Annotated in this window: 53 protein-coding genes (2 of these 53 running past the window's edge); 25 read left to right on the forward strand and 28 right to left on the reverse strand. The window is 67.0% G+C overall.

Annotation, left to right across the window (positions count from 1 at the left end; translation table 11 throughout):
* Together IDF66_RS03565 and IDF66_RS03570 are read left to right on the forward strand one after the other, a co-directional pair.
* Positions 1–632 carry the 3' portion of a hydroxysqualene dehydroxylase gene (locus IDF66_RS03565; protein ID WP_190265745.1) on the forward strand. 1,180 nt of this gene lie to the left of the window's left edge, so 632 of the gene's 1,812 nt are visible here — the last part of the coding sequence; its start codon lies off the left edge, out of view; it ends in the stop codon at positions 630–632.
* Positions 633–664: 32 nt separating this feature from the next.
* Positions 665–1,321: a TetR/AcrR family transcriptional regulator gene (locus tag IDF66_RS03570; protein WP_190265746.1), complete on the forward strand. Its 657-nt coding sequence runs from the start codon at positions 665–667 to the stop codon at positions 1,319–1,321.
* 13 nt (positions 1,322–1,334) lie between these two features.
* Here the strand turns inward: IDF66_RS03570 and IDF66_RS03575 are convergent, their stop codons facing one another.
* Both IDF66_RS03575 and IDF66_RS03580 read right to left on the reverse strand, forming a co-directional pair.
* Positions 1,335–1,820, reverse strand: coding sequence for an NUDIX domain-containing protein (locus IDF66_RS03575; RefSeq protein WP_164308797.1), 486 nt, complete (start codon positions 1,818–1,820; stop codon positions 1,335–1,337).
* A 92-nt stretch (positions 1,821–1,912) separates the two neighbouring features.
* Positions 1,913–2,284 carry a cupin domain-containing protein gene (locus tag IDF66_RS03580; protein ID WP_190265747.1) on the reverse strand — a complete coding sequence of 124 codons (372 nt, stop codon included), beginning with the start codon at positions 2,282–2,284 and terminating at the stop codon, positions 1,913–1,915.
* Positions 2,285–2,412: 128 nt separating this feature from the next.
* On the opposite strand from IDF66_RS03580, the gene IDF66_RS03585 reads away from it, so the two are divergent.
* The 5 genes from IDF66_RS03585 (at position 2,413) to rsgA (ending at position 6,287) form a co-directional block, all read left to right on the forward strand.
* Positions 2,413–3,240, forward strand: a complete 828-nt coding sequence (locus IDF66_RS03585; RefSeq protein WP_190265748.1) for an AfsR/SARP family transcriptional regulator — start codon at positions 2,413–2,415, stop codon at positions 3,238–3,240.
* Between the two features lie 44 nt (positions 3,241–3,284).
* Positions 3,285–3,521 carry a hypothetical protein gene (locus IDF66_RS03590; protein WP_164308796.1) on the forward strand — a complete coding sequence of 79 codons (237 nt, stop codon included), beginning with the start codon at positions 3,285–3,287 and terminating at the stop codon, positions 3,519–3,521.
* 2 nt (positions 3,522–3,523) lie between these two features.
* The gene (locus IDF66_RS03595; protein ID WP_190265749.1) at positions 3,524–3,910 is read left to right on the forward strand and encodes a VOC family protein; all 387 of its coding nucleotides are present in this window, start codon (positions 3,524–3,526) and stop codon (positions 3,908–3,910) included.
* A gap of 75 nt (positions 3,911–3,985) precedes the next feature.
* Positions 3,986–5,251 carry a 3-phosphoshikimate 1-carboxyvinyltransferase gene (gene aroA / locus IDF66_RS03600; RefSeq protein WP_190265750.1) on the forward strand — a complete coding sequence of 422 codons (1,266 nt, stop codon included), beginning with the start codon at positions 3,986–3,988 and terminating at the stop codon, positions 5,249–5,251.
* Between the two features lies 1 nt (position 5,252).
* Positions 5,253–6,287, forward strand: coding sequence for a ribosome small subunit-dependent GTPase A (gene rsgA / locus IDF66_RS03605; protein WP_190265751.1), 1,035 nt, complete (start codon positions 5,253–5,255; stop codon positions 6,285–6,287).
* A 77-nt stretch (positions 6,288–6,364) separates the two neighbouring features.
* On the opposite strand, the gene IDF66_RS03610 is transcribed toward rsgA, so the two are convergent.
* Positions 6,365–7,102, reverse strand: a complete 738-nt coding sequence (locus IDF66_RS03610; protein ID WP_164308792.1) for a GntR family transcriptional regulator — start codon at positions 7,100–7,102, stop codon at positions 6,365–6,367.
* Between the two features lie 64 nt (positions 7,103–7,166).
* Entirely contained in the window at positions 7,167–8,186 is a 1,020-nt protein-coding gene (locus IDF66_RS03615) for a LacI family DNA-binding transcriptional regulator (protein WP_190265752.1), read from the reverse strand.
* A 143-nt stretch (positions 8,187–8,329) separates the two neighbouring features.
* Here IDF66_RS03615 and IDF66_RS03620 point away from each other — a divergent pair, with 143 nt between their 5' ends.
* The 5 genes from IDF66_RS03620 to IDF66_RS03640 are packed head-to-tail and all read left to right on the forward strand — an operon-like array spanning position 8,330 to position 13,281.
* The gene (locus IDF66_RS03620; protein ID WP_190265753.1) at positions 8,330–9,532 is read left to right on the forward strand and encodes a phytanoyl-CoA dioxygenase family protein; all 1,203 of its coding nucleotides are present in this window, start codon (positions 8,330–8,332) and stop codon (positions 9,530–9,532) included.
* 18 nt (positions 9,533–9,550) lie between these two features.
* Positions 9,551–10,330, forward strand: coding sequence for an SDR family oxidoreductase (locus IDF66_RS03625; protein ID WP_190265754.1), 780 nt, complete (start codon positions 9,551–9,553; stop codon positions 10,328–10,330).
* Positions 10,330–11,367, forward strand: coding sequence for a Gfo/Idh/MocA family protein (locus IDF66_RS03630; RefSeq protein WP_190265755.1), 1,038 nt, complete (start codon positions 10,330–10,332; stop codon positions 11,365–11,367). Before IDF66_RS03625 ends, IDF66_RS03630 begins: the two co-directional genes overlap by 1 nt.
* Positions 11,368–11,377: 10 nt before the next feature.
* Positions 11,378–12,283 (forward strand): sugar phosphate isomerase/epimerase family protein, encoded by a 906-nt coding sequence (locus IDF66_RS03635; protein ID WP_190265756.1) that lies wholly within the window; start codon positions 11,378–11,380, stop codon positions 12,281–12,283.
* Positions 12,280–13,281 (forward strand): Gfo/Idh/MocA family protein, encoded by a 1,002-nt coding sequence (locus IDF66_RS03640; RefSeq protein ID WP_317628576.1) that lies wholly within the window; start codon positions 12,280–12,282, stop codon positions 13,279–13,281. Before IDF66_RS03635 ends, IDF66_RS03640 begins: the two co-directional genes overlap by 4 nt.
* 16 nt (positions 13,282–13,297) lie before the next feature.
* Here IDF66_RS03640 and IDF66_RS03645 read toward each other — a convergent pair whose 3' ends face one another.
* The 6 genes from IDF66_RS03645 to IDF66_RS03670 all read right to left on the reverse strand — a co-directional run bounded on the left by IDF66_RS03645 (position 13,298) and on the right by IDF66_RS03670 (position 20,280).
* Positions 13,298–14,479, reverse strand: coding sequence for a LacI family DNA-binding transcriptional regulator (locus IDF66_RS03645; RefSeq protein ID WP_190265757.1), 1,182 nt, complete (start codon positions 14,477–14,479; stop codon positions 13,298–13,300).
* 113 nt (positions 14,480–14,592) lie between these two features.
* Entirely contained in the window at positions 14,593–15,405 is an 813-nt protein-coding gene (locus IDF66_RS03650; protein ID WP_164308784.1) for an ATP-binding cassette domain-containing protein, read from the reverse strand.
* A gap of 7 nt (positions 15,406–15,412) precedes the next feature.
* Entirely contained in the window at positions 15,413–16,471 is a 1,059-nt protein-coding gene (locus tag IDF66_RS03655) for an ABC transporter permease (RefSeq protein WP_164308783.1), read from the reverse strand.
* A 34-nt stretch (positions 16,472–16,505) separates the two neighbouring features.
* Entirely contained in the window at positions 16,506–17,531 is a 1,026-nt protein-coding gene (locus IDF66_RS03660; protein WP_190265758.1) for a sugar ABC transporter substrate-binding protein, read from the reverse strand.
* Positions 17,532–17,653: 122 nt separating this feature from the next.
* Positions 17,654–19,030, reverse strand: a complete 1,377-nt coding sequence (locus IDF66_RS03665) for an MFS transporter (protein WP_388000810.1) — start codon at positions 19,028–19,030, stop codon at positions 17,654–17,656.
* Between the two features lie 38 nt (positions 19,031–19,068).
* On the reverse strand, positions 19,069–20,280 hold the full coding sequence (locus IDF66_RS03670) for a Gfo/Idh/MocA family protein (RefSeq protein ID WP_190265759.1): 1,212 nt from the start codon (positions 20,278–20,280) through the stop codon (positions 19,069–19,071).
* A 188-nt stretch (positions 20,281–20,468) separates the two neighbouring features.
* On the opposite strand from IDF66_RS03670, the gene iolC reads away from it, so the two are divergent.
* Genes iolC through iolB form a run of 3 tightly spaced genes read left to right on the forward strand, consistent with a single transcriptional unit; the run spans position 20,469 to position 23,272 of the window.
* Positions 20,469–21,461, forward strand: a complete 993-nt coding sequence (gene iolC / locus IDF66_RS03675; protein WP_190265760.1) for a 5-dehydro-2-deoxygluconokinase — start codon at positions 20,469–20,471, stop codon at positions 21,459–21,461.
* Complete coding sequence (locus IDF66_RS03680; RefSeq protein WP_223309104.1) at positions 21,454–22,395, forward strand: Cgl0159 family (beta/alpha)8-fold protein; 942 nt, start codon at positions 21,454–21,456, stop codon at positions 22,393–22,395. Before iolC ends, IDF66_RS03680 begins: the two co-directional genes overlap by 8 nt.
* 4 nt (positions 22,396–22,399) lie before the next feature.
* Positions 22,400–23,272 carry a 5-deoxy-glucuronate isomerase gene (iolB, locus tag IDF66_RS03685; protein WP_190265761.1) on the forward strand — a complete coding sequence of 291 codons (873 nt, stop codon included), beginning with the start codon at positions 22,400–22,402 and terminating at the stop codon, positions 23,270–23,272.
* A 32-nt stretch (positions 23,273–23,304) separates the two neighbouring features.
* Here iolB and IDF66_RS03690 read toward each other — a convergent pair whose 3' ends face one another.
* On the reverse strand, positions 23,305–23,514 hold the full coding sequence (locus tag IDF66_RS03690; RefSeq protein ID WP_190265762.1) for a hypothetical protein: 210 nt from the start codon (positions 23,512–23,514) through the stop codon (positions 23,305–23,307).
* A 42-nt stretch (positions 23,515–23,556) separates the two neighbouring features.
* Here IDF66_RS03690 and iolD point away from each other — a divergent pair, with 42 nt between their 5' ends.
* From iolD to IDF66_RS03705, 3 genes are all read left to right on the forward strand, one after another.
* Positions 23,557–25,548 carry a 3D-(3,5/4)-trihydroxycyclohexane-1,2-dione acylhydrolase (decyclizing) gene (iolD, locus tag IDF66_RS03695; RefSeq protein ID WP_190265763.1) on the forward strand — a complete coding sequence of 664 codons (1,992 nt, stop codon included), beginning with the start codon at positions 23,557–23,559 and terminating at the stop codon, positions 25,546–25,548.
* A gap of 2 nt (positions 25,549–25,550) precedes the next feature.
* Complete coding sequence (locus tag IDF66_RS03700) at positions 25,551–26,609, forward strand: Gfo/Idh/MocA family protein (protein WP_190265764.1); 1,059 nt, start codon at positions 25,551–25,553, stop codon at positions 26,607–26,609.
* Positions 26,610–26,945: 336 nt separating this feature from the next.
* Entirely contained in the window at positions 26,946–28,439 is a 1,494-nt protein-coding gene (locus IDF66_RS03705; protein WP_164308777.1) for a CoA-acylating methylmalonate-semialdehyde dehydrogenase, read from the forward strand.
* 80 nt (positions 28,440–28,519) lie between these two features.
* On the opposite strand, the gene IDF66_RS03710 is transcribed toward IDF66_RS03705, so the two are convergent.
* Positions 28,520–29,548 carry a Gfo/Idh/MocA family oxidoreductase gene (locus IDF66_RS03710; protein WP_190265765.1) on the reverse strand — a complete coding sequence of 343 codons (1,029 nt, stop codon included), beginning with the start codon at positions 29,546–29,548 and terminating at the stop codon, positions 28,520–28,522.
* Positions 29,549–29,728: 180 nt separating this feature from the next.
* On the opposite strand from IDF66_RS03710, the gene IDF66_RS03715 reads away from it, so the two are divergent.
* Positions 29,729–31,195: a sugar porter family MFS transporter gene (locus IDF66_RS03715; RefSeq protein ID WP_190265766.1), complete on the forward strand. Its 1,467-nt coding sequence runs from the start codon at positions 29,729–29,731 to the stop codon at positions 31,193–31,195.
* Between the two features lie 44 nt (positions 31,196–31,239).
* Here IDF66_RS03715 and IDF66_RS03720 read toward each other — a convergent pair whose 3' ends face one another.
* Positions 31,240–32,244, reverse strand: coding sequence for a LacI family DNA-binding transcriptional regulator (locus IDF66_RS03720; RefSeq protein WP_190265767.1), 1,005 nt, complete (start codon positions 32,242–32,244; stop codon positions 31,240–31,242).
* A 93-nt stretch (positions 32,245–32,337) separates the two neighbouring features.
* Here IDF66_RS03720 and IDF66_RS03725 point away from each other — a divergent pair, with 93 nt between their 5' ends.
* Positions 32,338–33,402: a Gfo/Idh/MocA family oxidoreductase gene (locus tag IDF66_RS03725; protein WP_190265768.1), complete on the forward strand. Its 1,065-nt coding sequence runs from the start codon at positions 32,338–32,340 to the stop codon at positions 33,400–33,402.
* On the forward strand, positions 33,402–34,175 hold the full coding sequence (locus IDF66_RS03730; RefSeq protein ID WP_190265769.1) for a TIM barrel protein: 774 nt from the start codon (positions 33,402–33,404) through the stop codon (positions 34,173–34,175). Before IDF66_RS03725 ends, IDF66_RS03730 begins: the two co-directional genes overlap by 1 nt.
* Here IDF66_RS03730 and IDF66_RS03735 read toward each other — a convergent pair.
* The gene (locus tag IDF66_RS03735) at positions 34,156–35,055 is read right to left on the reverse strand and encodes a LysR family transcriptional regulator (protein ID WP_190265770.1); all 900 of its coding nucleotides are present in this window, start codon (positions 35,053–35,055) and stop codon (positions 34,156–34,158) included. The genes IDF66_RS03730 and IDF66_RS03735 overlap by 20 nt on opposite strands.
* 81 nt (positions 35,056–35,136) lie before the next feature.
* Here IDF66_RS03735 and IDF66_RS03740 point away from each other — a divergent pair, with 81 nt between their 5' ends.
* A complete protein-coding gene (locus tag IDF66_RS03740; protein ID WP_190265771.1) occupies positions 35,137–36,408 on the forward strand; it encodes an MFS transporter in 1,272 nt (423 codons plus the stop codon).
* Between the two features lie 105 nt (positions 36,409–36,513).
* Here IDF66_RS03740 and IDF66_RS03745 read toward each other — a convergent pair whose 3' ends face one another.
* The 9 genes from IDF66_RS03745 to hpf form a co-directional block, all read right to left on the reverse strand.
* Positions 36,514–37,713: a fatty acid desaturase family protein gene (locus tag IDF66_RS03745; protein WP_190265772.1), complete on the reverse strand. Its 1,200-nt coding sequence runs from the start codon at positions 37,711–37,713 to the stop codon at positions 36,514–36,516.
* 67 nt (positions 37,714–37,780) lie between these two features.
* The gene (locus tag IDF66_RS03750) at positions 37,781–39,100 is read right to left on the reverse strand and encodes a fatty acid desaturase family protein (RefSeq protein ID WP_190265773.1); all 1,320 of its coding nucleotides are present in this window, start codon (positions 39,098–39,100) and stop codon (positions 37,781–37,783) included.
* A gap of 121 nt (positions 39,101–39,221) precedes the next feature.
* A complete protein-coding gene (locus IDF66_RS03755; RefSeq protein ID WP_203588666.1) occupies positions 39,222–40,313 on the reverse strand; it encodes a GNAT family N-acetyltransferase in 1,092 nt (363 codons plus the stop codon).
* Positions 40,314–40,367: 54 nt separating this feature from the next.
* Positions 40,368–41,492 carry a ferredoxin reductase gene (locus IDF66_RS03760; protein WP_190265774.1) on the reverse strand — a complete coding sequence of 375 codons (1,125 nt, stop codon included), beginning with the start codon at positions 41,490–41,492 and terminating at the stop codon, positions 40,368–40,370.
* A gap of 113 nt (positions 41,493–41,605) precedes the next feature.
* A complete protein-coding gene (locus IDF66_RS03765) occupies positions 41,606–42,172 on the reverse strand; it encodes a DUF6912 family protein (RefSeq protein ID WP_164309338.1) in 567 nt (188 codons plus the stop codon).
* A 120-nt stretch (positions 42,173–42,292) separates the two neighbouring features.
* A complete protein-coding gene (locus IDF66_RS03770) occupies positions 42,293–43,804 on the reverse strand; it encodes a wax ester/triacylglycerol synthase domain-containing protein (protein WP_190265775.1) in 1,512 nt (503 codons plus the stop codon).
* A gap of 216 nt (positions 43,805–44,020) precedes the next feature.
* Complete coding sequence (locus tag IDF66_RS03775; RefSeq protein ID WP_190265776.1) at positions 44,021–44,569, reverse strand: Rv3235 family protein; 549 nt, start codon at positions 44,567–44,569, stop codon at positions 44,021–44,023.
* 66 nt (positions 44,570–44,635) lie between these two features.
* Positions 44,636–47,470, reverse strand: a complete 2,835-nt coding sequence (secA, locus tag IDF66_RS03780) for a preprotein translocase subunit SecA (RefSeq protein WP_190265777.1) — start codon at positions 47,468–47,470, stop codon at positions 44,636–44,638.
* A gap of 167 nt (positions 47,471–47,637) precedes the next feature.
* Entirely contained in the window at positions 47,638–48,453 is an 816-nt protein-coding gene (gene hpf / locus IDF66_RS03785; RefSeq protein WP_164308762.1) for a ribosome hibernation-promoting factor, HPF/YfiA family, read from the reverse strand.
* A gap of 532 nt (positions 48,454–48,985) precedes the next feature.
* On the opposite strand from hpf, the gene IDF66_RS03790 reads away from it, so the two are divergent.
* Positions 48,986–49,681 carry a ComF family protein gene (locus tag IDF66_RS03790; protein WP_203588667.1) on the forward strand — a complete coding sequence of 232 codons (696 nt, stop codon included), beginning with the start codon at positions 48,986–48,988 and terminating at the stop codon, positions 49,679–49,681.
* 51 nt (positions 49,682–49,732) lie between these two features.
* On the opposite strand, the gene lpqB is transcribed toward IDF66_RS03790, so the two are convergent.
* The 3 genes from lpqB to mtrA are packed head-to-tail and all read right to left on the reverse strand — an operon-like array spanning position 49,733 to position 53,911.
* The gene (lpqB, locus tag IDF66_RS03795) at positions 49,733–51,445 is read right to left on the reverse strand and encodes an MtrAB system accessory lipoprotein LpqB (RefSeq protein WP_317628615.1); all 1,713 of its coding nucleotides are present in this window, start codon (positions 51,443–51,445) and stop codon (positions 49,733–49,735) included.
* A gap of 49 nt (positions 51,446–51,494) precedes the next feature.
* A complete protein-coding gene (gene mtrB, locus IDF66_RS03800) occupies positions 51,495–53,237 on the reverse strand; it encodes an MtrAB system histidine kinase MtrB (protein ID WP_317628578.1) in 1,743 nt (580 codons plus the stop codon).
* On the reverse strand, positions 53,234–53,911 hold the full coding sequence (gene mtrA / locus IDF66_RS03805; protein ID WP_004023513.1) for an MtrAB system response regulator MtrA: 678 nt from the start codon (positions 53,909–53,911) through the stop codon (positions 53,234–53,236). The genes mtrB and mtrA overlap by 4 nt, the downstream gene beginning before the upstream one ends.
* A gap of 106 nt (positions 53,912–54,017) precedes the next feature.
* Here mtrA and IDF66_RS03810 point away from each other — a divergent pair, with 106 nt between their 5' ends.
* Entirely contained in the window at positions 54,018–54,653 is a 636-nt protein-coding gene (locus IDF66_RS03810) for a dTMP kinase (RefSeq protein ID WP_190265779.1), read from the forward strand.
* Positions 54,654–54,733: 80 nt separating this feature from the next.
* Positions 54,734–55,633 carry an Rv0361 family membrane protein gene (locus IDF66_RS03815; RefSeq protein WP_190265780.1) on the forward strand — a complete coding sequence of 300 codons (900 nt, stop codon included), beginning with the start codon at positions 54,734–54,736 and terminating at the stop codon, positions 55,631–55,633.
* Between the two features lie 144 nt (positions 55,634–55,777).
* Here the strand turns inward: IDF66_RS03815 and ahcY are convergent, their stop codons facing one another.
* Positions 55,778–57,244, reverse strand: a complete 1,467-nt coding sequence (gene ahcY, locus IDF66_RS03820; protein WP_164308758.1) for an adenosylhomocysteinase — start codon at positions 57,242–57,244, stop codon at positions 55,778–55,780.
* A 133-nt stretch (positions 57,245–57,377) separates the two neighbouring features.
* A protein-coding gene (locus IDF66_RS03825; protein ID WP_164308757.1) for an amino acid permease crosses the window boundary here: on the reverse strand, positions 57,378–57,671 show its 3' portion. 1,218 nt of this gene lie beyond the right edge of the window; only the last 294 of its 1,512 coding nucleotides appear in the window; the start codon falls outside the window, past its right edge — the gene reads right to left on this strand; its stop codon occupies positions 57,378–57,380.

Consider the following 57,671-nt stretch of genomic DNA (forward strand, 5'->3'; position numbering starts at 1 on the left):
GCTCGGACCTGCCGCCGGGCCACATCGCCGCGCTCGGCACCCCATGGGCTCTGACCGGGCTCTTCCAGGCACGCCCCTGGGGCGTCGACTTCGCCAAGACGTACGGGGACGGGCGGGTCCGCGACTGTCTTTCCATCGACATCTCCGACTGGGAGAAGCCGGGCATCGTGTACCGCAAACCCGCCAAGCAGTGCACGAAACGCGAGATCGCCCGCGAGGTGTGGGCGCAGATGAGCCGGGCGATGAACGCCGGCGGCAGACGAATCCTCCGTGACGAGGAGATCGTCACCTGGTCACTCGATCCCGGCGTCACGTGGTCCCCCCAGATCGCCAACGCGACACCCTTGATGGTCAACACCGCCGGGTCTTATCAACACAGGCCCAACGCGTACACGACGATCCCGAACCTCTTCATCGGCGGCGATCATGTCCGCACCAACATCGACCTCGCGACGATGGAAGGCGCCAACGAGTCGGGGCGCCGGGCCGCCAACGCCATCCTGGCAGCGGCGGACAGTCCGGCTCGGCCCGCGCCGGTCCTCCCCCTGTGGGAGCTGCCGATGCTCGACCCGATCAAGGCCGAGGACCGCAAACGCTATCGAGCAGGGCTACCCCACTTCCTCGACGTCTGATCAGTCCCCTGCAGGGCGGTTAGGATCAGCGAGTGGGCCGATCGGAGTTCGACGCGACACCGCAGGCCGCGGGACCGGCGACACCGGGACCAGCGGCACCGGGAACGGGCACACAGCAGCGCGGCGACCGCACGCGCACCCGCATTCTCGATGCCGCGATCCGAGTCCTGGTCGAGCGCGGATACGCCGGTGCGAGCACGCTGGCGATCCAGGCGGAGGCCGGAGTGAGCCGCGGTCGCCTCCTTCATCACTACCCGTCGCGCGACAAACTGCTGATGGCGGCGGTCGACCATCTCGCCCGGACACGTATCGAGGCGATGCCCGCGCAGGTCGACTGGCCGCAGGATCCGGCCGAGCGGATCGGTCCGGCGATCGACCTGGGTTGGACCACATTTCACCAGCCGTACTTCGTCGCCTCGATGGAACTGTGGACCGCGGCCCGCACCAACGTGGTGCTGCGCGATGCGCTGTTGCCCACCGAACGACGACTCGGCCCCACCGTCCGACAGGCCGTCGCAGGGTTCCTCGGACCCGAATTGACTTCGCGTCCACGATATCCCGAGTTGTATCCGCTCTTGCTCTCGAGCATGCGTGGGGTTGCCGCGACCTACCTGATCGATCCGCGCGATCCGACCACCGACCCACACCTGGACCTGTGGAAGGCGATGACAGCCACCTACCTGCTGTGAGTCCTGCCGTGGGTCAGGCGCCCGGCACCTCGAGATGGTCACGCAGCCGGTCGACGAACTCGGCTTGGGCCGGATTGAGCTTGCTCCGGGCGGTGTCGGGGGTGACCCACTCGGCGCGATCGATCTCCGGGAAACTCTGCATGCGCCCCGACCGCGGCGGCCACTGCATCTCGAAGGTGTTGCTCACGACCGTCGACGCGTCCAGGTCCCCCTCGACGGCGAACCCGGTCACCACTTTCCCGCTCGCCAGCGTGACGTCTCCGAGGTCGAGGACCGGCCCGTCGGGTGCCGGTGTGCCGATCTCCTCGGCGAACTCGCGGCGCGCCGCGTCGAGCGGCGACTCGTCCGGTTCGTAGAGTCCCTTCGGGAGTGACCAGGCGCCGTCGTCCTTCTTCGCCCACAGAGGACCACCGGGATGGGCGATCAGCACCTCGAGCGAGGGCCCGGCTCCCCGATACAGCAGCATTCCCGCACTCCGTCGTCTCGACTCTTTCGCCATGACCCCATTGTGTCGCCTCTGGTCAGCGTTCCGGTCCGCCGATGCAGACGGTCGGTTCTCGACGCGCGGGACCTGACGCCACGTCGAGCGGTTCAGCGACCCTTCGCCCAGTTGCTGGCGCCGTAGAAGTCGACGATGACGGCAGGTTCGTCACCGACCACCCAGGCGTCGTGCCCGGACGGCAGCGAGGTGAGCTGGCCGGCCGTCGCGTCAAACTCGGTGCCGTCGGCCATCACGATGTGGAGGGTGCCGGACACGTGATATTGGAAATGTGGTGCCTCGCAGAGGTCGGTCCCGGCAATCGGTTTGACGTCATTCGACCAGCGCCAGCCGGGCTGCAGCGTCATTCGGCCGATGTCGTCTCCACCGACGGTGAGCACTTCCATCGCGCCGTGCTCGAAAGTGCGGACCTCGTCGGCGTCGGCGAAGTCCCGGTGTTCGGTCTTCTGATGTGTCGTGGTCATGGTTCCTCCGGTGTGGTCACGCCGTCGTCGGCTCGGACCGACGTGGTGGGCTCCCGTAGGTGTGGGAACGTTTTCGACGTTAGGTCTGCGGCCTTGCGGTTTCCTTGCGACGAGCGAAGGATCAGTTCATGATCGGCGGCGAGCCTGCCGAGGTGACTGTCGAGTTCCGGCTCTTCGGTCGTTTCGTGGCGCTCACCCACGGCCGGGAGGTGCCACCGGCGGAATTCGGTGGCCGTAAAGTGCGTCAACTCGTCCGCATCCTGCTGACCCGTCGTGGGGGCCATATCAGCACCGATGCGCTCGCCGAGATGCTCTGGCCTGCACGTATGCCCCGTGACCCGGCGGCGAACCTGGCGGTTCTGGCGGCCCGCGCCCGGCGGGCGATCGGTGCGCGTGACCTCATCGTGTCGGGTGACGCCGGATATCGGAGTGGCCTGACCGAACAGCGGTGCCGGGTCGACACCCACGACTTCGTGTCGCTGGTGACGGCTTCACGGACTGCCGACAACGCCCCCGCACTCGGCGCCTGTCGACGTGCGCTGGCCCTCTGGACCGGCGACCCGCTGTGCGAGGATCAATGCGCGATGTGGGCGGTCGAGTATCGAGACCTGTTGTCGCAGTATCGTATCGAGGCCCTGGAGCGCGGCATCGGACTCTGTCTCGAACGGTTCGACACCGCGCAGGCGATCGAGTGGGCATCGTCGGCGATGAGCGTCGCGCCACTGCGCGAACGGTCGGTGGTCCTGGCGATGAGATCGTTCGCCGCTCATGGTGACCGGTGCCGGGCGCTCGACCTCTACGACCATTTCCGGCGCGAACTCTCCGCAGAGCTCGGCGTCGACCCCTCACCCTCGGCCGTCGAGACCTTCGATGGGCTGCTGAGATCGGCGAGGTCCGAGGAAACGCAGTGGCGCTCTGTGCGGCGGCCACAGGACACCACACGGGCACCGTTCTGACGCAGCTCGCCGTGAAATGCGCCGTGGCAGCTTATCGTGGGTGCATGTCCGACAGCCCACGTCACGACCACGACCCGGCCGACGCCCTGACCGACGACGATCCCGACATGCCGCACGAGTACGAGCACGACTCGGCCTTCGCATTCGGCGACGCGACACCGATCGGTGAGACCGACCGGATCGCACGGGAGAAAGCCATCTACGAGGCGGCGCGGCACGGCAACGACCTCAATCGCGGACATGCCCTCGGCGGCTCCGACGGGACCACCGAGGGCCAATAGACGTGGAGGTCCTCACCAGCCGGGTCCTGCTGCGCACGCCCGACCCGCAACGATTGCAGCACTTCTACCGGCACCGCCTGAAGCTCGCCGTCGCACGTGAGTACCCGGGTGGTGTGGTGTTCCACGCAGGCAACGGACTCATCGAGGTACCCGGACACATGAGCGATGACGTCGGTGACGGCGGTGGGGCCGATGCCGCTCTGTGGCTGCAGGTCCGCGACGTCGAGGCGGCCGAGCGCGAATTGCGCGCCGCCGATGTGGCCATCGTCCGGGAAGCACGTACCGAGCCATGGGGCCTGATCGAGATGCACATCGCCGATCCCGACGAGCGGACCATCATCGTCGTCGAGATCCCACAGGACCACCCCCTGCGGCGTGATACGCGATGACCGGCCCCGGCCCGGAGCCCGGAGGCCCCGCAAGGTTTGGCTGCGGCCGTCATCGGTCATGACAAACTGGAGCGCATGAGTATCTGGAGCGCGCCCGTCGCAACCTCGCCGGTGGTCGCAACCGTCGAGTTGCCCGGCTCCAAGTCCATCACCAATCGGGCCTTCGTCCTTGCGGCGTTGGCCGACGGCCCGTCGACCGTTCGCGGCGCGCTGCGCAGTCGGGACACCAACCTGATGCTGAACGGGCTCAGCGAGCTCGGGATCGGGGTGCAGGTCGACCCCGACGACGAGACCACGGTCGCCATCGAGCCCCGGCCCATGCACGGTGCCGATGTCTACTGCGGTCTGGCCGGGACCGTGATGCGATTCCTGCCGCCGGTGGCGGCGTTCGCCGACGGCGTCGTCTCCTTCGACGGAGACGGGCAGGCACGCACTCGTCCACTCGCCACGATCCTCGACGGCCTGCGCGGTCTCGGTGTCGAGATCGTCGGGGACCGACTGCCGTTCACGGTCACGGCCGCAGGTGCGGCACGCGGAGGCCAGATCACCATCGACGCATCCGCATCGTCGCAGTTCGTGTCCGGCCTCCTGTTGTCGGCGGCGCGATTCGACGACGGCGTCACGATCCGGCACGTCGGTCCACCGGTGCCGTCGATGCCGCACATCGACATGACCCTCGAGATGCTGGGCACGGCCGGCGTCGACGTCGAGCGCCCCGGCCCAGACGAATGGCTGGTGTCACCGGGGCCCATCCGCGCCGTCGACTGGGAGATCGAGCCGGACCTCTCGAACGCGGCGGCGTTTCTCGCGGCAGCAGCCGTCACCCATGGCGCCGTCACCGTGCCGAGGTGGCCCGCGACCACCACGCAACCGGGTGTGCAGATCGTCGACATCCTGGCCGAGATGGGTTGTGCCATCGAACGTTCCGACGGAGCACTGACCGTCCGAGGCCCGGAGAAGCTCACCGGGGTCAGCATCGACCTGCGAGAGGTCGGCGAACTGACGCCCACAGTCGCCGCCCTGTGCGCCCTGGCCGACGGGGAGTCGGTGCTGTCGGGCATCGGCCACTTGCGCGGCCACGAAACCGACCGCCTCGCCGCGTTGTCGACCGAGATCAATCGGCTCGGCGGCGACTGCACCGAGACCGACGACGGTCTGCGGATCAGTCCGACGACGATGCACGGCGCGGTCTGGCAGTCCTATGCCGACCACCGCATGGCCACCGCCGGCGCGCTCATCGGGCTCGTGGTGCAAGGGGTCACCGTCGACGACGTGGAGACCACCTCCAAGACCTTGCCCGACTTTCCGGGTATGTGGCAGAAGATGATCGGGCACGTGTGACGTGACGCGCCGCGCCTCGAGCTACGACGAATCCGACGTCCGGATTCGTCCTGGCAAGGGCACCCGGCCCCGCACCAAGACGCGACCGAGTCACGACGACGCCGAAGACGCGATGGTGGTGTCGGTGGACCGCGGCCGGTGGGGTTGCGTGATCGGCGGCGATCCGGATCGTCATGTGGTGGCGATGCGGGCACGCGAGCTCGGTCGCACTCCCGTCGTCGTCGGCGATCGGGTGGCGATCGTCGGTGACCTCACCGGACGCGCGGACACATTGGCGCGCATCGTGAAGGTCGCCGAGCGGAGCACCGTGCTACGGCGGACCGCCGACGACACCGACCCGTACGAGCGCATCGTCGTGGCGAACGCGGATCAACTGCTGATCGTGACGGCACTGGCCGATCCGCCACCGCGCACCGGGTTCGTCGAGCGCGCGCTCGCCGCGGCATTCGTCGGCGGACTGACGCCGATCCTGTGTCTGACGAAGTCCGATCTCGCCGACCCCGCCGAGTTCACCCGGGCATTCGCCGATCTCGATCTCCCCATCGTGCTCGCCGGGCAGTCGGACCCACTCGATGCGGTGTCGGGCCTCCTCGCCGAACGCATCACCGCGCTCATCGGACATTCCGGGGTGGGAAAGTCGACTTTGGTCAACCGACTTGTGCCCCATGCAGATCGGGCGACCGGAGTGGTTTCCGGTGTCGGCAAGGGCCGACACACGTCGACCCAGTCGGTGGCGCTGCCCCTGCCCGCCAGAACCGACCCGCGGGGTTGGGTGATCGACACCCCCGGCATCCGGTCGTTCGGGCTGGCCCACGTGACCCCCGACGACATCGTCGCCGCCTTCGACGACCTGCGCGATGCGATCGAGGACTGCCCGCGGGGCTGCACGCACCTCGGTCCGCCTGCCGATCCGGAATGCGCGCTCGATCAGCTGGAGGGCAACTCCCATCGGCGCGCGATGGCGGTGCGGGCACTACTCGTCGCGGTCACCGACGCCCCCGCGACTGACGCAGCTCGGATGCACGACCCGTCCTGACCTCCCCCACGCGGGATCCCCGCCGAGCGGGCACCGTGGGACGCGATCGGCGTGCACGTGCGTCCGATCGGCAGGGGTCAGCGGTCGACGACGGTTGTCTCGAAGAAGTAGCGATCGGCACGGTAGGCGTGCCGCCCGACCTCGACGACCCGCCCGGCATCGTCGAATGCCGTGCGCTGCATGGTCAGCAAGGGCGCACCGACCTCGTCGCCGAGCAGAGCGGCCTCGTCGGCATCGGCTGCCTTGGCCCCGATCCGCTGCCGGGCGAGGCGAATGTGCACGCCACGTCCGCGCAGCCCCTTGTAGAGGCCACCGTTCTCGAGCTCACCGGCCGGCGGGCAGATGTCGGCGGGCAGGTGATTGATCATCAGCGCCAACGGGTCTCCCCCGGCACTACGCAACCTCTTGACCGTGACCGCCTCCGCGCCAACCGCCATCCCGAGTTCGGTGCGCAGGTCGTCGTCGGGCACCCCGATCCGATACTCCAGCAATTGTGTCGTCGGATGCATTCCCGCCGTGGTCAGGTCGTCGTACAGACTGGTCAACTCCACCGACCGGTGGACCGGGTTCTGCACCACCTGCGTTCCCACGCCACGCTTGCGGACGACCACACCCTTGTCGACCAATTCCTGGATCGCCTGCCGAATCGTGGGGCGGGACAATTTGAGCCGACTCGCCATGTCGAGTTCGTTCTCCAGCCGATCACCGGGCGTGAGGTCACCTCGCACGATCGCGGCCTCGATGGCCTGCGCGAGCTGATGGTAGAGCGGAACCGGGGTCGACCGATCGAGTTCCACCGGGATGGGCGTGATCACCTCGACACATTAACACCAGTGACATGGACATTAATATGTCTTGACAAGAATCGATATGAGGAGATCAGTCGGGCAGATTGTGCGGGGTGATGACCTGGATACCGGACACCCGCGGCGGTTGATCGCCGGGTAACGCGCCGTGGAACCGCATCACCGACTGCGCCACCTGCCGCATGTCGGCGCGCAGGTCGTGGTGTAACACCGCGGTCAGGTGCCCACTGCGCAGCAGTGCCCGGTTGGCGTCACCGAGGTCGTGTCCGATGAACGCCTCGCAGGTCCGGTCGGCGGCAGCGAACGCCGCGACGATGCCCCGGTTGCCGCCGCCGATCGAGTAGACCGCGCCGATGTCCGGGAAGTCGCGCAGGGCGCGGGCGGTGAGCGTCCCGCAGGTCGCGTCGAGGCCGTCGGAATCCGACACCTCGATGACTCGACGGCCGGGATCATGGGCACGCATGGCCGACCGGAATCCCATCTCGCGTTCTTCCTCGCCGCGGAACATCGCACTGCTGGTGATCACCAACACGTCTGCGTGGACATGACGGAGCCATTGGCACATCAGATATCCCGCCGTCGCACCGGCGGCACGGTTGTCCATCCCGACATAAGCGATCCGCGTGCTCATGGGCACATCGGTCACCAGCGTGATCACCGGTACGCGGGCGGCGGTGAGCCGACCGATCGCCGCCGCGACCTCGGGTGTGTCCGGCGCCTTCAGCACCACCGCATGACTGCCCTGCCTGCCGATCGCATCGAGCTGGGCGATGAGGTCGTCGGTCGCCCAGGTCTCCCTGAGGTGATAGCGCGCCCGCATCACCGCGGGCCGCAGGCCCGGGAACTCCTGTTCCATCGCCTCCCGGACCAATCCGGAGAACTGGCGCGGGGTCTCCATCACCAGGTCGATCAGAAATCTGCGCCCGGACAGTCGCAACTGGGTGCGCTGCCGATCGAGGTCTGTGATGGCCTGTTCGACCTGCAACACGGTTCCCTCACGCACACCGGGCCGCCCGTGGAGCACACGATCGACGGTCGCCTCGCTCACCCCCGCCTGCCTGGCGATCTCCCGGACCGGATATCGATGTGGCACGGAACACTCCTGAGGGATTCTTGATGGATAACTGCTCTTGTCCGGACAATAAGATCTTGCCATTCTGGTCAAGTGATCACGGCGGAATCGCCGAGGGCCCGATCTCGCACCACCGACCTTCGTCCCGAGAGGAGCGCACGCACATGACACTGCGCAGCGCCAGCCCCGCCACCGCCGTCCGCGACACCGACCGGAGCCGGGCCAACCGGATCACCGAGGCCGAGTGCGATCTGGAGGAATTCGTCGCACTCACTCAGCGGGCCACCGACCTCACCGACTATCCGCACGCCGACTCCACCGATCGCGGTGTGCTCTTCTACGACTCGGCCTCCGTCGCCTCGGCGACCGGTGAGGTCCGCGAGGCGCTCGCCGACGAGTTGGCCGATGCACTGCTCAACGGGCCCGGCATCGTCGTCTTCTCCGGCGCCTTCGACGAGCGTCACGGACTCACCGAGATGACCACGCTGTTCGGCGAGATCATCGCCGACCAGAAGGCCTCCGGCACCGTCGGTGGCGATCATTTCGCCAAGCCCGGCGCAAACGATCGGATCTGGAACGGAGTGCAGAAGGTCGCGCTGCGATCTCCCGAACTCTTTGCCCGCTACTACGCCAACGACGTGCTCGCACTCGTCAGCGAGGCCTGGCTCGGCCCGATGTATCAGGTGACGTCACAGCCCAACGTGGTCAACCCGGGCGGCACGGCCCAGAACCCACATCGCGACTACCACCTCGGCTTCATGAGCACCAGCACCGCAGCCCGGTTCCGGGCGCACACCCATCGTGTGTCGCCTGCCCTGACGCTGCAGGGTGCCATCGCCCACGTGGACATGCCGATCGAGTCCGGCCCGACGATGTATCTGCCCTTTTCGCAGCTCTACGAGGCCGGTTACCTCGCCTTCAACCTGCCGGAGTTCCGTGCGCACTTCGAGAAGAACTACGTCCAGTTGCCATTGCGTGCCGGTGACGCGGTGTTCTTCAATCCCGCGTTGTTCCATGCCGCGGGGCAGAACACGTCCGCCGACATCAAGCGCATGGCCAACCTGCTTCAAGTGTCATCGGCGTTCGGTCGTGCCATGGACGCGGTCGACCGCAGCGCCGTGGTGCGCGCGCTCTACCCGACACTGCTTCGCCTCGCCGAGCATGGCGACACGAATGCGGTGCGGAACGTGATCGCGTCGTCGGCCGAGGGATATGCCTTCCCGACAAACCTCGACATCGACCAGCCGATCACCGGACTGACCGGCGAGACACAGGCCGAACTCGTGGCGCGGGCAATCGCAGGCCGATTCGATGTCGACCGGTTCGAGCGTGAACTCGCCGAACTCGACGCCCGCCACACGGCCTGAGCCGAAAGGACTTCCACGATGACAACCCCATCGGTTCTGACCGACAAAGTGCTGTTGGTCAGCGGCGGAACACAAGGCATCGGCGCGGCAATCGTCCGTGCTGCCGCCGAGGCGGGAGCCCGGGTCGCGTTCAGCGGGCGCAACGCCGAGAAGGGCAAACAGCTGGCTGCCGAATTCGATGGCCGCCCGGTCGTCTTCGTCCAGGCCGACCTGTCCGATCCGGCGGCGGCCACCGAGAGCGTGGCCGCGACGATCGCCGAGTTCGGCCGCATCGACTGCCTGGTGAACGCCGCAGGTACCACCACTCGGGGCAGCCTGCTCGCCACCACCCCGGAGCTGTTCGACAGCCACATCGCGATCAACATGCGCGCTCCGTTCTTCACCATGCAGGCAGCGGTGAGCGACATGATCGGCCGCAATGCACCGGGCAGCATCGTCAACATCATCACCATGTCGTCCTACGGTGGGCAGGCGTACCTGGCCCCGTATTCGGCGTCGAAGGCAGGACTGGTCGGATTGACCAAGAACGCCGCGCACGCGCACCGCTGGGATCGCATCCGGATCAACGGGCTCAACATCGGGTGGAGCGAAACCGAGGGTGAGGCCGACGTCCAGAAGCGATTCCACGGCGCCGACGACACCTGGATCGACCAGGCCAACGCTTCGGTGCCGATGGGCAGACTCGGCCAGCCCGACGAGATCGCCGACTTCGTCGTGTTCCTGCTGTCCGACCGCAGCGGGGTGGTGACCGGATCGGTCATCGACTGGGACCAGATGGTGATGGGTGGATTCGACTGATGGGACTGACAATCGGGGTCATCGGCCTCGGGCGGATCGGCGGATTCCATGCCGACACACTCGCCGCCCTACCCACTGTCGAGGACCTCGTGGTCACCGACGCCCACCCGGCCGCCATCGACGCGACCACTGCCCGGCTCAGCACTGCCCGAGCGGTTTCCGACGCCGACACACTGTTGAGCGCCGGAGTCGACGCGGTGGTCATCGCCAGCGCCACGCCGACGCACGCCGCACTGATCGACAAGGCCGTCGCCGCCGGAGTTCCGACGCTGTGCGAGAAACCGATCGCTTTGTCGGTCAAGGATTCTGCCGAAGTGGTTCACCGCGTCGCCGACTCCGGGGTACCGGTGCACATCGGGTACAACCGACGGTTCGATCCGGCCATGGCCGCGGCACGTGCTTCGGTGGCGGCCGGCGACCTCGGTTTCATCACCACCGCGCGATCGACCACCCTCGACCCGGCGCCGCCGCCACGTGACTACATCGCGGCCTCGGGCGGCATCTTCCGCGACTGCGCGGTGCATGATTTCGACACGCTACGTTGGCTTCTCGACGACGAGGTGGTCGAGGTGTACGCCGCGGGCGGCAACCAGGGCGACCCGCATTTCGCGGAGGTCGGCGACGTCGACTCCGCGTCGGTCCTGCTGACCTTCGCATCCGGCACCATCGGTGTGGTGTCGGTGACCCGCTACAACGGCCGCGGCTACGACTGCCGACTCGAGGTGCACGGCAGCACCGATTCCGTCGTCGCCGGCTGGGATGACGGCACCCCCGCCCGGAACCTCCAGCCGGGCTGCGGCTTTCCCGGCGGTACCCCGCACGCATTCTTCATGGACCGGTTCGCCGCCGCCTACCGCGCCGAGCTGACCGCATTCTGCGACACCGTCGCCGGTGACGGGTCGCCCGCGCTGTGCACTGCCCGCGACGCTCTCGAGGTCGCGGTGATCGCCGAGGCGGCCACCCGATCGGCCACCGCCCACCGACCGGTCCGCACCGATGAGGTACGGGCGCATCACGTTACCGCACAACGACAGTGAGGACCCCGACATGACCAGCGCCGACACGACCAGCGGAAGACTTCGTATCGCCGCCGCGCCCATCTCCTGGGGAGTCTGCGAGGTCCCCGGATGGGGACACCAGCTCAGCCCCGAGCGGGTTCTCGGCGAGATGCGCGAACTCGGCGTCACCGCCGCCGAAACCGGCCCCGAGGGGTTCCTGCCCACCTCCCCCGCAGAGTTGCGGGACACCCTGGCCTCCTACGACCTCCGCTGCGTCGGATCGTTCGTGCCGGTCGTCCTGCACAAGTCCGACCACGATCCGGCCCCGGCGGTGAACGAGGTCCTCGACCGGCTCGAAACCTCCGGCGGCGACGTCCTCGTCCTCGCCGCCGCGACCGGTGTGGACGGCTACGACGATCGGCCGGATCTGTCCGAGGAGGAGTGGACCACGTTGCTCGCCAACCTCGATCGCCTCGGCGACCTGGCGACCGAGCGCGGTGTCACCGCCGCCCTGCATCCGCACGTGGGCACGATGATCGAGAAGCGCGACGAGGTCTACCGCGTGCTCGAGAACTCGACGATCGGCCTGTGCCTCGACACCGGCCATCTGTTGATCGGCGGTACCGACCCGCTCGAGCTCACCGAGGCGTTCACTGACCGCATCACACACGCGCACCTCAAGGACGTCCGGGTCGAGCTCGCCGAACAGGTGCAGCGCGGTGAGGTCACCTACACCGACGCGGTGGCCCAGGGCATGTATGTGCCGCTCGGCGCCGGGGAGGCGCGTATCGCGCGTGTGGTGAGCACTCTCGTCGACGCCGGGTTCGACGGCTGGTATGTCCTCGAGCAGGACACGATTCTCGCCGACGAGTCCGACGGCGACGCCGCCGCAGGCAACGTCGCGGTGTCGATGTCGTTTCTGCGCAAGGTTGCTCAGCGGCCGGTGCGGGTGTGAGCGCCGCATCGGCCCGCCCACTGCGGATCGGGGTGCTCGGCGCGTCCCGTATCGCCGAGTCGGCGATCGTCGGCCCGGCACACGCGTTGGGCCATCGCCTGGTCGCGGTGGCCGCGCGTGACCGCGGCCGGGCGGAGGCGTTCGCGGGCAAGTACGGCGTGGAGCGCGTCCTCGACACGTACCAGGATGTGATCGACGATCCCGAGGTCGACGTCGTCTACAACCCGCTGGCAAACGCGTTGCACGGACCGTGGAACCTCGCCGCGGTACATGCAGGCAAACCGGTTCTGTCCGAGAAGCCCTTCGCACGTAACGCATCCGAGGCGAGGCAGGTCGCCGCAGCTGCCCGGGCCGCAGGCGTTCCGATCCTCGAGGGATTCCACTACCTCTTCCATCCGCTCATGGCGCGGACCTTCGAGCTGCTCGACAGCGGGTCGATCGGCGCGGTGCGTCACGTGGAGGTGGTGATGGCGATGCCCTCCCCCGGCGACGGGGATCCGCGGTGGTCCTACGAACTCGCGGGCGGCGCGTTGATGGACCTCGGCTGCTACTCACTGCACGTCTCGCGCGTCTTGGGCGCCTGGTGCGGTGGGGCACCGGAGGTCGCGGGCGGACGAGCGGTGCTCCGCGGACCTCAGATCGACGAATCCGCGGTTCTGGACATCCGATATCCCAACGGCGCGAGCGGAACCCATGCGATCTCCATGGTCGCGGGCGAGTACGTGTTCAGCCTCCGGATCGTCGGCGACGACGGGAGTCTGTATCTGCACGACTACCTCGCCCCCAGCCGCGACGACCGTCTGACCATCGTGTCGTCGTCGGGTGGGACGGTCGCCGTCGAACACCTCGGCACCCGCTCGACATACACCTACCAGCTCGAGGCGTTGGCGATCGCGATCGCGCACGGCACCGCGCTACCCATCGGTCTCGACGACGCCGTCGAGAACATGCGGTATCTCGACGACGCCTATCGCGCAGTCGGTCTCGATCCGCGGTGACGTCGAGACCGGAGCGCTAGTCGATGGCGACACCCCGCACGAGCTTGCCGGCCTCGCGCGCCTTGATCGTCCAGACCTCCTGGGCATCGACGGGTAGCGCGATGTAGATCGCATCGATCTCCGGGTCGTCGATGAGGTCTTCGTAGAGCCCGTAGCTGACCAGGATGCCCAGCCGGTCGGCGATCTCCCACGCGACGGCGGTGGACGCGCTCGCGACGACCTCGATCGGGCCCGAGACCACGCCCGGTGTACCCAGCTCGCGAACCAACGCGTCGTCGCAGGTGTCCGCCAACAGCCCCCAGCGGACGCGTTCGCGGCCGGCATCCACGAGATCGGGATCCATCCCGGCGGGTGATGCCGTCGTCCCGCGCACCATCAACTCCGGCTCCAGCGCGATCGCCCCGTAGAACCCGAGTCCGCCCGTGTTCGGGGGGCGCCCGGAATCTCCGACGAGCGACGCGACCGCGTCCACGGCGGCGTTGCCAAGTCCCGCCACGTCCTGGCGGATCGTCGTGAGGTTCACATGCCCGAGCACCATGTGCGGGCCGTCGTCGTAGCCGACCACGGACAGGTCGTCGGGGACACGAATACCGTTGTGTCGCATGACGTCGATGAATCCGACGGCCATCCGGTCGTTGGCCAGGAAAACCGCGGTCGGCAGGTTTCCCTCGGCGAGCAGCCGCTCGGCTGCCAGCGCTCCGGCCTCCTCGGTGTAGTCGCCGACCAGGGTCCGGCATTCGTCACGGAATCCGGCTGCGGTCATCGCGCCGAGGTATCCACGCAGGCGCTCGGCAGCGCAGGGATGGTCGCCGCCTTCGATATGGACGATCGCGGTGTGCCCGAGGTCGATCAGATGCTGGACCGCCATCTGCGCACCACGCCATTCGTCGGTTCCGACGGTCACGGCGATGAGATCCGGGATCCGTTCACCGACCACGACGATCGGCACGTCGCACACGAATCGATCGCCGTGTTCGGCGCCCACGACGACGATCGCCGCACACCCCTGATCGGCGAGATCCGCCACCGCACGTGTCCGCGTCCGTTTCGCGCCGTGCAGTGCCAGCGACAACCGGTAGCCGACCAGGTCCGCCGCCGCATACAGTTCGGCGACCAGATCCGCCTCGAACGGGCTCGACGCACCGAACACCACCCCGACCAGACGCTGGTACCCGCCCGACTTGTCCCCCTGAACCATGACCGGTCCTTTCTCCTGCCTCACAACGTATCCCGACCGTTCACCGGAATGTGGTGGAAACGCGATCCCGCCCGGTCCACGGATGGGCCGGGCGGGATCACATCGGACTCGTGTCAGCGACGCAGTTCGTGACTCAACGTGTCGAGTTCGTCGCCGCCGGCCATCTGCTGGGTGAGCTCGTCGAGGGTGATCTCGTCGTAGGTGCAGTCCAGCTTCTGGCGCCCGCGGTTGAGCAACACGAAGTGGTCGCCGACCATGTGCGCGTGATGCGGATTGTGCGTGATGAAGACGACGCCGAAACCCTGATCGCGCGCTGCCGAGATGTACCGCAGCACCGTGCCCGACTGCTTGACGCCCAGGGCTGCGGTCGGCTCGTCGAGGATCAGCACGCGGGCGCCAAAGTAGATCGCTCGCGAGATCGCGACGCACTGACGCTGACCGCCCGAGAGTGAACCGATCGGTGCGTCCACGTCGGGCAGGTCGATGCCCATCTTGTACAGCTCTTCCTTGGTGGTCGCCCGCATCGCCTGGATGTCGAGCATCCGGAACGGCCCCTTGCGCAGCTCCTGACCGAGGAAGAAGTTGCGCCACACCGGCATCAGACCGACGACCGCGAGGTCCTGGTACACGGTGGCGATACCGGTCTCGAGGGCGTGCTTGGGAGATTCGAGCCTCGTCTCCTCGCCGTCGATGAGCAGTTCACCTTCGGTCTGCTGATGCAGGCCGGCCATGATCTTGATCAGGGTGGACTTGCCTGCGCCGTTGTCGCCGAGCACGCAGGTCACCTCGCCCGCGTTGACCCGCAGACTGATGTCCTTGAGCGCGATGATCGCGCCGTAGGATTTGCCGACGTTGCGCAGCTCGATCAGTGGCACCTTGCCGCCGCTGGATTCCGATTCGGGTCGCGTCTCGATTGCTGAACTCATAGTCTGCTCACCTCTTGGCCGCGTAGTTGCGGAAGCTGTTGTTGGCGATCACCGCGAAGAGCAGCATCGCGCCCATGAAGAACTTGAACCAGTCGGGATTCCAGCCCGCGTAGACGATGCCCTGGTTCACCATGCCGAAGATGAAGGCACCGATGGCCGCGCCGACGGCGGTTCCGTACCCGCCGGTGAGCAGGCAGCCGCCCACCACCGCGGCGATGATGTAGAAGAACTCATTGCCCACACCCTGCCCGGACTGCACCGTGTCGAAGGCGAACAGCAGGTGCATGCCGACGAACCAGGCGCAGAACCCGACGAACATGAACATGCCGATCTTGACCTTGGTGACCGGCACACCGACGGCCCGTGCCGAGTCCTGGCCGCCACCGACGGCGAAGATCCAGTTGCCCACGCGGGTGCGCATCAGGACCCAGGTCGCCACCAGCGTGAACAGAATCCACCAGACGACGGTGATGCGTACCGACACCCCGAAGAGAGTGAACGAGGAGGCGAACACCTTCTGCGCTGAATCGAAGCCCTGCATGTCCGAGATGGACGGCGTGGCGACCTGCCCGGTGACCAGCTTGGTCACCGCGAGGTTGATACCGGTCAGCATCAGGAACGTCGACAGCGTGATGAGGAACGACGGGATCTTCGTCTTCATCACCAGGTAGCCGTTGAAGAATCCGACGGCGAGCGCCAGCACGAGGGCGAGGACTGCTCCGAGCCAGACGTTGAGGTGCAGGTTGTAGGCCAGCATCGAGGCCGCGAGCGACGAGAACGTCACGGCGACACCGGTCGAGAGGTCGAACTCTCCACCGATCATCAGGACCGCGACACCGCAGGCCATGATGCCGATCGTCGAGCTCGCATACAGGATGGTGGCCAACGCCTCCGGCGTCCGGAACGGCGCGGCGACGATGCAGAAGAAGATGAAGATCGCGACCGCGCCGAACAGGGCGCCGATCTCCGGCCGAACCAGCAATCGCTGCCACGGCTTCTGCCGCTTCACCCGTTCATCGGTGACGACCTTGTGCGTTGACAGGTCGAGATCAGTTTGTGTACTCATCGGATTCCTCGTGGTTCCTGTGGCGGGACCCGCGTCAGCGAGTGCCGCCCTTGGCGTACTCGGCGACCTTGTCGATGTTCGACTTGTCGATGAAGGCAGGACCGGTGAGCACAGCTTCACCACCGCCGATGGTGTTCCCGTTGGTCAGATAGAGCCACAGCGAGTCGATCGCTTCGTAGCCCTGCAGATACGGCTGCTGGTCGACGGCCCACTGCACGTCACCGTTCTGGATGAGAGGTACCAGGGCGGCGTTGGTGTCGAAGGTGACGATCTGGGCGTCGGAGCCGGCGTTGCCCTTGGACTGGACGGCAGTCTGCGCGATCGGTGCGCCGAGGGTCACGACCGTGTCGATGGACGGATCCTGCTGCAACTTCGCGGTCATCGTCGCCTCGACGGACGGCATGTCCTTGCTGTTGACGTTGAGGATCTCGAAGCCGCCGCCGGTGAAGCCCTGCTTGACACCCGCACAGCGGGATTCGAGGGCCACCTGTCCCTGCTCCTGGATGACGCACAGGACCTTTTTGCGCCCCTCCTTCGCGAGGCGCTCGCCCGCCGTCTTGCCTGCGAGGGTCTCGTCCTGACCGAAGTACTGCTGGACGCCCATCGCCTTCCAGTCGTCGTAGCCGGAGTTGAACGCGACCACCGGGATGCCTGCGTCGATTGCCTTCTTCACGGCCGGGGCCATCGCGTCCGGCTTGGCCAGCGTCAGGGCGATGCCGTCGACCTTGCTGTCGATCGCCGTCTGCACCAGGTTCGCCTGGTTCGGCGCCTCGGGATCAGCGGAGTACTGGAGCTTGATGTTGTCCTTCTTGGCGGCCATTTCGGCGCCCTTGCGGATCAGATCCCAGAACGAGTCACCCGGGACCTCATGGGTGATCATGGCGATGGTCTTGGTCGGCGTGCCGGCATTGCCCGCGCCACCGCCCCCGTTGTCGTTGTCGTCCGGGGCACCGCCGGTGCTGGAACAACCCGCGACGATCAGCACCGCGGACGACAGGGCGGCGGCGATTGCGATCAGCCGACGCGGCCGGCCGATCCGGCGACCTTCCGTGGAATCCATCGTTGTCTCTTCCCTTCGCTATGCAGAGTGTTCGAAGGAGCACTCCCCTGGTCATGATGTAATACCCGTCACATGGCTGCTGTCAAGACTTTGTAAAGACATTCTGATCTGAAGAAGAGAATTCATCGCGGCCCGACGGCTCGTGCGCCCGCCCCGGAGGGCAGCCGCAGGACGCCGAGCACGCACACCACCATCACCATGGCCAGCAAGAGGAAGGCGGCCGAGTACGCGCCCGCCGGCAGCCCGTCGGCGACCGCGAACGCAGACACCGCAACGGCCCCGAGAGCGACCCCGAACGCGGCACCCAACTCCTGGACCGCCGCGTGCACGGCATTGGCGTCACTGAGCTCATCTGCGTCGACATCGGCGAAGGCCAGCGTGTTGTACGCCGAGAAGCCGACCGAGCGCAGGGCGCCCGAAATCACCAGTACCGCCGCGATCAACACGGCCGACGTCGCCTCCCCCAGCACCGCGAGACCGACGAACGCGACGACCGACATCAGCAGGTCGATCAGCAGGACCCGCCGGATGCCCCACCGCCGCATGATCGGTGTCGTGAGCGGTTTGACGACGACATTCCCGGCGAACAGCGCTGTCACCATGGCGCCCGCGGCGACCGGCGTCCACCCGAACTGCAGCTGGAACATCAGCGGCAACAGGAAGGGGACGGCGCTGATCGCCATCCGGTACACGGTTCCGAAGCCCACCACGAACGCGAACGACGACACATGCAGCACCCGGAGATCGAGCAGCGGATGCGGCGAGGTCCGCATTCGCCGCACCGCGGCCGTACCGAGGATCGCGGCGCCGCCGACACCCGCCGAGACCACCGTCCACCGCGGAGAGTCGGACGAGACCTCGTGCGCGGCCACCATCGCGGCGCCGACCGCCAGCGTCGTCGATGCGACCCCGAGCAGATCGAGAGGTCGACGACCCACGTCGGTCTCCGTCGGCCGGCACCAGACGGCCGCGGCCACCAGTCCGGCCGCCCCGATCGGGATGTTGATGGCAAAGATGAGCCGCCAGTCCGCGTGCATCACGATCAACCCACCGATCAGCGGCGCCACCACCGGCGCGATCAGGGCCGGCCACGTCAGGTAGGCGATGGCGCGGACGAGCTGGGCGCGCTCGACGCTGCGCAGCACGGCGAGTCTGCCAACCGGCACCATCATCGCGCCGCCAACCGCCTGCAGGACGCGCATCGCGACCAGGCTCGAGAGATCGGGCGCGAGCGCGCATCCCGCGGATGCGATGGTGAACACCGCACCCGCGGCGAGGAACACCCGACGTACTCCGAACCGGTCGGCGACCCACCCCGACAACGGGATCACCACGGCCAGGGTGATCAGGTAGGCGGTCACCACGATGCCGGCGTCGAGCGGCCGGGCCCCGAGATCTGCGGCGATCGCCGGGAGCGCGGTGGCGACGATCGTGGCGTCGAGAATCTCCATGAAGAGCGCGCCCGCGCCCAGCAAGGCGAGCGCGTAAGGGAATTCCACGGGTGGAGACGCTCGGGACGGGCGACCGGACCGGTCGATCACCCGTGCGTGTCGGGCGAGACCCAGGTGCCCTCACGGACCGATGTCGTCATCGCGTCGAGCACCTGGGCGCTGCGGACCGCGTCGTCGATGGTCGCGCCGTGACATGTCTCGTCGCGTACCGAGGCACAGAATCGGGCTGCCTCGATGACCTTGAGGTCGTCGTAGCTCATGGGATTGGCGGCGCCGGGCTGGAACGCGGCGTAGTCACCCGCACCCGGTCCCACGAATCTGGTGGCCACCGCCAGGTCCTGATAGTCGTGACCGTTGCCGACCTCGAGTTCACCCATGCGTCGATAGTCCCAACGCACGACGCCCTCGGTGCCGTGGATCTCGAAGCCGTAGGAGTTCTGCGCCCCCACCGACACTCGACTCGCCTCCAGCACGCATCGCGCGCCCGAGGCCAGCCGCATCTGCGCGGAGACGTAGTCCTCGTTCTCCACCGGGCCGCGGTCACCGCCGGATGCGAGTTGGTGACCCGAGGTCGAACCGGTCGGCCGTGGTCGTTCCGGGACGAAGATCGCCGTGTCGGCAACCACCGATTCGATGTCGCCCAGGAGGAACCACACCAGGTCCGCGCCATGCGACGCGAGGTCGCCGAGGACTCCGTTGCCACCGCGTGCACGCTGGAAACGCCAGCTCAGGGCACCGTCGGGGTGGGCGGCATAATCGCTGAACAACCGGAAACGGGCATGGGTCACCTCGCCGATCCCGCCGGCGGCGATCATCTCGCGGGCCGCCGCGACAGCCGGCACGTTGCGGTAATTGAAACCGACCGCCGTCCGCACTCCCGCGGCTCGCGCCGCGGTGGCCACGGCTCGCGCGTCGTCGGCGGACAGACCCACCGGCTTCTCGATCCAGAGGTGTTTGCCCGCACCGGCGACCGCACAGCCGATCTCCCGGTGAAGGAAGTTGGGGGCGGTGACGCTCACGGCACCGATCGCCGGGTCGTCGACCACGTCGTGCCAATCGGCGACGGTGGACGGTACGTCGAATTGAGCGGCGGCATCGGCGGCCCGTTCGGCGACCTCGTCGGCGATCACCATCAGCTTCGGCACCGGCGTCAGCTGCGGATAGTGGTGACGAACCCGTGCGTAGGCCTGCGCATGGGCGCGACCCATCCAGCCGAAGCCGATGATGCCGACAGGCAGGATCACGCCTGCGTCCCCGAGTTCGGTGGCGTCGGCGGTGGTAGCGGTGTCCACTGTCATCTCCAGTTCCCTTCAACAGGGCCCGATCGGGCCGTGTGATCTCGGACACCACTATGCCAGGTAAGAATGTCAGGACAAAGTCTTGACTTTGCCTTGTGAACTGACGCACAGTGGATGGCACTGGACGTCCCGGCCCGCATGTCCCATCGAGGGCCCTCACCCGACCGACCACGAACAGGGAGCAGTACGTGACCGCACAGCAACAATCCCGTCTGGGCGAGACATCACACTTCGATGTGCTGGCCATCGGCCGCAGTGGTGTCGACATCTACCCGCAGCAGATCGGGGTCGGCCTTGAAGACGTCACCAGCTTCGGCAAGTTCCTCGGTGGCAGTGCGGCGAACGTGACAGTGGCCGCAGCGCGACTCGGCGAGCGCAGCGCACTGATATCGGGCGTCGGCGACGACCCGTTCGGACGGTTCGTGCGCTCGGAACTGGTTCGCCTGGGGGTCGACAATCGGTTCGTCGGAATCGACGACGAGTACGCCACTCCCGTCACCTTCTGCGAGATCTTCCCGCCGGACGACTTCCCGCTGTACTTCTATCGCAAGCCGACCGCCCCGGATCTGCAGGTCGCGGTCGCCGACATCGACACCTCCGCGGTCCACGACGCGCGTCTGTACTGGTCGACGGTCACCGGCCTGTCCGAAGAGCCGTCGCGCAGCGCCCACTTCGCGGCGTGGGAAGCCCGCGGGCGCCAGTCGCTCACCGTTCTGGATCTCGACTACCGGCCGATGTTCTGGTCCACGCCGCAGGCAGCCACCGAGCAGGTCCGTCGCGCGCTGTCACATGTCACGGTCGCCGTCGGGAATCGCGAGGAGTGTGAGATCGCAGTCGGCGAGACCGATCCCCACGCCGCGGCCGATGCGTTGCTCGATCTCGGTGTCGAGCTGGCGATCGTCAAGCAGGGTCCCAAGGGAGTGCTGGGCAAGAGCCGGACAGAGACCGTCGAAGTCGCGCCCATGCCGGTCGACGTCGTGAACGGACTCGGCGCGGGCGACAGCTTCGGCGGCAGCCTGTGTCACGGATTGCTCGCGGGCTGGCCGCTGGAGAAGATCTTGCGCCACGCCAATGCGGCCGGGGCCATCGTGGCCGGCCGACTCGAGTGTTCGACCGCCATGCCCACCGCCGACGAGGTCGCCGAGCTCGCCACCACCACTGAGGAGAAGATCAATGTCTGAGGTCGCGACGCCCGCAGGCCCACCCGGAGCCGTGACCGACCGCAACGGCGTCGCGACGGCGCGGTGCTCGACCTATGCCGAGGTCACCGCGGTCCGGGCTACCCACCCGCAGGCCATCGCCGAGGCGTGGGCCCGACGGCGCCGACGCGCGACGGTCACCGGTGTCGACCGCTTGATGATCGTCGCCGCCGATCACCCGGCTCGCGGCGCCCTCGCCGTCGGATCGAACCCGATCGCGATGAACAGCCGTTCCGATCTGCTCGACCGCCTGCGCACCGCTCTGGCGAACCCCGGCGTCGACGGCGTGTTGGCGACCTCCGACATCTTGGAGGACCTGCTGCTGCTCGGCGCGCTCGAGGACAAGGTCGTGTTCTCTTCGATGAACCGTGGTGGCCTCGCGGGTGCGTCGTTCGAGCTCGACGATCGGATGACCTCGGCCACCGCGGCCTGGACCATCGATGCCGGCCTCAATGGCGCGAAGATGCTGTGCCGGGTGGACCTGGGCGACGAGGGCACGCTGAACATGATGACCGCGTGCGCCGCCGCCGTCGACGAGCTCGCCGCCGGTGGATCGATCGCCATGCTCGAGCCGTTCCTGTCGTCACGGATCGACGGCAAGGTGCGCAACGACCTGACCGCAGACGCGGTGATCAAGTCGATGCACATCGTGCAAGGACTCGGTTCGACGTCGGCCTACACCTGGCTCAAGTTGCCGGTGGTCGACGAGATGGAACGCGTGATGGATGCCACGACGCTGCCGACCCTGCTGCTCGGCGGCGACCCGCAGACCGCACCGGACGAGACATTCGCGAGTTGGGAACGCGCCCTGCGTATCCCATCGGTGCGCGGTCTGATCGTGGGCCGCACACTGCTCTACCCGAGCGACGACGACGTGGCCACCGCGGTCGACACCGCGGTCAACCTGGTGAGGTGAGCCGATGAACAGCAAGTACTACATCCCGACGCGGTCTGCCACCGCCCCCCTGACGGTCGATGTGACGCCGGAATCGGCGGGCTGGACAGAATCCTCCCTGTTCGTCGTCGAACTCGGTGCCGGCGAGACGATCACGCGACGGTCCGGTGAGGACGAGATCATCGTCGTGCCGCTGTCCGGCTCGGCGACGGTGACCTCCGACGGCCACTCCTTCGAGCTGGCCGGGCGCGCAAGCGTGTTCGATGGTCCGAGCGACTTCGTCTACGTCGGCCGGGATTCCGAGTTCACGGTGACGAGCGAGCCGGGCGGCCGCTTCGCCCTCTGCGGCGCCAGGGCCGCGACGACACTGCCGTTTCGGCACGTGCCTGCAGTCGATGTCCCGGTGGAGCTGCGCGGTGCCGGCAATTGCAGCAGGCAGGTGCACAACTTCGGTACCGCAGACGCATTCGAGGCCGACTCTCTCATCGCCTGCGAGGTCATCACCCCTGGTGGCAACTGGTCGAGTTACCCCGCTCACAAGCATGACGAGAACAGCGAGAACGAGTCCCAACTCGAAGAGATCTACTACTTCGAGATCGCCGACGGTCCCGACGGTTCGCCGGGGTTCGGCTATCACCGCGTATACGGCACGCCCGAACGTCCGATCGAGGTGCTCGAAGAGGTACGCAGCGGCGACGTCGTCCTGGTCCCGCACGGCTACCACGGGCCGTCGATCGCCGCGCCCGGCTACCACATGTACTACCTGAACGTGATGGCCGGATCGGGCGAACGCACCTGGAAGATCTGCGATGACCCCGACCACACGTGGTTGCGCGACAGCTGGGCACACCAGGACATCGATCCGCGACTCCCGCTGCACGAGAAGCAGTCCCGCTGATGGATCTCGATACGCCACTCGCAAGCTCGTGGCTACTCGATCGGCGGGAAGACCCCCTCCCGCCGATGGATCTCGATCAGCGGGAAGACCCCCTCCCGCCGATGGATCTCGATCAGCGGGAAGACTCCCTCCCGCTGAAGGATCTCGATCCGCGGAACAGACCGCCGATCGATCTCGATCCGCGGAACAGACCGCTGATCGAGTAGCCACCGAGCGCAGCGAGGCGGCGTATCGAGATCCACCCACCACCCACAGACATCCACACCGACGAGAAAGAAGCAATCGTGGCACCGATCAATCAGGGACGAGACGGCGGCGTGACCGGCGTGCGGACCCCTCACGGTGAACCGACCGTCCGGCTCACCGTCTCCCAGGCGACGGTGCGATTCCTCGCCAATCAGTTCGTGGAGCGCGACGGCGAGCGGACCAAGTTCTTCGCCGGGTGTTTCGGCATCTTCGGTCACGGCAACGTAGCCGGTCTCGGTCAGGCATTGCTGCAGAACGAGATCGACGATGTGGACAACGGTCGTGACCTGTCCCTCAAATACGTGCTCGGACGCAACGAGCAGGCGATGGTCCACTCCGCGGTCGGTTACGCCCGGATGAAGGACCGCCTGCAGGCGTGGGCCGTCACCGCCTCGGTCGGCCCCGGCGCGACCAACATGCTCACCGGTGCGGCATTGGCCACCATCAACCGCATACCCGTCCTTCTCCTGCCTGCGGACACCTTCGCCACCCGGGCCACCTCTCCGGTACTGCAGGAGCTCGAACTCCCGTCGTCGGGCGACATCACGGTGAACGACGCATTCAAACCCGTCTCACGCTACTTCGACCGTGTGTGGCGACCCGAGCAGCTGCCCGGCGCACTTCTCGGCGCGATGCGGGTGCTGACCGATCCGGTCGAGACCGGCGCCGCGACCGTCGCGATCCCCCAGGACGTGCAGGCCGAGGCATTCGACTGGCCGGAATCACTTTTCGCGGAGCGCACCTGGCATGTTGCCCGGCCACTGCCCGAGCGCCGCGTCATCGCCGAGGCCGCCGAGATCATCCGATCTGCGAAGCGTCCGCTCATCGTCGCAGGCGGCGGCGTCATCTACAGCGGCGCCACCGAGTCGCTCGCGGCGTTCTGCGCACGCACCGGAATCCCGGTCGGACAGAGTCAGGCCGGCAAGGGATCGCTGGCCTACGACCATCCGCAGTCCGTCGGGGCGATCGGTTCCACCGGTACGACCGCAGCCAACGCACTCGCCGCCGAGGCCGATGTGGTCATCGGCATCGGTACCCGCTACAGCGATTTCACCACCGCCTCGCGCACCGCTTTCACGGGTGACGGTGTGCGATTCGTGAACATCAATGTGGCGTCCCTGGATTCGGTCAAGCACAGCGGCTACAGCGTGGTCGCCGACGCGCGCGAATCACTGGACGCGCTCGACGAACTGCTCGCCGATCACACCGTCGACGACGCCTACCGCGAGAGGGTCTCTGAGCTCGCGGCCGAGTGGGACACCATCGTCGAGGAGGCTTACTCCCCGACGGTTGTCGGCACCAACATCGCCAGCGGCGAGGAGGCACTGACCCAGGGAGCGGTGATCGGACTGGTGAACGAGACCTCGGACCCGCGCGACGTGGTGGTCTGCGCGGCCGGCTCCATGCCCGGTGATCTCCACAAGCTCTGGCGCACGCGCGATTCCAAGGGATATCACGTCGAGTACGGCTACTCGTGCATGGGCTACGAGGTCGCAGGCGGACTCGGTGTGAAGATGGCCTGCCCGGACCGCGACGTCTTCGTCATGGTCGGCGACGGCTCCTACCTGATGATGGCGACCGAACTGGTCACCGCCGTGCAGGAAAATCTCAAGGTGATCGTCGTCCTGGTGCAGAACCACGGTTTCGCATCGATCGGCTCGCTGTCGGAATCGCTGGGCTCGCAACGCTTCGGCACCAACTACCGCTACCGCGGCGACAACGGCCGACTCGAGGGATCGACACTGCCGATCGATCTGGCCGCAAATGCCGCATCGCTCGGCGCCGACGTCATCCGCGCCACCTCGGCCGCCGAGTTCACCGATGCGATCAAGGCGGCCAAGGCCGCCGAGCGCACCACCGTGATCCACGTCGAGACCGATCCGCTGATCGGCGCGCCCGACAGCGAATCATGGTGGGACGTACCGGTGTCGGAGACCTCCACGCTGCAGTCCACGCAGCAGGCCCACGACGTCTACACGAAGTGGAAAGCCGTCCAACGTCCATATCTGAACCCAACAAACGGAGAGTAGAAATGCAAGACTTGCGCATCGCCGTCCTCGGCGTCGGCATGATGGGTGCCGACCACGTCGCTCGCATCACCGAGCGCACCAAGGGCGCCACCGTCACCGTGCTCAACGACTACTTCCCGGAAAAGGCCGAGGAGCTGGCAGCGAGCATCCCCGGCTGTCGGGTGATCAACGACCCGCTCGACGCCATCGCCGACCCCGAGGTCGACGCGGTCATTCTCGCGACTCCCGGTCCGACGCACGAGAAGCAGCTGCTCGCATGTCTCGAGGCGGGCAAGCCCGTCATGTGCGAGAAGCCGCTCACCACCGACGTCGCCACCTCGCTCGAGGTCGTCAAGCGCGAGGCGGAGTCGGGCCGCAAGCTGATCCAGGTCGGGTTCATGCGCCGCTTCGATCATGAGTACGAGCAGCTGAAGGGACTCATCGACGACGGCACCTTCGGCCAGGCCCTGATGGCGCACTTCGTCCATCGCAACCCTGCGGTACCACCCAGCTTCGACAGCTCGATGATCGTCAAGGACTCCCTCGTCCACGAGGTCGACGCGACGCGGTTCTTCTTCGACGAGGAAATCACGTCAGTGCAGATCATCGCGCCGGGTGCGAACCCGAATGCCCCGCAAGGACTGAAGGATCCGCAGATCGCGATCTTCACCACCGAGTCCGGCCGGCACATCGACGTCGAGTGCTTCGTCACGACCGGCGTCGCCTACGAGGTGCGCACCGAACTCGTCGGTGAGCTCGGATCGGCGTTCATCGGCTTGGATCAGGGTCTGATCCGCAAGCAGCGCAACCCGGTCCAGTCCGACACGGGCGACGGCCGCAAGATCGCCGGGATCGCGACGGGTGACATCACACCGTCCTTCGTCGAGCGTTTCGGTGTCGCCTACGACGTCGAGATCCAGCGCTGGGTCAACGCGGTACGGGCCGGGACCAATGTCGACGGTCCTGGCGCGTGGGACGGGTACGCCGCCGCAGCCGTGTGTGCCGCAGGTGTCAGGGCGCTGGAGACCGGAGAGCGTCAGGCGGTCGACATGGTTTCCCGGGCGTCGATCCCGGGAGCCTGAGCAGGCGGCGCACGTAGGTCTCGATACGCCACTCACTCCGTTCGCCGCCACTCGACCACCAAGAGCACCCGCCGATCGAGTAGGCCTCGATACGCCACTCACTCCGTTCGCGGCCACTCGACCACCAAGAGCACCCGCCGGTCGAGTAGGCCTCGATACGCCACTCACTCCGTTCGCGGCTACTCGACCACCAGAAAGCACCCGCCGGTCGAGTAGGTCCGAGCCACACCCCACCGCCGGTCGAGTAGGTCCGAGCCGCCAGGCGAGGACCGTATCGAGACCCCGCAACAAACCTCGAAAGCCGACCAGCGCACAAACCCCAACAGGAGAACCACCATGTCCACAACCATCGGCCACTGGGTCAACAACAAGCCCTATCCCGGCACCAGCAGCAATTCCGCACCGGTCACCAATCCGGCCACCGGCGAGGTCACCGGCGAGGTGGCGCTGGCCAACACCGAGGACGCCCGTGCGGTGATCGACGCCGCCGTCGCGGCCTTTCCGGCGTGGCGCGACACGTCGTTGGCCAAACGCACCGCGATCCTGTTCAGGTTCCGCGAACTGCTCGAGGCCCGCAAACCCGAGTTGGCCGAGATCATCACGGCCGAACACGGCAAGGTACTCTCCGACGCCCTCGGCGAGATCAGCCGCGGCCAGGAGGTCGCCGAGTTCGCTTGCGGCATACCACATCTGCTGAAGGGCGGATTCACCGAGAACGCCTCCACCAAGGTCGACGTCTTCTCGATCCGCCAGCCGCTGGGCCCGATCGGCATCATCAGCCCGTTCAACTTCCCGGCCATGGTGCCGATGTGGTTCTTCCCCATCGCCATCGCCGCCGGCAACACCGTCGTGCTCAAGCCGTCGGAGAAGGACCCCTCGGCATCGCTGTGGCTGGCCGAGCTCTGGAGAGAAGCCGGACTCCCCGAAGGCGTGTTCAACGTCCTGCAGGGCGACAAACTCGCCGTCGACGAGCTGCTCACCAACAATGCGATCAAGTCGATCAGCTTCGTCGGGTCCACACCGATCGCCCAGTACGTCTACGCCACCGGGACCGCCGCGGGCAAACGCGTCCAGGCATTGGGCGGCGCCAAGAACCACGCCATCGTGCTGCCCGATGCTGATCTCGACCTCGCCGCCGACGCCATGGTCAACGCCGGCTTCGGCTCCGCAGGCGAACGCTGCATGGCCATCTCCGCCTGCGTCGCGGTCGGACCGATCGCCGACGACCTCGTCGCCAAGATCACCGAACGCGCCAACACCATCACAACCGGTGATGGCACCAAGAACTCCGACATGGGACCCCTGGTCACCAGAGCCCACCGCGACAAGGTCAAGTCCTACGTCGACGCCGGCGAGAAGGACGGCGCCACCATCGTTGTCGACGGCCGCCAGGTCGAGCCGGATGGATCCGCCGACGGATTCTGGCTCGGTCCGACCCTCATCGACAATGTCACCACCGACATGAGCATCTACACCGACGAGATCTTCGGCCCCGTTCTGTCGGTCGTCCGCGTCGACACCTACGACGAAGCGCTCGAACTGATCAACTCCAACCCGTACGGCAACGGCACGGCCATCTTCACCAACGACGGCGGCGCGGCACGCCGCTTCCAGAACGAGGTCGAGGTCGGCATGGTCGGCATCAACGTGCCCATCCCCGTCCCGATGGCCTACTACAGCTTCGGCGGCTGGAAGAACTCGCTGTTCGGCGACACCCACGCCCACGGCATGGAAGGCGTCAACTTCTTCACCCGCGGCAAGGCCATCACCAGCCGCTGGCTCGACCCCAGCCACGGCGGCCTCAACCTCGGCTTCCCGCAGAACGCCTGAGAGACGGCATCGGCCCACAGACGTCGCCGTCCGGCTCGCCCATCGAGCCGGACGGCAACGTCGTGTTTGACGCGATCCGGTCAGAGCCGCACGGTCACGCCACCGGTCGCACTGGCCCGCGCTGCGTCGAGGACCTCGAGCGTGGCGATCGCCTCGCGAGCCGGAACCGGTTGCGGTCCTTGCCGGTCCACCGCCGCTGCGAACTGCCGGTAGAACTCGTCGTACCGTCCCTGCGCCGACGGCACGGTCTGAGCACCATTCGCGGTGTACAGCACGCCGAGCCGATCCGGACGCTCATGGCCCCAGGTGGCGAGATCGTCGACCGGCCGCAACCCCTGCTTGATCTGATCGGTCTGGACGTCGGTGCCGTCGCTGACGTAGCTGCCCTCGGCGCCGTACACGCGCCATTGGCGGGCAGCCACGTGGTTGATCTTGCTCGCGCTCACCGTCGAGAACACTCCGCTCGCATGCGTCATCGAGACGGAAAAGCCACAGTCGGTTCTCCCCCTGTGCTGATCGATCCAGTCCAGATGAGCGGAGACCGTCTCGACCGGGCCGAACAGCCAGAGCATCTGATCGACGAGATGTGCCCCCAGGTCGCGGAGCAGGCCACCGCTCGGCCCGGCGTCGAGGCTGCCCGGTTCATTCAGATCAAACCGCGACTCACAGCGCCACGCGGTGCCGAGGCCTGCCAGCACGCCGGACAACGTCCGGAGATCGGTGTCCCATCGACGGTTGTGGAAGACGCTGAGCAACACCCCCGCCGAGTCCGCCGCGGCCGCCAGTTCACGTCCACCGGCGGCATCCGGCGCGAAGGGCTTGTCGGCGATCACGTGGACACCGCGGTCCACCGCCTCGAGGACCAATGCCCGACGGGTATCCGGCGGGGTCGTGATGGTCACGGCGTCGACGCCCGCGTCGAGTAGATCACCGAGCGAATCGAACACCGCGACGCCGGGGAGGTCCGTTGCCACCTCACCCCGGCGTTCTGGATTGCGGGTCACCACGCCGACCAGCTCGATCTCCGGCACCGCACGGATGTACGGGGCATGGAACAGGCGTCCGCCCGCTCCGTAACCGACGAGGCCAAGTCGCATCACTTCTCCCATTTTGTACGGACAATTAAACTGTCTCACCGAGTGATCGCTGCTCGATTTCCTGCTGATATACAAGAAATTCCCACGAAGACCCTTGACACATTGTTAGGACATTATGACAGTATCGAAGTAGACCGACCGTGACCAGGGTCACGAGCACGACGATGTAATGCACCAACCAAGGGAGTCTCCATGTCGACAGCCGAGAAGTCGGGACTGGTCCGAGAACGCGTCGCCCTGCCGCCTCTGGGGCACGGCCCCTTCCGCCGTCGCCTGCATGCGGTGGCGCTGATCGCGACGCTCGGCGGTCTCCTCTTCGGCTACGACACGGGCGTCATCAACGGCGCACTGGAGCCGATGAAGGAGGACCTCGGGCTCACCGCGTTCACCGAGGGCGTGGTGACCAGCTCGCTGCTGTTCGCGGCCGCCTTCGGCGCGATGATCGGCGGACGTATCGCCGACGCCCTCGGACGGCGCAAGACGATCATGGCGTTGGCCGTGTTGTTCTTGATCGGCACCGTCACCTGCGTGTTCGCGCCGGGATTCGGTGTGATGGTCCTCGGTCGCGTCATCCTCGGCCTCGCGGTGGGTGGCGCCTCCACCGTCGTCCCGGTCTACCTTGCCGAACTGGCGCCCTATGAGATCCGCGGATCCCTCGCCGGCCGCAACGAACTCATGATCGTCATCGGCCAGCTCGCGGCATTCATCATCAACGCGATCATCGGCAACGTGTGGGGCGATCACGACGGAGTGTGGCGCTATATGCTCGCCGTGGCCGCGCTGCCGGCGATGTGCCTCATGGCCGGCATGATGACCGTCCCCGAGTCCCCGCGCTGGCTGATCTCCAAGGATCGCGTCGGCGAGGCCACCGAAGTCCTGTCCACGATCCGGTCGCAGCAGCGCGCCAAGGCCGAGGTCGACATGATCACCGAGATCGCCGAGATGGAGAAAAACCGCGTCAAGGGCAGCTGGTCGTCCATTCGCGACAGCCGGTGGGTCCGGCGCATCCTGTTGGTGGGTATCGGACTCGGGGTCTTCCAGCAACTCACCGGCATCAACGCGATCATGTACTACGGCCAATCCGTGCTCAAGGACGCCGGTTTCGAATCGAAGGCCGCACTGATCGCCAACATCGCCCCCGGGGTCATCGCGGTGATCGGCTCCGTCGTCGCCCTGTGGCTGGCCCAGCATATGAACAGGCGCACCACCCTGCTCATCGGCTACAGCCTCACCACGATGTTCCACTTTCTCATCGGTATCGCGTCGGTTGTACTGCCACAAGGCAATTCGTTGCGCCCATGGATACTCCTCCTGCTGATCGTCCTGTTCGTCGGCTCGATGCAGACCTTCCTCAATGTGGCCACCTGGGTACTGCTTTCGGAGATCTTCCCGCTGCAGATCCGTGGCCTGGCCATCGGCATCTCGGTGTTCTGCCTGTGGATGGCCAATGCGTTCCTCGGTCTGTTATTCCCGACGATCGTCGAGGCGGTCGGCATCACCGGAACCTTCTTCATGTTCGGCGTGATCGGACTGTTCGCCATCGCGTTCATCTACACCCAGGCACCCGAAACCCGCGGCCGCACACTCGAAGAGGTCGAGGACGACGTCACCACGGGTGCGATCTACACACATCACCTCCGAGACAAGGCCGAGGCCTGATCCCCGGAGGACCCTCGAGCGCATCCACCGGCCCCCAGCATCGGTCAGCGGCGAACAGGCGCCGTGGTCGCACGCACGACGAGTCGGGGACGACGCACGATCCGAGGCGGGGGGCCGCCGTCGATCATCCCCAGCGCACCCGCGACCGCATCCGCAGCCAACTCGCCGGCATCCTGCGACACGGTCGTCAGCGGTACCGGCGCACGGGATGCGAGCCTCGCGTCGTCGTAGCCGATGACCGAGACATCCTCGGGCACACGTAATCCGGTTCGGATGAGCACATCGATCACCCCAGTGGCGCACTCGTCGTTGAACGCGACGACAGCTGTGGTCGACTCGTCGGCGGCCACCAGATCACGCGTTGCACGGGCACCATCGATCTGCGTGAGACCGCCCGCGACGATCGACGCCTCGGACGACAGGCCGCGCTCTCCCATCGCCGACGAGAACCCCGCACGACGGTCGGGCGCACCGGGAGCGTCCCCGCCATCGATGTGCACGATCCGCCGATGACCCAGTCCCACAAGATGGTCGACGGCCAGCCCGACGCCCGCGGTGTCGTCACTACGGACATGACCGACCCCGGGCACGTTGCTGTCGCGGGCCACCACCACGACCGGAAGGCGTTCGGCGAGTCCGGCGAGTGCGTCGTCGGACAGGCGGGAACCCAGCAGGATCACCGCCTCGCAGCGCTCCCGCACCACGGTGTCGAGGGCGGCAGCCTCAGAGCGACTGGGCGCGACCGCGCTGATCACCACGTCGTAGTCGACGTCGGCGGCCACCCGGTAGGTCTCCTCCACCAGATCGCCGTGGAACGGCTCACGGAGTTCGAAGGTCACCCCCAACAGCCGCGACGACGCCTGCCGCAACTTCCGGGCGCGTTGATCCGGGACGTACCCCATCTCGCCGGCGATCGACAACACGCGCTCGCGGGTCTCGTCGCTCGCACCGGCCACTCCGCGCATCACGATCGACACCAGCGCCGTCGACACCCCGGCGGCCTGCGCGACGTCGGCGAGAGTCACCCGCCCACCTCGTCTCGCACTCATCGAATCCTCCTTGACCGTGTGTGAGGCAGGGCACTACTCTAACCTAGAACGTTCTACTAGAACGTTCTAGTACCTCGAGACCTCGGAGCCTTCATGACCACCAGCACCTCCCCGACCGCGCTCGCATCCGACACCGGGATCGCCACGCCGGTCCGCGTCGCCACCATCGGCGCCGGCCGCATCGGCAGCAGCCATACCGAACTGATCGCCCGACACGTGCCGGGTGCCGTCGTGGCAGCCGTGGCCGACCCGGTCGACGGTGCGGCCGAGCGGCTCGCAGGGGCGGTCGACGCCGGGTTCGCCACCGCCGACATCGACGTGGTGCTCGCATCCCCTGACGTCGATGCAGTGCTGATCACCGCACCGGCGCGGAGTCACAGCGAATTGGTCTGTCGCGCAGCGGCGGCCGGCAAGCACGTCTTCTGCGAGAAACCGATGGCGGTGACCCTCGACGAGGCCGATCGGGCGATCGCCGCGGCATCGGACGCAGATGTGGTGCTGCAGGTCGGTTTCAACCGGCGATTCGCCTCCGGCTTCGCGGCTGCCCGCCGGGCGGTCGACGACGGGCGGGTCGGCACCCCGCAGTTGCTGCGCTCGTTGACCCGCGATCCCGGCCCGTGGCACGTGGATCCGGCCCGGGTTCCGCAGTGGACGATCTTCCTCGAGACGCTGATCCACGATTTCGACACCCTGTGCTTCCTCAACCCAGGGGCCCGACCGGCGTCGGTGCACGCGTTCGCCGATGCCCTGATCCGTCCGGATGCGAAAGCGTCCGGACACCTCGACACCGCGATCGTCACCATCGCGTTCGACAACGGCGCCATCGCCACCGCCGAGGCCAGCTTCTCCGCCCTGTACGGATATGACGTCCGCGGCGAGGTCTTCGGCTCGGCCGGTATGGCGACCGCCGGTGACGGACGCACCAGCGACATGACGTTCTACGGAGCCGCCGGGATCGCGATCGACACCGCCCGGCGCGACACCGTCCTCCTGCACAACGCCTACGTCGGCGAGCTCACGGCGTTCGTCGAGTCGGTGCGCAGCGGATCGCCCGCCGTGGTCGGCGGGGCCGACGCACGGACTGCACTGCAGATCGCGTTGGCCGCGATTCGCAGCGTCGAGACCGGTCGCACCGTCACTGTCGACGAGGTCGACTGATGACCTACCGACTGGCGGCCAGCGCCGAGATGCTCTACCTGGACCTGCCTTTCGTCGACCGGGTCCGCACCATCCACGATCGCGGACTCCTGGTGGAGATCTGGGACTGGTCCACCAAGGACATCGACGCCCTGGTCGCCACCGGCGCCGAATTCGCCTCGATGACCGGGTACCTGACCGGCAATCTCACCGATCCCGGCGGCATCTCCGCTTTCCTCGACTCGGCAGAGGAATCGATCACGGTGGCCGCCCGTCTCGACTGCCCGAGCCTGAACGTGCACGGCACCGGACTGGGCCCAGATGGCCTGCCCGTGGTTCCGGTCGATGTGGTGACGCCCGAGATGTGGCTCACCGCGGCCGACACCCTGCGCCGGCTCGCGGAGATCGGCGAGCGTCACGACCGGGTCTTCACCCTCGAGAACCTCAATCTCGGCGTCGACCACCCGGGGACCCCGTTTGCCACCGCGTCGGACACCATGACGCTGGTGAGGGCCGTCGACTCCCCGCACCTACGGATGAACCTCGATCTCTATCACGCTCAGATCGGTGAGGGTAACCTCATCGAATTAATCAGGACGGCAATGCCTTTCGTCGGCGAGATCCAGGTTGCCGACGTTCCTGGCCGGTGTGAGCCGGGCACCGGGGAGATCAACTACCCCGCGATCGCCACGGCGCTCACAGAGATCGGCTACACCGGCGTCGTCGGCCTCGAGGGCTGGGCGAGCGCCGACCCGGACGACGCCGTCGACGCATTCATGACGGCGTTCGGCTGACCCGTACCGGCCGTGCCAGCTCGAGCACGATGTCGAGGACGGCCCGGGCCGCTCGGGACGGCGTGCGGGTGGACGAGTGCGCGATCGCTATGTCCCACATCAGCGCGGTGTCCGAACACGGCACGATGGCCGCACCTGCGTGCATGTGTGCCACGCCCAGCGGGACGAGTGTCACGCCGAAACCCTTGACCGCCAAGCTCATCCCGAAGAACTGATCGGCCACCTCGATCACCGTCCGCCTGTCCGGGATGTCGCGGTCGACGACCGCGCGGGTCCCCCAACCGGGCGGATAGTCGATGACGCGCTCCTCGGCCAGGTCGGCGGTCGCGAAGGAACCGGCCTGCGCCAGACGGTGATCGGGCGAACACACCAGTACCAACGGTTCCTGCGCGAGCCGGTGAACGGCGATGCCAGGGATCAGGTCCGGATACGCCCCCAGGAATGCGAGGTCGAGGGTGCCTGCGCGCACCCCGACGATGTTGCCGGAGCTGCCGCGCGGATTCTGGCGCATGGCGATCGTGATCCCGGGATGGCGCCGATGGATCTCGGCGAATGCCTCGGCCAGGTCGATGGAGACGACGTTGACGAGCGCACCGACTGCGACCTCTCCGCGGATGTCGCCGCGAACTCCGTCGACCGCGTCGAAGATGTCGGCACGCGCGCGCAGGGCCGCGCGCGCCGGACCGACGATCGCGCGACCGGTGTCGGTCAGCACGAGCACAGTGGGGGTGCGATCGAAGACGCGTTCCCCCAGCTCGCGCTCCATCTTGGCCACCCCCGTGGAGACCGCAGACTGCACGACGTCGAGCGATCGCGCGGCAGCAGTGAACGTGCCCAGGTCGCAACAGGCAAGGAAATACTCCAGGTGACGCAACTCCATCTCGGCCTCCATCGCGATCAGAGATGTCTGTATCGAAATCTATCGCTTTTCCTGAAGGCTAGACGGCCCGACAATGTATGCATGGCCACCACCCTCTCTGTCCCCGATCGAGCACAGACCCGACTCAGTCGCGTCGTGGTCTTCCTGTTCGCGGTGACTGCGGGCTCGTCGGCCGGCTGTCTCTACTATCTGCAACCGCTCTTGCACGAGATCAGCGTCGACTTCTCGATCTCGACCGCGACGGCCGGTCTGCTGATCGCGGTGACCCAGATCGGTTATCTGCTCGGCCTTGCCCTCGTCGTCCCGCTCGGCGACTTCGTCAATCGCCGCCGGCTGGTGACCGGCCTCCTCGCCGTCTCGTGCGTCGCCCTGGTGGCCGCCGGCCTGATGCCCGCATACGGCGGCCTGCTGACGATGGTGTTCGCGGTCGGGGTCTCGGCGTCGGCCGCACAGGTCGTGGTCCCGTGGGCGGCCGCGATCGCCGCACCGAACGAGCGCGGCGCGGTGGTCGGCAATGTGATGAGCGGACTGCTCATCGGCATTCTGTTCTCCCGAGTCCTCAGTGGGCTGGTCGCCGAGGTAGGTGGCTGGCGGGCGATCCTGTTCGTCGCCGCGGGACTGCAGGTGGCGATGGCGGTGGCGGTCTGGTTCCGCGCTCCCGAAGCGCCGCCCGAGGCTGCCGGGTCGGGTCAGAGCTACCCGCAGGTCCTCCGGTCGATCCTGACCCTCGTGCGCACCCACGACGTGTTGCGGCACCGCATGTTCCTCGGTGGGCTCACCATGGCGGCCTTCAGCTGCATGTGGACCGCGATCGCCTTCCTGCTGGCCGGCGCCGGTGACTCGACCTACTCGTACTCGGAAGCGGAGATCGGCCTGTTCGGACTTGCCGGCGTGGCAGGTGCGCTGGTCGCGCCGGTGGTCGGCAAGCTGGCCGATCGGGGCTACCTGCGCCACACCCAGTACGGCGTGTGGGGCGCGCAGATTCTCGGGTGGCTCCTGCTGTGGGCCGGTGCACATCAGGTCGTGGTGCTGGTGATCGCCCTGCTCGTCTTCGACTTCGGCGTCCAGGGCGTCCAGCTGGCCAATCAGACAGGCGTGTATTCGCTTGACGGCCGGGCTCGTTCACGGTTGACCACGGCGTACATGGTGGCCTACTTCGCCGGCGGCGTGATCGGCTCGACGGTCGGCGGCTGGGCGTACCAGGCGGGCGGCTGGCCCCTCGTGTGCACGATCGGGACGGGTTCGGCGATCGTCGGGCTCACGACGTGGGCGGTCTTCTCCTGGACCGAACGCGGGCATCCGGTGCAGGGCCGAGCGGCGCATGCCGAATTGCGAGCGGCGGCTCGGGGCTGACGGTTCCCGGTTCGGTGGGAGCCGTTTCGATACGCCGGCCCGCTGCCGCTCGCCCACTGCGCGACCAGCGGGGCTCGTCGGCCTCCCAACCGATCGGCAGCGAGATCACCTACGTGACAGCTTCTTTCGCCGCAGATCGGCGATGGCGGTCTTGAGGCCGCGGGTCCTCGGCATGCCGGCGAAGCGACGCTCCGATGCCGTCTCGGGAGCGTCGTCGGCGGTGTCGCGCAGGAACCGATCGGGCAACGCGAGCTTGTTGATGGTCCGCAAGGTCTGCAGGTACTGCACGAACAGCGAACCGGTCGTGTACGGCAGGTCGTACTTGTCGCACAGCGCGCGAATCCGCACCGACATCTCGGCGTAGCGATTGCTGGGCAGATCCGGATACAGGTGGTGCTCGATCTGGTAACAGAGATTGCCGCTCAGGAAGGCCGTCGCCGGGCCCGCGTCGAAATTGGCGGTACCGAGCATCTGACGGAGATACCACTGTCCGGGAGTCTCGTCGGTGAGTGAATCGACGGTGAACTTCTCTGCGCCGTCCGGGAAATGCCCGCAGAAGATCACCACGTACGCCCAGAGATTGCGGATCAGATTCGCGCTGAGATTCGCGGTCAAGGTATGCGCGAAGTTCGGACCGGTCAACACCGGGAACAGCACGTAATCCTTGCCGACCTGCTTGCCGATCTTGCGGAGGAACACCTTGATCTGAGGTACTGCAACATCTTTCGGCTTCGTGCCGTTGATGACCTCTTTGAGTTCGAGGTCGTGCAGACCGATTCCCCACTCGAAGGTGGCCGCGAGGACCAGGTTGAAGAACGGCTGGAGTATGCGCCGCGGCTCCCACGGCTCGTCGCGGGTCACCCGCAGGATCTTGTACCCGACGTCGTGATCCATCCCGACCACGTTGGTGTACTTGTGGTGGATGTAGTTGTGCGAGTGCTTCCAATGCGGCGACGCGCACACCATGTCCCACTCCCACGTCGTGGAGTGGACCTCGGGATCGTTCATCCAATCCCATTGCCCGTGCATCACATTGTGCCCGAGCTCCATGTTCTCGATGATCTTGGAGAGTGCGAGCGCACCGGTCCCCAGCAACCACAGTGAACGCTTGTGACTGCCGAACAGCGCCAGCCGACCGGCCACCTCGAGTGCGCGGTGGGCGAAGATCGTCCGACGCAGGTAGCGGACATCACGAACACCCCGGTCGGCTTCGATCTCACGTCGAAGGGCGTCGAGTTCTGCGCCCAATGCCTCGACGTCCGCATCGCTCAGATGGGCGTAGGCATTGATGTCGGTTATGGCCATCGGCACCCATTATGCCCGCCCCGCGGACGGAGGTTCCACGGACCTCGGCCGCCACACATCACCAAGGTCAGGCCGCCGGACGCTGCCGGACGGGCACCTCGGTTCGTGCGGCGGACACGTCTGCGCGCCGTCCACGACGCAAGGTCCGGATGGCCGAACGCAGACCACGTCGGCGACCGGTCTCGGGATCGACCGAGGCCATCAGCCGCGCGCCCTCGGGAAGCCCCTGCTTGAACCGGCGCTCGGAGGCGGTCTCCGGCGCATCGTCGACGGTCGCCTTGAGGTATTTGTCCGGCAACGACAGCTTCGCGATGGTGCGCCACGATTTCGCGTACTGCACCGGGAACGAGCCAGTGGTGTACGGGAGGTCGTACTTCTCGCACAACGCCCGCACGCGCACCGAGATCTCGGCGAGCCGGTTGCTGGGCAGATCGGGGAAGATGTGGTGCTCGATCTGGTAGGACAGATTCCCGCTCATGAACGCCAGCGCCGGGCCGCTGCGGAAGTTCGCGCTGCCCAGCATCTGACGCAGATACCACTCACCCCGCGTCTCACTGTCCACGTCCTGCTTGGTGAACTTCTCGGCGCCGTCGGGGAAATGACCGCAGAAGATGACCGCGTTGGTCCACACGTTGCGGATGAAGTTGCCCATCAGGTTTGCCGTCAGAGCCTTCCGGAAGGCGTGTCCGACGCCGACGCTCCGGCCGGTCGCCCCGGCCACCAGAGCCGGGTAGACCGCGTAGTCCTTGACGACCTGCCTGCCGACCTTCTTGCCGACGTCGGCGAGGTCGCGGCGGAACTGCTCCTTGGCCTCGGGTGTCTTGCGCTTCTTGCCCAGCTCGAGATGCTGTGCGGCGACACCGTATTCAAAGCCGGCGGCCAGGACCGTGTTGAAGAAGAGGTTGCCGAGATAGAACGGTCGCCAGCGCTGGTCGCGCGTGACACGCAGCAGCCCGTAGCCCACGTCGTCGTCCATCCCGAGGACGTTCGTGTACTTGTGATGGATGTAGTTGTGGGTGTGTTTCCAGTGCGCCGACGGGCCGGTGTTGTCCCACTCCCAGGTCGTCGAGTGCACCTCGGGATCGTTCATCCAATCCCACTGCCCGTGCATCACGTTGTGCCCGAGCTCCATGTTCTCGACGATCTTGGCGACGCCGAGTGCGCCCGCACCTGCCCACCACATCGACCGCTTCGACGATCCGAAGATCAGCGCCCGTCCGGCCAGCTCCAGACCGCGCTGGAAGCGGATTGTGTTGCGGAGATAGCGCGCGTCGCGCTCACCGCGATCGGCCTCGATGTCGGCGCGGATCGCATCGAGCTCCACGCCCAACGCCTCGATCTCCACCTCGGTGAGGTGCGCGTACTCAGGGATGTCGGTGATCGCCATGGTGCTCCCGTTCGCATCGACCTACCAAACCGTAACTTACGCAAGCGTAGGTTGGCTGGTTCGCCATGTCCACCCCCGGCCCGAGATCACCGGAGGAATGTGACCCAATCCACCCTCGCAGTCAGTCGCGGAGCAGTTCGAACCCGATGAGGTCCTCGAAGACGCCGGCCGAACTCGCCGCGAGCTGCTGTGTGCCGAACTCACGGAACCCGGCCGACTGCGCCAACGACTTCGAGCCCGTGTTGCTCATCGCGGCGAACATCGTCAACCGGCGCAGGCCCATGACGCCGAATGCGTGATCCACCACGGCAGGGAATGCCTCGGCCAGGACACCGCCGCCCCGCGCATCCGGGTGTGTGTAGAAACCCGCCTCGGCACCGGTCACCGCGTCGATATCGAGCAGGGTGATGTCGCCGAGATAGGTGTCGGTCGCGAGGTCGGCGACCACCCACGTACACGTCTCACCACGCGCGGCCGTCCACCATTTGCGCAGGCGTTCGGCAGCGGCGTGCTCGACGGTGAGCGGAACCGGACGCTCGAAGAGGTACTTCCGCGACACCGGGTCATCGAGGGTGTCCCGGACCCGCTCGTCGTCTCTCTCGGCAAGCGGTCGGAGGCGGAATCGTTCGGTGTCGAAAGTCGATGCGTGCCACGTGGTCTTCGGCGCAGGCGAATCATCTGGACGCAAGGTTGCCACCCATGCGTCACAGATCGCGTCACCGATCTCGAGCCCGTCGCGGACGACGGCATCGAGAGTGAATCCGCATGCGTGTGCGACGCGAAGACTCGGGAGATTGCCGACCGCCGCCTGCCACCGCACCGCTCGCTTGCCCACACCGAATGCGTGATCGACCGCCAATCGCACCGAACGCTGCATCACACCGAGGCCCCGGGCATCGGGATGGAGCGCGAAACCGATGTCGACGATCGCACCCGCGCCGCGGATGTCGACATTGCCGACGTACCGACCGCCATGGTCGATGGCCCAGCCCATCCCGGTTCCCTCGTCCCATCCGCGCGGGATGTCGTCGAGCGCGAACTGCTCCGCGTCGCCCCGTCCGTACGGGGTGGGCACCCGCGTCCAGCGGATCATCTCGGGGTCGGTCGCCATCTCGACGATCCGGCCGAGGTCGGAGGATCGATGACCACGCAGCGTGACGACTCCGTCGCCGAGGACCGGGACGTCGGGCGACCACGAGAGTTCAGCGGGCACCCGACTCACTCCGCACAGCTGTGTTCACGCGGTCAGCCTAACCGGTCAGACCGGTCATACGCCGAGTGTGCAGTCCCCTGCCGCGGCGCTGATACACGTCTGGATCCGCTCACCCTCGACATGCTCTGCTCCCGACCGCAGATCGCGCACACACCCTTTGTCCAGCATCACGACGCAGCTCTGACAGATCCCCATCCGACAGCCGAACGGCATCATCACACCTGCGGATTCGCCCGCCTCGAGCAGTGTTGTCGCGCCGTCGATCTCGGCGGTTCGTCCCGATCGGCCGAAGGTGACCGTCCCGCCCTCGGCACCGACCGCTCCTCGTTCGAGGGCGAACCGCTCGATGTGCAGGTGGTCGTCCGCCCCGGCATCGGCATACATCCGGTGCACGGCGTCGAGGAACGAACTCGGTCCGCACGCCCACGTCTCGCGCTCGCGCCAGTCCGGCACCAGATCCGCGAGTCGGTCGGGCGTCACCTTGCCGTCGGTGCGCGTGTACTGGATGTGCAGATCCACCACACCGTCGGCAGCCAGCGTCGCCAGTTCGTCCCCGAACAGCAGGTCCGCGGCTGTCGGCGTCGAGTGGATCACCCGGATGTCGGCGCGCTGCCTGCGGTGGCGGACCATCCGCAGCATCGACATGATGGGCGTGATGCCGCTCCCGGCAGTGACGAAAAGGGTCTTCGGCGGCAACGGCTCCGGCAGGACGAACTCACCGGCAGGCGCCGCCAACCGGACCACGGTGCCCGGTTGCAGACCGTTCACCAGATGCGACGACAGGAAGCCCTCGGGCATCGCCTTCACGGTGATCGTGATCGTCTTGCCGTCGTCGCCGTCGCCCGAGCCGACCGGCGCGGAGGTCAGTGAGTACGACCGCCAGGTCCACCGCCCCTCCATCAGGACTCCGATCCCGACGTACTGGCCGGGCCGATAGTCGAGCGAGAACCCCCAGCCCGGGCGGATGCGGATGGTGGCCGAGTCCTCGGTCTCCGGCGTGACCGAGACGACCTTTCCGCGTAGTTCCCGGGCCGACCAGAGCGGATTGGCGAGATGCAGGTAGTCATCGGGCAACAGCGGCGTGGTGATCCGGGCGAATGCCGCCCGCGCCCACTGCGTGCCACGGGTGCGAGCCGCGACACCGGCCACCGGTTCCTCGAACCGTTCGAGCCAACCCACCTGAGCACCACCTCACTCGCGTGCCCAGGGGCCGCGCATCGACAACCTACGCTTCCGTAGGTTACGCGACCGCGGCCGAGCTCGCGCAGATGGTCAGAGCGACGCGAGCAGGATCAGAGCAACTCGAGCAGGAACGGGAGTTCCTGCGTGGCATACCAGGCGAGGTCGAAGTCCTCCACATCGCCGACGGCCAGCTCCGCGTCCTGATCACCGAGGTCGGCGGCGTCGATCACCACGACGGCGGCCCGGACCTTGTCCTCGGCCTCGGCGACGTCGACGTGGACGGACGCGATGTCACGCAGCGGCACCGGTCCACTGATCTTGACCACCGCGTCGTCGAGATCGGGACGCAGACTCACATCGTCGACGTCGGCGGCGACCACCGCGCGGCGGGGCGGGAGCCTGGGGGTGTCTCCGGGTTTCGCGGTGCGCTCGTCCTCGACGAGATCCGCGTCGCCGTCGACGTCACCGGGTTCGGACGCCTCACCGGCGAGCAGGCGCAGCGATGCTCGCGCCGCCTCCCGCATCGCCACCTCGGCCAGCTCTTCGTCGTCGCCGGCGAGGAACGATTCACGCAACGCCGGGGTGAGCGCGAAGCCCGTCCCACCGATGGCCCGGAACTCCCCACTCTCACTGAGCTCCATCAACATGGCCAGTGTCGCCGGCAGATAGACCCGCATCGCAACCCGTCCCCTCACCCGTTCACCACAACTCGTTCACACAACTCGGCCAACCCTATCCGCAGAGGCCGGCGTCCGGCGTCGGCGCCGGTCACCGACCTGCGTGTCTGCCGGAATCGCTCACTTGGCCGCCTCGAGTTCCTCATAGGCCTCCGTCACGTAATCGGTCATCGCCGGCAGATCGCTCAGCACTCCGCGATCCGCGATGAAGGCGAACTGGAGGCTGTTGCGATAGTCGACGACACTGATCGCGAGAGCCCGTTGGGCCAGGAGGGCCGGGATCGCGTACACCTGCACCACCGGACATCCGCCGACATAGCGCGCGGCCACCGGCAGGGTCCCCATCCCCACCGGCACGTTGTAGTTGCGCCGGTTCAGACTGCGGAACGCCCGTGAACTGAACTCGGGGAAGGGCACCATACCGAGCTCGGGAAGCAGCGGCCGCGGCCCCATCGAGAGACGCCGTGACGACTGCGAATACCGATTGGCGAGGCCGGCGACCTGGGCAAGCCGGACTGCCGGATTGTCCTCTCCCACAGGCAGATCCGTGACAAAACTCGCCTTGCCGACGGTGATCCACCGCCCATCGGCATCGACCCGACGCTCCACCGCCGGGTCGCGCGCCGACAGTGGCAGGACGACGCGCACGGTGTCACCCGCCTCCACCGACTCGTCGTAGGAGAGCATCCACCGGCGCATCGCGCCAGAGATGATGGCGAGCTCTACGTCGTTGACGGTGCAGTCGTAACGGTCGGCGATCTTGGCACACCCACGCCGCGGGACCGAGGCCACCGCGAAGGTCCGGGTGGACGTGGTCGAACTGTTCAACCGGCTCGCAGGTGCCGAGTCGGTCATCTGCTGAACCACACTCCCCACCCGGCGGAGAGCGCCTTCGGCCGTCGATCGGAGGTCCCCGACGACGGAGTTGTTGTGCACCAGCGAATCCACCAGATCACCGGGCCGCGACAGCGCCTCGGCGATGGCGCCCAGCGCGAGACTGGTGCTGCCCGGGGGTGAGCCGGGCATCCAGAGATCTTCGGGCAGCGGCTCGACCGTACGGGTGTCGTCGCAGATCACCTCGCTGATCTCCATGGCGTCATGGGCGTCGACCATGCACCGGTGGGTTTTGGTGAGGATCGCGAGCTTGCCGTCGGGCAGCCCTTCGATCAGGTACATCTCCCAGAGCGGCCGCGTGCGATCGAGAGGCCGCGACATGACCCTGGCGATGAGGTCCTGCAACTGGACGGTGTCGCCCGGTCGAGGGAGACCGGAGCGGCGGATGTGGAAGTTGATGTCGAAGTCGCGGTCGTCGACCCACACCGGCCTGGCCAGGCCGAGCGTCACCTCACGAATGATCTGTCGGTAGCGCGGCACCAGCTGAAGGCGATTCTCCACCAGCGCGACCAGGCGTGAGTAGTCCAGCACCGGGGCGGGCGGCTTGTCTTCTGACCCCGCCCCGCCCGCAACGCCCGGGCCGGTCGTCGGCGCCTTCCTGGTTCGGGAAGCGCCCGTGCCGGCCCGTTTGTCCGTGTGGTTCGGGTCGATCACCAGGAGAGCTCCCAGATGCGTCGTGGAACCCGACTCGTCGAGGAAGTAGAACATCGCGTCATGCGCGGAGAGCCGGTTCACCACGAGGACGATCCTAGTGGCCTCGGCACATCTCGCCCGTCGGATGCCGCGTCCACGCACGATCGCAGACAAGCGTCGACCCGGCCGCGGCCCCGAGGTGGGCTCGGCACGGTCGGTATCGGCCCCCGCCTTCGACATCGCAACGCGACCGCGGTGGGCGAACCTCGTCTCGCCGTCGGGTGCCCGTGTGCGACAGCCCGCCAGACCACGCAGCGGTCATCAGACGAGGGTGAAATCAACCAGTTGCCAACGATATTCGACGTTCCGCGGCAACCCGGGACGGTAGTGTCCCGAGGCACCACGGACTCGGCAGGGCAATTGTTCGATCCGCGCCGCGAACGCGCGGACCCGATCGCCGCGACGACAACTGCCGAACACCTCGGCGATGCCCGGACCACGCATCTGTACGTGGACCCGGCGCAGGGTCGCCGCGTTCTCCACGACCTGCGCCACTGCACCCGCGGACGGCCGCACCAGGCCGTGGACGCGGGCGAGAGCCGTCAGCTCCACGAGCAACTGCTGTGTGACGACGCCCTCGAGCTGATTGACCCCGCGCCGGCGGTCGAGCACCTCGAGGACCAGCGTCACGGTGCCGACCGCGAATCTTCTCGCCTCGACGGCCTGCGCCGACGACCGGTCGGGTGCAAACCGCCTGCGCGCGCCGGCCGGGACCGGAGTCGGCCCATCGGCGGACCCGTCGACCTCCACGGACCGGACCGGTGGTTCGTACGGCGGAGCCGGGCGGATCAGGACTCGAGGCGTCTCCATGAGTATCGGACGCACCGGAGCGCCGGCCGGTTCCCCGTCACATCGGACAGATCCGACGACATCGTGTCAGCGGCGCTTCTTCTTGGACTTCGGCGGCTTGGCGCGGCTGCTGCCCTTCGAGTTCTCACGTGCAGCGGCACGACGCTCACGACGGCTCGCCGAGACCAGCGCCGGGTCCTCGTGTTCCTCTTCTTCGGAATGGGTCTCGGTTCCGCCACCCTCGGACGGGCCCGAATACGTCATCGGGACCTCGGGCTGCTCGACGCCCACCGCACGCAGCGCGGCCGGGGCCTCCTGCTCACCGCCGACCGGTGGGGGCGCAGCACCGTTTCCGGCACCCGCCAACGCCGGCGCGACGGCCGGTGCCGGTGTCGGCACAGCGGCCGGCGCCGCCTGCTCGGTCTGCACCTGGACGTTGTAGAGGAACTGCAGCGTCTCCTCCTTGAGCCCCTCGAGCATTCCGCTGAACATGTCGAAGCCCTCGCGCTGGTACTCCACGACCGGATCGCGCTGGGCCATCGACCGGAGGTGGATGCCCTCGCGGAGGTAATCCATCTCGTAGAGGTGGTCCTGCCATTTGCGGTCGAGGACCGTCAGCAGGATGGTGCGCTCGAGCTGGCGCATGGCACCGTCGCCCGCGATCTCCTCGATCTCGGTCTCGCGCGTCTCGTAGGCCTTGTGCGCATCGCTCACCAGGACCTCTTTGAGCTCGTCGGCGTCGACGTCGTCGCGCTCGCCGAACTCGTTCTCTCCGACGACCTGCTTGGGATCGAGGTCGATCGGATAGAGCGTGCTCAAGGCCTTCCAGAGCTCGTCGAGGTCCCAGTCCTCGGCATAGCCATCGGCGGTGGCACCCTCCACATAGGCGCCGACCACATCGTCGATCATGGTCTGCACCTCGGCCCGGTGATCCTCACCCTCGAGGATGGTGCGGCGCTCGCCGTAGATGACCTTGCGCTGCTCGTTCATCACCTCGTCGTACTTGAGGACGTTCTTGCGGACCTCGAAGTTCTGCTGCTCGACCTGGGTCTGCGCGCTCCGGATGGCCTTGGTGACCATCTTCGCCTCGATCGGCACGTCGTCGGGCAGGTTCACGCGGTTCATGATCGACTCGAGCGCCGCACCATTGAACCGCCGCATCAGCTCGTCACCGAGTGAGAGGTAGAACCGGGATTCGCCCGGGTCGCCCTGGCGACCCGAACGTCCGCGCAACTGGTTGTCGATACGGCGCGATTCGTGACGCTCGGTGCCCAGAACGTAGAGACCGCCTGCCGCCTTGACCTCCTCGGCCTCCTCGGCTGCGGCAGCACGGGCGACCTCGATGGCCTCCGGCCACGCCTGCTCGTACTGGTCCGGGGTGTTGACCGGGTCGAGTCCCGCCTTACGCAGCCGGGCATCGGCGATGATGTCCGGGTTGCCGCCGAGCACGACGTCGGTACCACGACCGGCCATGTTGGTGGCCACCGTCACCGCACCGGTACGACCCGCCTCGGCGATGATCTGCGCCTCTTGCTCGTGGAACTTCGCGTTCAGCACGTTGTGCGGGATGCCACGCTTGGTGAGCTGGCGCGACAGGTATTCCGACCGCTCGACGCTGGTGGTACCGATGAGGACCGGCTGGCCCTTCTCGTGGCTCTCGGTGATGTCGTCGACGACGGCGTCGAACTTGGCCTCTTCGGTCTTGTAGATGAGGTCGACCTGGTCCTTGCGGACCATCGGCTTGTTGGTCGGGATGGGCAGCACACCCAGCTTGTAGATCTGGTCGAACTCCGCGGCCTCGGTCTCGGCCGTACCCGTCATCCCGGCAAGCTTGTCGTACATGCGGAAGTAGTTCTGGAGCGTGATCGTCGCCAGGGTCTGGTTCTCGGCCTTGATCTCGACGTGTTCTTTCGCCTCGATCGCCTGGTGCAGACCTTCGTTGAACCGACGTCCGTCCAGCACGCGACCGGTGAACTCGTCGACGATGAGGACTTCGCCGTTGCGGACGATGTAGTCCTTGTCCTTGTAGAAGAGTTCCTTGACCTTGATCGAGTTGTTGAGGTAACTCACCAACGGCGAATTGGCGGCCTCGTACAAGTTGTCGATGCCGAGTTGGTCCTCGACGAACTCGACGCCTGCCTCGTGCACACCGATCGTCTTCTTCTTGATGTCGACCTCGTAGTGCACGTCCTTCTCGAGCAGCGGAGCGATCCTGGCGAACTCGGTGTACCACTTGCTCGACCCCTCGGCGGGCCCCGAGATGATCAGCGGCGTGCGCGCCTCATCGATGAGGATCGAGTCGACCTCGTCCACGATCGCGTAGTTGTGGCCGCGCTGGACCAGGTCGGGCAACGAATGCGCCATGTTGTCGCGCAGGTAGTCGAAGCCGAATTCGTTGTTGGTGCCGTAGGTGATGTCGGCGCCATAAGCCTCGCGACGCTGGTCGGAGTTCATCCCGGTGAGGATCACCGCGGTGTCGAGTCCGAGGAAGCGGTGCACGCGACCCATCCACTCGGAGTCACGTTTGGCGAGGTAGTCGTTGACGGTGACGACGTGGACGCCGTCGCCCGAGAGCGCGTTGAGATAGGCGGGCAGCACGCAGGTCAGGGTCTTGCCCTCACCGGTCTTCATCTCGGCGATGTTGCCGTAATGCAGCGCCGCGCCACCCATGATCTGGACATGGAAGTGCTTCTGCTCGAGCACGCGCCAGGCGGCCTCGCGGGCGACCGCGAAGGCCTCGGGGAGCAGCTCGTCCAGGGACGCGCCGTCGGCGTGTCGCTCCTTGAACTCGTCGGTCTTGGCGCGCAACTCGGCGTCCGTCAGTGCCTCGACCTCGTCGGACAGGCTCTCGACATGCGATGCGATCGCACCGAGTCGCTTGACCATCCGGCCTTCGCCGACGCGTAGCAGCTTGTTCAGCACCGTGGATCGAGTCCCTAACTCTTGTCGACTACACACGAAATCCGGCCCGCAACCTGCACAGGCCGGATTCCATGGTACTCAGCTTGTCTTAGTACAACCTGATCGGTGCCCCGATCAGGTTGTACGTCGTCATCCTCGGCGAGGGCCACGGCCCTCGGGGTGTCGGCTCAGGCCAGACGGATCAATCCGTAGTCGAAGGCGTGGCGCCGATAGACCACCGAAGGCTTGTCGCTCTCCTTGTCGTGGAACAGGAAGAAGTCGTGGCCGACGAGTTCCATCTCGTAGAGGGCGTCGTCGACCGACATCGGGATCGCCTCGTGTTCCTTGACGCGCACCACCTGGCCCGGGTCGTGATACTCCACGCCGTCGTCCCAGGAGTCGGCGGTATCGCCGGACCCGGCGTCGGGTTGCGCGCTGAGCTGGTTGTCGCGCAGCAGCGGCGCACCGACCTCGGTCGCCTCGGCGACCGAGAGCGGTCGCCGATTGCCATAGGAGACGCGACGACGGTCCTTCACCCGCCGCAGGCGCGACTCGAGCTTGTCGAGTGCGCCCTCGAGCGCGGCGTAGAAGTTCTCGCCGCACGCCTGCGCGCGGGCCTTGGGGCCCTTGCCGATAGCCGTGATCTCGACTTGCTGACACACCTTGGACTGCCTGCGGTTGCGTTCGTGATTCAACTCGACGTCGAAACGGAAGATGGAGGGGTCGAACCGCTCGAGTCGGGCGAGCTTGTCGCCGACATAGACACGGTAATGATCGGGGATGTCGACGTTGCGGCCGCTCATGGCGACCTTGGCATTGGGTTCGGCAGGTTCGTCGGCATCGACGGTGCCGGGTGGTCGGACGAAGGCGAAACTGGGATCGAATGCCTGGTCGTCGAGGGATGAGGAATCGGGCGAGGCGTCGTGTTCGGAGTCGTTCTCGGGCGGCCGGGCGTCACCGATCTTGGATTCGCGATGGCCTTTGCGGTGGATGACTGTTGACATATACAACTTCCTCCTCTTGATGGTTCCCGGCCGACCACGCGGAAGCTCATCGACGCGACCCGATCTCGACCACCCGTGGTAGTGGCGGCATGGTGCCGCTGGTGGGACCGTCACGCCCGTCGACCGCCAGTTCTCGAGCGTGCCTGCGGGATGGCCGCGGCGTCCCGGGGCGCAAGAACTGTCTGGGCCGACAGCGCGCACGTCGAATCTGTTGTCGCGCTGAGACTTTGTCGTCGGATAGGAATCGTGGCCATGCCAGCCGACGGCTGACACTCAGGAGCAGGGGCCTCACCTCCTCGCGAAAAGCGGCGGCTACCTTCTGTGCCTTCGACGGTAGCCCGAAGTTCGCCTACTGGCCACGTTTCCACGCAACATGAGCGATGTCCGTCGAGGTCGGGCCCGAAGTCCGGATCGGCGTGTACGGCATGTCGGCGGCCGGAACGGTTGTGCACAGATGCGGGATTGTCCACAGGAGGCCAGACCCGGCCCCCGGCGGCGCGTTCGAGGGCCGTGTGCGTGGCACCCTCGAGCCGTGTCCGTCAGCCGCCGCAGCCGACCCGCGGTGACCATCGCCGAGATTGTCCGATCCGGCTCCGATCTCGTCGTCCCACTGGAATGCGGAGGCTGCTCGACCCCCGGCGTCCGATGGTGTTCCGGCTGTGCCGCCACGCTCTCCGACGACCCGGTCGCGTTGAGTCCGCGCGTGGACGTCGGCGTGGACACGTGGGCATTGGGTCGCTATCGCGGCCCCTATCGTGCGGCGCTGATCGCGATGAAGGAACAGGGCAGGCGTGACCTCACGGTGCCGGTGGGCACCGCGTTGGCACGCGGCATCGCGACCCTCGCGCGCTGGGGCGAGCTCCCGGACACCCACGACCTCACCCTGATCCCGGCACCCACACGGCGTTCCTCGGCGCGACGTCGCGGTGGCGACCCGGTCACCGCGTTCGCACGTGTGGCGGCGACCCGACTCGGCGCACGTGTACGCGTCTCGGAGCTTCTCGTCACCACCGCGCGGGCACGCGATTCGGCCGGGCTCGACGCCCGTCACCGAGTCCGCAACCTCTCTGGCTCGATCACGCTGCGCAGGACGCGCACCGCACCGCGCGGCACGATCCTGCTCGTCGATGATGTCCTCACCACGGGCGCCACCGCATCCGAATCGGTTCGCGTCCTGGCGCGCCACGATTGGGCATTGCACGCGGTGATCGTCGTGGCAGGAGCCTGACGAGCCCGGCGGCCACGCGACACCACCGCGCCTCACCCGATCGGGGCCGTATCAGGGCAGGACCGGGATGACGTCGGGAGCCATGGCGGGCTCGACCTCCGTCCAGTACTGGTCGGGCTGACCGTTCGCGCTGCCGAATCGCAGCACTCCGCGGGTATCGCCGGCGTACACCGTGGATTGATCGGCCACGACCGCTCGCACCGGAGGCGAGAGATTGCCGCTGAGCAGGCCGACCGCGGGCGTGCCGTTGATCGAGAGCTGCACGACCGGCGACTCCACCGCATCGCGGGCGACCATCAATGTCGTCGGCGACGCCCAGTCCAGCGAGACCGCACGATTCCCGACGTTGTAGGCCGCGATCCGGGGGCTGGTCAATGAGACCGCCCCCTCGGCGTTTGTCGAGACCACCGCGAACACGACCTGCCCGCCGACGAGCAGCGCCGCACGAACACCGTCGGGCGACACCTGCAGTTCGGTGATCGGCCCGCGCGCGACCGTGGCGATCGATGACGCGTCGACGGTGGTCAGCCGGTCGCTGTCCCCGGACTCCTCACGCACCCACTGGACCGGACGACCATCGATCACCGCCCAGATCGTGTTCTCGTCCGGCCCGAAGGACGGACGGGTGATCGAGTTCCCGGACACCACCGTGCCCATCGCCCCGCCGTACGGACCGATGGCCAGGTCGAGCCGTGGACCCGCGCCACTGTGGGCCAGCGCGGCGGCGACCCGCTGCCCGTCCGCCGAGATGGTCGCCGATCGGACCGCCTGCCCGGTCCCCAACGGGCCTCCCACCGCTACGGTGCCGTTGTCGGTGACCTTGAGCAGGGCGCCGGAGCGGATGATGTTGAGTCCGACGTCGGTGGACGGCACCGCGGTCGGATCAAAGGCCTGCACGTCGGCGGTCTGCCATCCCGAGGCGCGCTCCGGGATCAGCGGGCCACCGTCGGCGTTGATCACGTACGGGCCCCCGATGTCGGCGCCGTCGAGCGTCCAGATGATCTGGGCGGCAAGGACGGTCCGATCGCGAACGGATGCCGAACCGATGCCGGTGAGCTCGACGCGAACACCGCCACCGGACAGCGGTGACACCGGCCCGCGCAACGCGGCGCCGTTCGGGAACCCGCTGTCGACGGCGCCGTCGAGGTCGGCGGCCTGCCCCGCGATGAGGTGATTGATCAGCTCGGTCGGCTCCGATGCCTTGCCGCCGTAGAGCCAGCGCGGGTCCGCCACCAGTCGCTCGAGGCTCCGATCGGTGAAGTAGAGACTCACGGATCGGTAGGTGGCATCGAACTGACTGCGATCGATCATCGTGCCGTTGGGCAGCGGGCCGTCGATCCGCCACTGATCGCCGGAACGTACGAGCGTCAGTGCGGTCTCCACCCGGCCGGTGGCGGGCAGCAACTGACCGTTGGACTTGAGCGTCCCGACGTTGTCGCCGATCAGGCGAAGTCGTACCGCATCCTCGTTGCGCTGGTCGACGAAGACGTTGACCTCGTCGACCACCAGCATGTCGCCCCGGTCGTCCCACTGCTCGGAGGCAGCCGGCGTCAAGAACTTCCGGGCCGCGCGATGACCTTCTTCGGGATCGGCAGTCGCCTTGAGGTACGCGCGTACCAGTGATTCCGGATCCATGTCCGACTGCGGGACCGGGACGGCGTTGGTCGGCGCCTCGCGCTGGAACGCGGTGATCGGTTGTGGCGACGAACTGTTCGGGATCGATCCGCAGGCGCTCAGGATGCAGGTCGTCAGCAGTGCGACCACCAGCGGCCACCGTCGACGACGCCGCGACCTCCGGAAGACGGAGTTCGGATCAGGACGTGGCACCGCCACCTCCCCCGGAATCGTGCTCGACGGCCGGCGACGGGTCGTCGTACTCCATGTCGGCTTCGTTCCGGACCGCGGTGCTCTTCGATGTGCTTCGGGTGAGCGCCGCCGACCTGCCCACACCGCCGACCGGTTTGAGCGGCAACGGGCTGCCGAGTAGTTTGTGCCCCCGCACCAGCGGAAGGGTCAGGCGGAAGCTGGCGCCCTTGCCGGGCTCTCCCCACGCCTCGAGGCGTCCCTGGTGCAACCGGGCGTCCTCGATGCTGATCGCCAGTCCCAGCCCGGTGCCGCCCGAGCGCCGGAAGCGCGACGGATCGGATCGCCAGAACCGGTTGAACACGAGCTTCTCTTCACCTGGACGCAAGCCGATGCCGTGGTCGCGCACGGTCACCGCGACGGCGTCGCCGTCCGACCGCATGGTCAGCGTGACCGGGTTGCGCTCACCGTGGTCGATCGCGTTCGCGAGCAGGTTGCGCAAGATCCTCTCCACGCGCCGGGGGTCGATCTCGGCGATCACCGGCTCGGCAGGCAGATCGAGGACGAGCTCGGTGCCGGTCTCCTCGGCGAGATGGCTGACGGTGGCGAGGGCGCCGTCGATCGGAATCGCCATGTCCATCCGTTCGGCAGCCAGTTCCGCCATGCCCGCATCGTGCCGGGAGATCTCCAGGAGCTCGTTCAGCAACGTCTCGAAGCGATCGAGCTCCTTGTCGAGCAGTTCGACCGAGCGTTTGCGCACCGGGTCCAGTTCGTCGCGGCCCTCGTACAGCACGTCCGAGGCCATCCGGACCGTCGTGAGCGGCGTCCGCAGCTCGTGACTCACGTCGGAGGTGAACTGCCGCTGCAGTCCACCGAACTCCTCGAGATGCGTGATCTGCTTGGAGAGGCTCTCGGCCATGTCGTTGAACGACATGGCAAGTCGCGCCATGTCGTCCTCGCCCCGCACCGGCATTCGTTCCTTGAGCCGGCCGTCGGCGAAGCGCACCGCGATCCGCGACGCGGACCGCACGGGCTGCACCACCTGGCGCGAGACCAGCCAGGCGATGGCGGCCAGCAACCCGAGCAGGACCACGGCGCCGGTCAGGAGTGTGCCGCGGACGAGGTCGACCGTGTTCTGCTCGCTGGTGAGCGGGAACACCAGATACAGCTCCAGGCCGGGTACGGACGCATTGGTCGGGGTGCCCACGACGAGTGCCGGCTCGGTGCCCCCCGACGACGTCGGGATCGAGGTGTACTGATAGGCGACCTGGCCGCCCTGGACCATGTCGCGCAGGTTGTCCGGGATCTCCGTGGCCGGTCCGACCCCGCTGTCGCCACCGTCGTCATCGGTGCCGGGCACCAACAGCACCGTGTCGAAGGTTCCGACGCTGCCGGAGCTGTCGGTGGCGTCCACATCGCGGTCGGTGAGCAGCGACCTGGTCTGCCGGAGCCGGTTCTGGACCGAGGTGTTGCCGTTGCTGCCGCCGAGGTCCCGTTCGACCGAGACGCGCGCCCGTTCCACCTCCTCGGTGGCCGCGGTCAGCTTGACGTCCAGCAGACGATCGGTGATCTGGCTGATCAACACGAAGACGAGGATCAGGATCACGACGAAAGACAGCACCAACGTGGACACCACCACGCGGAGCTGCAGCGATCGTCGCCAGATTCTGCCGAAGGCTCGACCGGCACTGCTCGCGATGCGGGTGATGCGCCCGAAGGTGCTGTTGACGCGGCGGCGAGGTCTCCCGATCACGGCGGGCCGGCCTTGTAGCCGACCCCCCTCACCGTCAGGACCACTTCGGGATTCTCCGGGTCGGTCTCGACCTTCGCTCGCAGACGCTGGACATGCACGTTGACCAGTCTAGTGTCCGCCGGATGGCGATAACCCCACACCTGTTCCAGCAGGACGTCACGGGTGAAGACCTGCCGCGGCTTGCGGGCCAGGGCGACCAGCAGATCGAACTCCAGCGGGGTCAACGAGATGGGCACCCCATCGCGGGTGACCTTGTGCGCGGGCACGTCTATCTCCACCGGACCGATCGACAGCAGCTCGGCGGGCTCCTCGTCGGTGCGACGCAGGCGTGCCCGGACCCGGGCGACGAGTTCCTTCGGCTTGAACGGCTTGACCATGTAATCGTCGGCGCCCGACTCCAGGCCGAGGACCACGTCGACGGTGTCCGACTTCGCCGTGAGCATCACGATGGGCACCCCGGAGTCGGCGCGCAACACGCGGCACACGTCGATGCCGTTCATGCCGGGGAGCATGAGGTCGAGGAGGACGAGGTCCGGCCGGATCTCGCGCACCGCGGTCAGCGCCTGCGTCCCGTCGCCGACCACGAACGGTTCGAAACCTTCACCCCGCAGCACGATGGTCAGCATCTCGGCGAGAGCGGCGTCGTCGTCGACGACGAGGATGCGAGGCTTCATGTTCCCAATGGTGACACTTTCGTGACCCAACCGCGGAGATGACGCGCCGAACCCGCCGCGACGGCCTGGCGGGAGACCGCGGCGCCCGGTCGATACCATCGCCATCGTGGGTCAACTGATTGCGGTCGAGGGTCTCGACGGCGCGGGCAAGAACACACTGGTGACCGCGTTGGTCGACCGGTGGCGCGACAACGGATTGCGCGTCTGGACGTTGACGTTTCCCCGATACGGTGCGTCCGTCACCGCCGATCTGGCCGCCGAGGCCTTGCACGGACGCCACGGCGATCTGCGCGACAGCGTCTATGCCATGGCCCTGATGTTCGCGCTCGACCGCGCGGGTGCCGCCGACGAGATCCGGAAGGCGCTCGGCGAGCACGACATCGTGGTGCTCGACCGTTACGTCGCATCGAACGCCGCCTACAACGCGGCTCGACTCGATCAGGACGCCGACGGGGAGATGGTCAGCTGGGTGACCGATCTCGAGTTCGATCGTTTCGGGCTCCCGGTACCCGATCGCCATGTGCTGCTCGGGGTACCGCCCGAGGTCGCGATGGATCGCGCGGCCCATCGAGCAGCCACCGATTCCACTCGGCCGCAAGATCTCTACGAGCGCGACCGCGACCTGCAGGTCCGCGTCGATTCGGTGTACCGGCAACTGGCCCATGCGCAATGGATGTCACCCTGGGTGGCGACGACCGACGGTGACGTCGAGGAGCTCGTCCGCCGTCTGTCGGCCGAATGAGGATCCGTGCCGATCACCGGGGTTTTCGCTAGCCTGAATTGACCCCACCCGTATGGAGGACGCCGTATTAAGGACGCCGCATGACCCACCAGCCAGCGCAAGGCGGAGGGGCTCACCAAGGTCCCGACCCGGGTACGAACGGTCCACCGTGGTCCGAGGTCGGCGCGGCTGAGCAGAACGGTCCGGCCACCGGCGATTTCCATGCACCCCGGCACGGACAGCCTCCGACCGGTACCTCGCAACCGGGTACGTTCATGCCACCCCCGCAGCACGGGATGCCCACCGGCGGCCACCCGATGCATGCGGCCGTTCCCGGTCCACCGGCGGGAGTGCCACTTCCACCACCATCCGGCCCGTCCGGGTATCCACAGTTCACGCCCGGCAGCTTTCCACCCGGCGGATATCCACCGGGCCCCTATGCGCCCGGCCCGATGCCGGGGATGCCGTTCCCACCACCCCGCCGCCGACAGCACACCGGTGCGATCATCGCCGCCGCCGTCGTCGGCATGCTCGTGGTGGTCGCGGCGGCCGCGCTGTTCGTCACCGCCGCAGTCCGTTCGGTCGACTCGAACGACAACGACGTCGCCGTCAACACACCGACAGCGACCGACGGCCAGCCGCGAACGGGCTCGCCGGGCTCCGGCGGGACCGCCGCCAACCAGGCCGAGATCACCGCCATCCGGTCGGCGATGCAGAACTTTGTCGACGCGGTCAACTCACGCGACGTCGGACGGATTCAGGCGTCGGTGTGCAGCGTGGTGCGCCCGCAGGTCACGCACCCCCTCGACCTCACCGGCAATGTCGTCCTCGACGAGTTGTCTGCGGTCACCGTGACCGGCGACTCCGCCGAGTCGACGGTGAGCACACATCTCGAACTCGGGAACCAGCGGTCGACACCCAAGCAGAATGCCGAGAGCTTCACCCGCGAGAACGGCACCTGGTTCGTGTGCCCCGGCGCCGAACCCGATATCGGGACGTAGCCCCCTCCGTCGATAGCAACCGACTTCGCGTCGAGGGCAACACGTTTCGTGCCCGGGGCAACACGTTTCATGCCGCGGGCAACCACAGATACGCCGACAGCACCCGGGTCCGAAGGGAACCTGGGTGCTGTCGGGTTGCGGCTGTCAGTAGCGGTAGTGCTCAGGCTTGTACGGCCCTTCGACATCGACGTTGATGTACTCGGCCTGTTCCTTCGTCAACTTGGTGAGAGTGCCACCGAGCGCCTCGACGTGGATGCGCGCGACCTTCTCGTCCAGATGCTTGGGCAGCCGGTAGACCTCGTTGTCGTACTCGTCCTTCTTGGTCCACAGCTCGATCTGGGCGATCACCTGATTCGAGAAGCTGTTGCTCATCACGAACGACGGATGCCCGGTTGCGTTGCCCAGGTTCAGCAGTCGCCCCTCGGACAGCACGATGATCGACTTGCCGTTCTCGAAGATCCACTGATCGACCTGCGGCTTGACGATGATCCGCTTGGCTCCGGAGCCTTCCAGTCCGGCCATGTCGATCTCGTTGTCGAAGTGGCCGATGTTGCCGAGGATCGCCTGGTTCTTCATCGCCCGCATGTGCTCGAGAGTGATGATGCCGAGGTTGCCCGTGGACGTGATGACGATGTCCGCGTTGCCGATCGCCTCCTCGACGGTGACCACGTCGAATCCGTCCATCAGCGCCTGCAGCGCGTTGATCGGGTCGATCTCGGTGACCTGGACCCGGGCACCCTGCCCGGCCAGCGACTCTGCGCAGCCCTTGCCGACGTCGCCATATCCACAGATGAGGACCTTCTTGCCACCGATGAGAACGTCGGTGCCGCGGTTGATCCCGTCGATCAGGGAGTGGCGGGTGCCGTACTTGTTGTCGAACTTCGACTTGGTGACCGAATCGTTGACGTTGATGGCCGGGAAGGTGAGCTCGCCTGCCGCCGCGAACTGGTACAGGCGCAGGACACCGGTGGTGGTCTCCTCGGTGACGCCCTGGACCGACTCGGCGATGGTCGACCACTTGGACTTGTCGGCCTCGAAGCTCGTGCGCAGGAGTTCCAGGAAGACCTTGTACTCGGCCGAATGATCGTCATCGGCGGGCGGCACGAGGCCTGCCTTCTCGAACTCAGCGCCGCGCAGCACGAGCATGGTGGCGTCGCCGCCGTCGTCGAGGATCATGTTCGCCGGCTGATCGGGCCAGGTGAGCATCTGCTCGGCTGCCCACCAGTACTCCTCGAGGGTCTCGCCCTTCCACGCGAAGACCGGCACGCCCTTCGGCTCATCCGGTGTGCCGTGGGGCCCGACGACGATCGCCGCCGCCGCATGATCCTGCGTCGAGAAGATGTTGCACGACGCCCACCGCACCTCTGCGCCGAGGGCGACCAGGGTCTCGATGAGCACGGCGGTCTGGACCGTCATGTGCAGCGAGCCCGAGATGCGGGCGCCCTTGAGCGGCAGCACGTCCGCATTCTCACGCCGCAGCGACATCAGGCCCGGCATCTCGTGTTCGGCGAGCTCGATCTCCTTGCGGCCGAAGTCCGCGAGGGACAGGTCGGCCACCTTGAAGTCGATCCCGTTGCGGCTGTCGGCGTGCAATGCCTGCGCAGTCGTCATGTGATCCCCTTGTCGTTCGCTGTCGGGCACTGCTCGTGCAGTGCGGAAGGCGTTCGACTCAGGCTATCGGACCCGGTCCGGCGGGCCGCCACCCTACCGGCGTGACCGGTCGGGTGAGAGGTGTCGGGCGTCGCTATCGCCCTTCTTCGGTCCCCACCGGATCGGCGATCTCACCGCGCTCCCGTTTGCCGACCATCGAATGGCGCTGGCCATAGAGGAAGTAGACGGCCACACCGATCACCATCCAGACGACGAACCGGATCCAGGTGAGGGCCGAGAGGTTCAGCATCAGCCACAGACACGCGAGGATCGCCAATACCGGGATCACCGGACCGCCCGGCACGGTGAAGCCCCGGTCGAGGTCTGGCCGGGTCCGGCGCAGCACCATCACGCCGCCGGCCACCACGATGAAGGCGAACAGGGTGCC

Source organism: Gordonia hankookensis (assembly GCF_014673215.1).
Taxonomy (GTDB): domain Bacteria; phylum Actinomycetota; class Actinomycetes; order Mycobacteriales; family Mycobacteriaceae; genus Gordonia; species Gordonia hankookensis.

What these genes read in the sequence shown, in the direction of transcription:
- IDF66_RS03575 (WP_164308797.1), bottom strand. Translation starts at nt 1,820, where the DNA reads ATGGCGAAAGAGTCGAGACGACGGAGTGCGGGAATGCTGCTGTATCGG.
- IDF66_RS03580 (WP_190265747.1), bottom strand. Translation starts at nt 2,284, where the DNA reads ATGACCACGACACATCAGAAGACCGAACACCGGGACTTCGCCGACGCC.
- IDF66_RS03585 (WP_190265748.1), top strand. Translation starts at nt 2,413, where the DNA reads ATGATCGGCGGCGAGCCTGCCGAGGTGACTGTCGAGTTCCGGCTCTTC.
- IDF66_RS03590 (WP_164308796.1), top strand. Translation starts at nt 3,285, where the DNA reads ATGTCCGACAGCCCACGTCACGACCACGACCCGGCCGACGCCCTGACC.
- aroA (WP_190265750.1), top strand. Translation starts at nt 3,986, where the DNA reads ATGAGTATCTGGAGCGCGCCCGTCGCAACCTCGCCGGTGGTCGCAACC.
- IDF66_RS03620 (WP_190265753.1), top strand. Translation starts at nt 8,330, where the DNA reads ATGACACTGCGCAGCGCCAGCCCCGCCACCGCCGTCCGCGACACCGAC.
- IDF66_RS03625 (WP_190265754.1), top strand. Translation starts at nt 9,551, where the DNA reads ATGACAACCCCATCGGTTCTGACCGACAAAGTGCTGTTGGTCAGCGGC.
- IDF66_RS03630 (WP_190265755.1), top strand. Translation starts at nt 10,330, where the DNA reads ATGGGACTGACAATCGGGGTCATCGGCCTCGGGCGGATCGGCGGATTC.
- IDF66_RS03635 (WP_190265756.1), top strand. Translation starts at nt 11,378, where the DNA reads ATGACCAGCGCCGACACGACCAGCGGAAGACTTCGTATCGCCGCCGCG.
- IDF66_RS03645 (WP_190265757.1), bottom strand. Translation starts at nt 14,479, where the DNA reads ATGGTTCAGGGGGACAAGTCGGGCGGGTACCAGCGTCTGGTCGGGGTG.
- IDF66_RS03650 (WP_164308784.1), bottom strand. Translation starts at nt 15,405, where the DNA reads ATGAGTTCAGCAATCGAGACGCGACCCGAATCGGAATCCAGCGGCGGC.
- IDF66_RS03655 (WP_164308783.1), bottom strand. Translation starts at nt 16,471, where the DNA reads ATGAGTACACAAACTGATCTCGACCTGTCAACGCACAAGGTCGTCACC.
- IDF66_RS03660 (WP_190265758.1), bottom strand. Translation starts at nt 17,531, where the DNA reads ATGGATTCCACGGAAGGTCGCCGGATCGGCCGGCCGCGTCGGCTGATC.
- IDF66_RS03670 (WP_190265759.1), bottom strand. Translation starts at nt 20,280, where the DNA reads ATGACAGTGGACACCGCTACCACCGCCGACGCCACCGAACTCGGGGAC.
- IDF66_RS03680 (WP_223309104.1), top strand. Translation starts at nt 21,454, where the DNA reads ATGTCTGAGGTCGCGACGCCCGCAGGCCCACCCGGAGCCGTGACCGAC.
- iolB (WP_190265761.1), top strand. Translation starts at nt 22,400, where the DNA reads ATGAACAGCAAGTACTACATCCCGACGCGGTCTGCCACCGCCCCCCTG.
- IDF66_RS03700 (WP_190265764.1), top strand. Translation starts at nt 25,551, where the DNA reads ATGCAAGACTTGCGCATCGCCGTCCTCGGCGTCGGCATGATGGGTGCC.
- IDF66_RS03705 (WP_164308777.1), top strand. Translation starts at nt 26,946, where the DNA reads ATGTCCACAACCATCGGCCACTGGGTCAACAACAAGCCCTATCCCGGC.
- IDF66_RS03710 (WP_190265765.1), bottom strand. Translation starts at nt 29,548, where the DNA reads ATGGGAGAAGTGATGCGACTTGGCCTCGTCGGTTACGGAGCGGGCGGA.
- IDF66_RS03715 (WP_190265766.1), top strand. Translation starts at nt 29,729, where the DNA reads ATGTCGACAGCCGAGAAGTCGGGACTGGTCCGAGAACGCGTCGCCCTG.
- IDF66_RS03720 (WP_190265767.1), bottom strand. Translation starts at nt 32,244, where the DNA reads ATGAGTGCGAGACGAGGTGGGCGGGTGACTCTCGCCGACGTCGCGCAG.
- IDF66_RS03725 (WP_190265768.1), top strand. Translation starts at nt 32,338, where the DNA reads ATGACCACCAGCACCTCCCCGACCGCGCTCGCATCCGACACCGGGATC.
- IDF66_RS03730 (WP_190265769.1), top strand. Translation starts at nt 33,402, where the DNA reads ATGACCTACCGACTGGCGGCCAGCGCCGAGATGCTCTACCTGGACCTG.
- IDF66_RS03735 (WP_190265770.1), bottom strand. Translation starts at nt 35,055, where the DNA reads ATGGAGTTGCGTCACCTGGAGTATTTCCTTGCCTGTTGCGACCTGGGC.
- IDF66_RS03740 (WP_190265771.1), top strand. Translation starts at nt 35,137, where the DNA reads ATGGCCACCACCCTCTCTGTCCCCGATCGAGCACAGACCCGACTCAGT.
- IDF66_RS03745 (WP_190265772.1), bottom strand. Translation starts at nt 37,713, where the DNA reads ATGGCCATAACCGACATCAATGCCTACGCCCATCTGAGCGATGCGGAC.
- IDF66_RS03750 (WP_190265773.1), bottom strand. Translation starts at nt 39,100, where the DNA reads ATGGCGATCACCGACATCCCTGAGTACGCGCACCTCACCGAGGTGGAG.
- IDF66_RS03765 (WP_164309338.1), bottom strand. Translation starts at nt 42,172, where the DNA reads ATGCGGGTCTATCTGCCGGCGACACTGGCCATGTTGATGGAGCTCAGT.
- IDF66_RS03775 (WP_190265776.1), bottom strand. Translation starts at nt 44,569, where the DNA reads ATGGAGACGCCTCGAGTCCTGATCCGCCCGGCTCCGCCGTACGAACCA.
- hpf (WP_164308762.1), bottom strand. Translation starts at nt 48,453, where the DNA reads ATGTCAACAGTCATCCACCGCAAAGGCCATCGCGAATCCAAGATCGGT.
- mtrA (WP_004023513.1), bottom strand. Translation starts at nt 53,911, where the DNA reads ATGAAGCCTCGCATCCTCGTCGTCGACGACGACGCCGCTCTCGCCGAG.
- IDF66_RS03815 (WP_190265780.1), top strand. Translation starts at nt 54,734, where the DNA reads ATGACCCACCAGCCAGCGCAAGGCGGAGGGGCTCACCAAGGTCCCGAC.
- ahcY (WP_164308758.1), bottom strand. Translation starts at nt 57,244, where the DNA reads ATGACGACTGCGCAGGCATTGCACGCCGACAGCCGCAACGGGATCGAC.